The 55,032-nt window shown below is 61.2% G+C and carries 58 protein-coding genes and 1 pseudogene (2 of these 59 cut by a window edge); 21 read left to right on the plus strand and 38 right to left on the minus strand.

What is annotated here, in order from left to right; genetic code table 11:
• From uvrA to ACJ0G7_RS07145, 3 genes and pseudogenes are all read left to right on the plus strand, one after another.
• Nucleotides 1-951: the 3' end of an excinuclease ABC subunit UvrA gene (gene uvrA / locus ACJ0G7_RS07135; RefSeq protein ID WP_407395539.1), read on the plus strand. 2,022 nt of this gene lie to the left of the window's left edge; 951 of the gene's 2,973 nt are visible here — the last part of the coding sequence; the start codon falls outside the window, past its left edge; its stop codon occupies nt 949-951.
• 41 nt (nt 952-992) lie between these two features.
• A complete protein-coding gene (locus ACJ0G7_RS07140; protein ID WP_407395540.1) occupies nt 993-2,456 on the plus strand; it encodes an alpha/beta fold hydrolase in 1,464 nt (487 codons plus the stop codon).
• A 197-nt stretch (nt 2,457-2,653) separates the two neighbouring features.
• Nucleotides 2,654-4,045 (plus strand): annotated as a pseudogene (locus ACJ0G7_RS07145) (glycosyltransferase); the annotation flags it as partial.
• A gap of 4 nt (nt 4,046-4,049) precedes the next feature.
• On the opposite strand, the gene purT reads toward ACJ0G7_RS07145, so the two are convergent.
• From purT to ACJ0G7_RS07170, 5 genes are all read right to left on the minus strand, one after another.
• Nucleotides 4,050-5,225, minus strand: coding sequence for a formate-dependent phosphoribosylglycinamide formyltransferase (gene purT / locus ACJ0G7_RS07150; protein ID WP_407395541.1), 1,176 nt, complete (start codon nt 5,223-5,225; stop codon nt 4,050-4,052).
• Nucleotides 5,222-5,380 (minus strand): hypothetical protein, encoded by a 159-nt coding sequence (locus ACJ0G7_RS07155; protein WP_173402140.1) that lies wholly within the window; start codon nt 5,378-5,380, stop codon nt 5,222-5,224. Before ACJ0G7_RS07155 ends, purT begins: the two co-directional genes overlap by 4 nt.
• Nucleotides 5,380-5,628 carry a hypothetical protein gene (locus ACJ0G7_RS07160; RefSeq protein ID WP_043693910.1) on the minus strand — a complete coding sequence of 83 codons (249 nt, stop codon included), beginning with the start codon at nt 5,626-5,628 and terminating at the stop codon, nt 5,380-5,382. Before ACJ0G7_RS07160 ends, ACJ0G7_RS07155 begins: the two co-directional genes overlap by 1 nt.
• A 6-nt stretch (nt 5,629-5,634) precedes the next feature.
• Nucleotides 5,635-6,744 (minus strand): phospho-N-acetylmuramoyl-pentapeptide-transferase, encoded by a 1,110-nt coding sequence (mraY, locus tag ACJ0G7_RS07165; protein ID WP_043693907.1) that lies wholly within the window; start codon nt 6,742-6,744, stop codon nt 5,635-5,637.
• Nucleotides 6,745-6,820: 76 nt separating this feature from the next.
• Nucleotides 6,821-7,072, minus strand: a complete 252-nt coding sequence (locus tag ACJ0G7_RS07170) for a DUF3134 domain-containing protein (protein WP_043693904.1) — start codon at nt 7,070-7,072, stop codon at nt 6,821-6,823.
• Between the two features lie 36 nt (nt 7,073-7,108).
• On the opposite strand from ACJ0G7_RS07170, the gene ACJ0G7_RS07175 reads away from it, so the two are divergent.
• Nucleotides 7,109-7,339: a hypothetical protein gene (locus ACJ0G7_RS07175; RefSeq protein ID WP_407395542.1), complete on the plus strand. Its 231-nt coding sequence runs from the start codon at nt 7,109-7,111 to the stop codon at nt 7,337-7,339.
• Nucleotides 7,339-8,550: an argininosuccinate synthase gene (locus tag ACJ0G7_RS07180; protein ID WP_186484499.1), complete on the plus strand. Its 1,212-nt coding sequence runs from the start codon at nt 7,339-7,341 to the stop codon at nt 8,548-8,550. Before ACJ0G7_RS07175 ends, ACJ0G7_RS07180 begins: the two co-directional genes overlap by 1 nt.
• Here the strand turns inward: ACJ0G7_RS07180 and ACJ0G7_RS07185 are convergent.
• The 4 genes from ACJ0G7_RS07185 to ACJ0G7_RS07200 all read right to left on the minus strand — a co-directional run bounded on the left by ACJ0G7_RS07185 (nt 8,542) and on the right by ACJ0G7_RS07200 (nt 10,759).
• Nucleotides 8,542-8,883: a hypothetical protein gene (locus ACJ0G7_RS07185; protein ID WP_043693898.1), complete on the minus strand. Its 342-nt coding sequence runs from the start codon at nt 8,881-8,883 to the stop codon at nt 8,542-8,544. The two genes, ACJ0G7_RS07180 and ACJ0G7_RS07185, sit on opposite strands and share 9 nt — an antisense overlap.
• Before the next feature lie 39 nt (nt 8,884-8,922).
• On the minus strand, nt 8,923-9,315 hold the full coding sequence (rpsF, locus tag ACJ0G7_RS07190; RefSeq protein WP_043697139.1) for a 30S ribosomal protein S6: 393 nt from the start codon (nt 9,313-9,315) through the stop codon (nt 8,923-8,925).
• A gap of 76 nt (nt 9,316-9,391) precedes the next feature.
• On the minus strand, nt 9,392-9,865 hold the full coding sequence (locus tag ACJ0G7_RS07195; RefSeq protein ID WP_186484498.1) for a Tic20 family protein: 474 nt from the start codon (nt 9,863-9,865) through the stop codon (nt 9,392-9,394).
• Nucleotides 9,866-9,889: 24 nt separating this feature from the next.
• The gene (locus ACJ0G7_RS07200; protein ID WP_407395543.1) at nt 9,890-10,759 is read right to left on the minus strand and encodes a shikimate dehydrogenase; all 870 of its coding nucleotides are present in this window, start codon (nt 10,757-10,759) and stop codon (nt 9,890-9,892) included.
• 116 nt (nt 10,760-10,875) lie between these two features.
• On the opposite strand from ACJ0G7_RS07200, the gene dnaK reads away from it, so the two are divergent.
• On the plus strand, nt 10,876-12,789 hold the full coding sequence (gene dnaK / locus ACJ0G7_RS07205) for a molecular chaperone DnaK (protein ID WP_043693889.1): 1,914 nt from the start codon (nt 10,876-10,878) through the stop codon (nt 12,787-12,789).
• Nucleotides 12,790-12,866: 77 nt separating this feature from the next.
• Here the strand turns inward: dnaK and pstS are convergent, their stop codons facing one another.
• The 3 genes from pstS to psbQ form a co-directional block, all read right to left on the minus strand.
• Nucleotides 12,867-13,877, minus strand: coding sequence for a phosphate ABC transporter substrate-binding protein PstS (gene pstS, locus ACJ0G7_RS07210; protein ID WP_043693887.1), 1,011 nt, complete (start codon nt 13,875-13,877; stop codon nt 12,867-12,869).
• A 63-nt stretch (nt 13,878-13,940) separates the two neighbouring features.
• Nucleotides 13,941-14,999 carry an NAD(P)/FAD-dependent oxidoreductase gene (locus ACJ0G7_RS07215; protein WP_407395544.1) on the minus strand — a complete coding sequence of 353 codons (1,059 nt, stop codon included), beginning with the start codon at nt 14,997-14,999 and terminating at the stop codon, nt 13,941-13,943.
• A gap of 44 nt (nt 15,000-15,043) precedes the next feature.
• Nucleotides 15,044-15,493: a photosystem II protein PsbQ gene (gene psbQ / locus ACJ0G7_RS07220; RefSeq protein ID WP_043693881.1), complete on the minus strand. Its 450-nt coding sequence runs from the start codon at nt 15,491-15,493 to the stop codon at nt 15,044-15,046.
• 72 nt (nt 15,494-15,565) lie between these two features.
• Between psbQ and purU the strand changes: the two genes are divergently transcribed.
• Nucleotides 15,566-16,420 carry a formyltetrahydrofolate deformylase gene (gene purU / locus ACJ0G7_RS07225; protein WP_043693877.1) on the plus strand — a complete coding sequence of 285 codons (855 nt, stop codon included), beginning with the start codon at nt 15,566-15,568 and terminating at the stop codon, nt 16,418-16,420.
• Entirely contained in the window at nt 16,417-17,700 is a 1,284-nt protein-coding gene (locus ACJ0G7_RS07230) for an O-antigen ligase family protein (protein WP_407395545.1), read from the plus strand. Before purU ends, ACJ0G7_RS07230 begins: the two co-directional genes overlap by 4 nt.
• Here the strand turns inward: ACJ0G7_RS07230 and ACJ0G7_RS07235 are convergent.
• From ACJ0G7_RS07235 to acnB, 3 genes are read right to left on the minus strand one after another with little or no spacing between them, the layout of a single operon-like run.
• Entirely contained in the window at nt 17,633-19,216 is a 1,584-nt protein-coding gene (locus tag ACJ0G7_RS07235) for a B12-binding domain-containing radical SAM protein (protein ID WP_407395547.1), read from the minus strand. The genes ACJ0G7_RS07230 and ACJ0G7_RS07235 overlap by 68 nt on opposite strands.
• 56 nt (nt 19,217-19,272) lie before the next feature.
• A complete protein-coding gene (locus tag ACJ0G7_RS07240; RefSeq protein ID WP_407395549.1) occupies nt 19,273-20,718 on the minus strand; it encodes a ClC family H(+)/Cl(-) exchange transporter in 1,446 nt (481 codons plus the stop codon).
• A gap of 14 nt (nt 20,719-20,732) precedes the next feature.
• Nucleotides 20,733-23,315, minus strand: a complete 2,583-nt coding sequence (gene acnB, locus ACJ0G7_RS07245; protein ID WP_043697134.1) for a bifunctional aconitate hydratase 2/2-methylisocitrate dehydratase — start codon at nt 23,313-23,315, stop codon at nt 20,733-20,735.
• Between the two features lie 98 nt (nt 23,316-23,413).
• Between acnB and ACJ0G7_RS07250 the strand changes: the two genes are divergently transcribed.
• Nucleotides 23,414-24,481, plus strand: a complete 1,068-nt coding sequence (locus ACJ0G7_RS07250) for a 3-deoxy-7-phosphoheptulonate synthase (protein WP_043693869.1) — start codon at nt 23,414-23,416, stop codon at nt 24,479-24,481.
• 6 nt (nt 24,482-24,487) lie between these two features.
• On the opposite strand, the gene ACJ0G7_RS07255 is transcribed toward ACJ0G7_RS07250, so the two are convergent.
• Both ACJ0G7_RS07255 and ACJ0G7_RS07260 read right to left on the minus strand, forming a co-directional pair.
• Nucleotides 24,488-24,940: a diacylglycerol/polyprenol kinase family protein gene (locus tag ACJ0G7_RS07255; RefSeq protein ID WP_407395551.1), complete on the minus strand. Its 453-nt coding sequence runs from the start codon at nt 24,938-24,940 to the stop codon at nt 24,488-24,490.
• Nucleotides 24,941-25,149: 209 nt separating this feature from the next.
• Nucleotides 25,150-25,812 (minus strand): hypothetical protein, encoded by a 663-nt coding sequence (locus tag ACJ0G7_RS07260; RefSeq protein ID WP_156957165.1) that lies wholly within the window; start codon nt 25,810-25,812, stop codon nt 25,150-25,152.
• Between the two features lie 83 nt (nt 25,813-25,895).
• Between ACJ0G7_RS07260 and ACJ0G7_RS07265 the strand changes: the two genes are divergently transcribed.
• Nucleotides 25,896-26,933, plus strand: coding sequence for a glycosyltransferase family 2 protein (locus tag ACJ0G7_RS07265; RefSeq protein ID WP_407395869.1), 1,038 nt, complete (start codon nt 25,896-25,898; stop codon nt 26,931-26,933).
• 6 nt (nt 26,934-26,939) lie between these two features.
• On the opposite strand, the gene ACJ0G7_RS07270 is transcribed toward ACJ0G7_RS07265, so the two are convergent.
• From ACJ0G7_RS07270 to ACJ0G7_RS07280, 3 genes are all read right to left on the minus strand, one after another.
• Nucleotides 26,940-27,926: an RpoD/SigA family RNA polymerase sigma factor gene (locus ACJ0G7_RS07270; RefSeq protein ID WP_043693859.1), complete on the minus strand. Its 987-nt coding sequence runs from the start codon at nt 27,924-27,926 to the stop codon at nt 26,940-26,942.
• Nucleotides 27,927-28,131: 205 nt separating this feature from the next.
• Nucleotides 28,132-30,270 (minus strand): polyphosphate kinase 1, encoded by a 2,139-nt coding sequence (gene ppk1, locus ACJ0G7_RS07275; RefSeq protein ID WP_407395554.1) that lies wholly within the window; start codon nt 30,268-30,270, stop codon nt 28,132-28,134.
• Nucleotides 30,271-30,315: 45 nt separating this feature from the next.
• Complete coding sequence (locus tag ACJ0G7_RS07280; protein WP_043693856.1) at nt 30,316-31,557, minus strand: tetracycline resistance MFS efflux pump; 1,242 nt, start codon at nt 31,555-31,557, stop codon at nt 30,316-30,318.
• A 45-nt stretch (nt 31,558-31,602) separates the two neighbouring features.
• Here ACJ0G7_RS07280 and ACJ0G7_RS07285 point away from each other — a divergent pair, with 45 nt between their 5' ends.
• A complete protein-coding gene (locus ACJ0G7_RS07285; protein WP_407395556.1) occupies nt 31,603-32,070 on the plus strand; it encodes a GNAT family N-acetyltransferase in 468 nt (155 codons plus the stop codon).
• On the opposite strand, the gene ACJ0G7_RS07290 is transcribed toward ACJ0G7_RS07285, so the two are convergent.
• Entirely contained in the window at nt 32,031-33,101 is a 1,071-nt protein-coding gene (locus ACJ0G7_RS07290) for an anthranilate phosphoribosyltransferase family protein (protein WP_407395558.1), read from the minus strand. The two genes, ACJ0G7_RS07285 and ACJ0G7_RS07290, sit on opposite strands and share 40 nt — an antisense overlap.
• Before the next feature lie 73 nt (nt 33,102-33,174).
• Entirely contained in the window at nt 33,175-33,345 is a 171-nt protein-coding gene (locus ACJ0G7_RS07295; RefSeq protein ID WP_043693846.1) for a hypothetical protein, read from the minus strand.
• 227 nt (nt 33,346-33,572) lie between these two features.
• On the opposite strand from ACJ0G7_RS07295, the gene cynS reads away from it, so the two are divergent.
• Complete coding sequence (gene cynS / locus ACJ0G7_RS07300; protein WP_371257669.1) at nt 33,573-34,025, plus strand: cyanase; 453 nt, start codon at nt 33,573-33,575, stop codon at nt 34,023-34,025.
• A gap of 56 nt (nt 34,026-34,081) precedes the next feature.
• On the opposite strand, the gene ACJ0G7_RS07305 is transcribed toward cynS, so the two are convergent.
• The 4 genes from ACJ0G7_RS07305 to ACJ0G7_RS07320 form a co-directional block, all read right to left on the minus strand.
• Complete coding sequence (locus ACJ0G7_RS07305; protein WP_043693843.1) at nt 34,082-34,807, minus strand: phage capsid protein; 726 nt, start codon at nt 34,805-34,807, stop codon at nt 34,082-34,084.
• Between the two features lie 8 nt (nt 34,808-34,815).
• Nucleotides 34,816-35,703, minus strand: coding sequence for a formate/nitrite transporter family protein (locus tag ACJ0G7_RS07310; RefSeq protein WP_043693841.1), 888 nt, complete (start codon nt 35,701-35,703; stop codon nt 34,816-34,818).
• A 35-nt stretch (nt 35,704-35,738) separates the two neighbouring features.
• Nucleotides 35,739-35,873 carry a hypothetical protein gene (locus ACJ0G7_RS07315; RefSeq protein WP_043693838.1) on the minus strand — a complete coding sequence of 45 codons (135 nt, stop codon included), beginning with the start codon at nt 35,871-35,873 and terminating at the stop codon, nt 35,739-35,741.
• A 78-nt stretch (nt 35,874-35,951) separates the two neighbouring features.
• Nucleotides 35,952-37,493: a ferredoxin--nitrite reductase gene (locus ACJ0G7_RS07320; RefSeq protein WP_407395561.1), complete on the minus strand. Its 1,542-nt coding sequence runs from the start codon at nt 37,491-37,493 to the stop codon at nt 35,952-35,954.
• Nucleotides 37,494-38,003: 510 nt separating this feature from the next.
• Here ACJ0G7_RS07320 and ACJ0G7_RS07325 point away from each other — a divergent pair.
• Both ACJ0G7_RS07325 and cobA read left to right on the plus strand, forming a co-directional pair.
• Nucleotides 38,004-38,651: a DNA mismatch repair protein MutS gene (locus ACJ0G7_RS07325; RefSeq protein ID WP_407395563.1), complete on the plus strand. Its 648-nt coding sequence runs from the start codon at nt 38,004-38,006 to the stop codon at nt 38,649-38,651.
• Entirely contained in the window at nt 38,648-39,436 is a 789-nt protein-coding gene (cobA, locus tag ACJ0G7_RS07330; RefSeq protein WP_407395565.1) for a uroporphyrinogen-III C-methyltransferase, read from the plus strand. Before ACJ0G7_RS07325 ends, cobA begins: the two co-directional genes overlap by 4 nt.
• A 12-nt stretch (nt 39,437-39,448) precedes the next feature.
• Here the strand turns inward: cobA and moaB are convergent, their stop codons facing one another.
• Nucleotides 39,449-39,946, minus strand: a complete 498-nt coding sequence (moaB, locus tag ACJ0G7_RS07335) for a molybdenum cofactor biosynthesis protein B (RefSeq protein WP_407395567.1) — start codon at nt 39,944-39,946, stop codon at nt 39,449-39,451.
• Between the two features lie 9 nt (nt 39,947-39,955).
• Between moaB and ACJ0G7_RS07340 the strand changes: the two genes are divergently transcribed.
• The 3 genes from ACJ0G7_RS07340 to ACJ0G7_RS07350 are packed head-to-tail and all read left to right on the plus strand — an operon-like array spanning nt 39,956 to nt 41,505.
• A complete protein-coding gene (locus tag ACJ0G7_RS07340) occupies nt 39,956-40,228 on the plus strand; it encodes a MoaD/ThiS family protein (RefSeq protein ID WP_253912732.1) in 273 nt (90 codons plus the stop codon).
• Between the two features lie 3 nt (nt 40,229-40,231).
• A complete protein-coding gene (locus tag ACJ0G7_RS07345; protein WP_407395569.1) occupies nt 40,232-40,702 on the plus strand; it encodes a molybdopterin synthase catalytic subunit in 471 nt (156 codons plus the stop codon).
• The gene (locus tag ACJ0G7_RS07350; protein ID WP_407395571.1) at nt 40,699-41,505 is read left to right on the plus strand and encodes a hypothetical protein; all 807 of its coding nucleotides are present in this window, start codon (nt 40,699-40,701) and stop codon (nt 41,503-41,505) included. Before ACJ0G7_RS07345 ends, ACJ0G7_RS07350 begins: the two co-directional genes overlap by 4 nt.
• Here ACJ0G7_RS07350 and glp read toward each other — a convergent pair.
• From glp to ACJ0G7_RS07375, 5 genes are read right to left on the minus strand one after another with little or no spacing between them, the layout of a single operon-like run.
• The gene (gene glp, locus ACJ0G7_RS07355) at nt 41,478-42,728 is read right to left on the minus strand and encodes a gephyrin-like molybdotransferase Glp (RefSeq protein WP_407395870.1); all 1,251 of its coding nucleotides are present in this window, start codon (nt 42,726-42,728) and stop codon (nt 41,478-41,480) included. The two genes, ACJ0G7_RS07350 and glp, sit on opposite strands and share 28 nt — an antisense overlap.
• A complete protein-coding gene (gene moaC / locus ACJ0G7_RS07360) occupies nt 42,712-43,188 on the minus strand; it encodes a cyclic pyranopterin monophosphate synthase MoaC (protein WP_043693816.1) in 477 nt (158 codons plus the stop codon). The genes glp and moaC overlap by 17 nt, the downstream gene beginning before the upstream one ends.
• Nucleotides 43,188-43,883, minus strand: coding sequence for a carbonic anhydrase (locus ACJ0G7_RS07365; RefSeq protein WP_407395573.1), 696 nt, complete (start codon nt 43,881-43,883; stop codon nt 43,188-43,190). The genes moaC and ACJ0G7_RS07365 overlap by 1 nt, the downstream gene beginning before the upstream one ends.
• A gap of 39 nt (nt 43,884-43,922) precedes the next feature.
• Nucleotides 43,923-44,222 (minus strand): hypothetical protein, encoded by a 300-nt coding sequence (locus ACJ0G7_RS07370; RefSeq protein WP_043693810.1) that lies wholly within the window; start codon nt 44,220-44,222, stop codon nt 43,923-43,925.
• Between the two features lie 25 nt (nt 44,223-44,247).
• Nucleotides 44,248-44,517 (minus strand): hypothetical protein, encoded by a 270-nt coding sequence (locus ACJ0G7_RS07375; RefSeq protein ID WP_407395575.1) that lies wholly within the window; start codon nt 44,515-44,517, stop codon nt 44,248-44,250.
• On the opposite strand from ACJ0G7_RS07375, the gene ACJ0G7_RS07380 reads away from it, so the two are divergent.
• Entirely contained in the window at nt 44,501-44,968 is a 468-nt protein-coding gene (locus tag ACJ0G7_RS07380; protein WP_407395576.1) for a nitrate reductase associated protein, read from the plus strand. The two genes, ACJ0G7_RS07375 and ACJ0G7_RS07380, sit on opposite strands and share 17 nt — an antisense overlap.
• On the opposite strand, the gene ACJ0G7_RS07385 is transcribed toward ACJ0G7_RS07380, so the two are convergent.
• On the minus strand, nt 44,949-47,180 hold the full coding sequence (locus ACJ0G7_RS07385; RefSeq protein ID WP_407395577.1) for a nitrate reductase: 2,232 nt from the start codon (nt 47,178-47,180) through the stop codon (nt 44,949-44,951). The two genes, ACJ0G7_RS07380 and ACJ0G7_RS07385, sit on opposite strands and share 20 nt — an antisense overlap.
• Before the next feature lie 82 nt (nt 47,181-47,262).
• Entirely contained in the window at nt 47,263-48,804 is a 1,542-nt protein-coding gene (locus ACJ0G7_RS07390) for a NarK family nitrate/nitrite MFS transporter (RefSeq protein WP_407395578.1), read from the minus strand.
• Nucleotides 48,805-49,075: 271 nt separating this feature from the next.
• Here ACJ0G7_RS07390 and ACJ0G7_RS07395 point away from each other — a divergent pair, with 271 nt between their 5' ends.
• The 3 genes from ACJ0G7_RS07395 to ACJ0G7_RS07405 all read left to right on the plus strand — a co-directional run bounded on the left by ACJ0G7_RS07395 (nt 49,076) and on the right by ACJ0G7_RS07405 (nt 51,272).
• A complete protein-coding gene (locus tag ACJ0G7_RS07395; RefSeq protein WP_253912731.1) occupies nt 49,076-49,660 on the plus strand; it encodes a molybdenum cofactor guanylyltransferase in 585 nt (194 codons plus the stop codon).
• The gene (locus ACJ0G7_RS07400; protein ID WP_407395579.1) at nt 49,657-50,700 is read left to right on the plus strand and encodes a GTP 3',8-cyclase MoaA; all 1,044 of its coding nucleotides are present in this window, start codon (nt 49,657-49,659) and stop codon (nt 50,698-50,700) included. Before ACJ0G7_RS07395 ends, ACJ0G7_RS07400 begins: the two co-directional genes overlap by 4 nt.
• Before the next feature lie 80 nt (nt 50,701-50,780).
• On the plus strand, nt 50,781-51,272 hold the full coding sequence (locus ACJ0G7_RS07405) for a hypothetical protein (protein WP_043693796.1): 492 nt from the start codon (nt 50,781-50,783) through the stop codon (nt 51,270-51,272).
• On the opposite strand, the gene ACJ0G7_RS07410 is transcribed toward ACJ0G7_RS07405, so the two are convergent.
• The 4 genes from ACJ0G7_RS07410 to ACJ0G7_RS07425 all read right to left on the minus strand — a co-directional run.
• Entirely contained in the window at nt 51,260-52,159 is a 900-nt protein-coding gene (locus ACJ0G7_RS07410) for a transglutaminase family protein (RefSeq protein WP_043693793.1), read from the minus strand. The two genes, ACJ0G7_RS07405 and ACJ0G7_RS07410, sit on opposite strands and share 13 nt — an antisense overlap.
• The gene (locus ACJ0G7_RS07415) at nt 52,144-53,127 is read right to left on the minus strand and encodes an alpha-E domain-containing protein (protein ID WP_043693790.1); all 984 of its coding nucleotides are present in this window, start codon (nt 53,125-53,127) and stop codon (nt 52,144-52,146) included. The genes ACJ0G7_RS07410 and ACJ0G7_RS07415 overlap by 16 nt, the downstream gene beginning before the upstream one ends.
• Nucleotides 53,121-54,593 carry a circularly permuted type 2 ATP-grasp protein gene (locus ACJ0G7_RS07420; RefSeq protein WP_407395871.1) on the minus strand — a complete coding sequence of 491 codons (1,473 nt, stop codon included), beginning with the start codon at nt 54,591-54,593 and terminating at the stop codon, nt 53,121-53,123. The genes ACJ0G7_RS07415 and ACJ0G7_RS07420 overlap by 7 nt, the downstream gene beginning before the upstream one ends.
• 350 nt (nt 54,594-54,943) lie before the next feature.
• Nucleotides 54,944-55,032: the 3' end of a type 1 glutamine amidotransferase gene (locus ACJ0G7_RS07425; RefSeq protein ID WP_407395580.1), read on the minus strand. It continues 661 nt past the right edge of the window; 89 of the gene's 750 nt are visible here — the last part of the coding sequence; its start codon lies beyond the right edge, outside the window; its stop codon occupies nt 54,944-54,946.

Raw genomic sequence — 55,032 nt, forward strand, 5'->3', positions numbered from 1 at the left:
GTGGCGGTGACCGGCGTCAGCGGAAGCGGCAAAAGCACCTTGGTGAACGAGCTGCTTCACCCAGCTCTGGAAAACGGCCTCGGACTGAAGGTGCCGTTCCCCAGCGGTCTGGGTGAGCTGCGTGGAATCAAGTCGATCGACAAGGTGATCGTCATCGATCAATCCCCGATCGGCCGTACGCCCCGTTCCAATCCGGCCACTTACACCGGTGCCTTCGATCCGATCCGCCAGGTCTTTGCCGCCACCGTTGAGGCCAAGGCGCGCGGTTATCAGGTCGGTCAGTTCAGCTTCAACGTCAAGGGCGGACGTTGTGAAGCCTGCCGCGGACAGGGCGTGAACGTGATCGAGATGAATTTCCTCCCCGATGTCTACGTGCAGTGCGATGTGTGCAGGGGAGCTCGGTTCAACCGTGAAACCCTGCAGGTGAAATACAAGGGCTACACCATTGCTGATGTCCTGCAGATGACGGTCGAGCAGGCTGCGGAGGTGTTCGAGGCGATTCCTCAGGCAGCGGACCGACTGCGGACGCTGGTGGACGTCGGCCTCGGTTACGTGAAGCTCGGACAGCCGGCCCCGACACTGTCCGGCGGTGAGGCGCAGCGAGTGAAGCTCGCCACCGAACTGTCCCGCAGGGCCACGGGTAAGACGCTCTATCTGATTGATGAGCCGACAACAGGCCTCAGCTTCTACGACGTCCACAAGTTGATGGAGGTGATGCAGCGTCTTGTCGACAAGGGCAATTCGATCATCTGCATCGAGCACAATCTCGATGTGATCCGTTGCAGCGACTGGATCATCGACCTTGGCCCCGAGGGTGGTGATCGTGGCGGGGAATTGCTGGTGACCGGCACACCGGAAGAGGTGGCCCAGCATCCGACCAGTCACACGGGGCGTTATCTGCGTCGTGTTCTCGATCAGCATCCAGCAGAGATTCCTTCTCTCGCCGCCTGATGTTCAGGTTCCGATGCCCGCGATCGCGTCTGGTGTCCCTGATGGCGGGACTTGCCCTGACGGGTGTCGGAACTCCTGCGTCCGCCCTCGAGCGGTTGGTTCTGCGGATGCCGTTCCTGGAAACCAGCATCACGATCAATCTGGGGGAAGCCGAGACGGTCGATCAACTGTTGCGGTCCAGTCCGGATCTCGAGGATCTGAGGGCTGCGAGCGGCGACAGGCTGTCCAACCTGCTGGAGGGGATTTTTCTTGCACCGCTTCCCCCTGAGACGCGTTCGTTTCTGGAGGGATCAACCGGTCAGCCACTGCTTGAGCAGGTCCTCCAGTCCGCCGTTGCTCTGGTGCAGCTCGAAGGGGTCGAGGCAGACACCTCCGGACGGATGCTCACCGATGCGCTGATCCGGGCGGAACGCAATGGGCAGGCGACTGTGCTCGGGCTGCTGCGTGAAATGCCAGGGGAAACGGCCACCATCGACATCTCGAGGGTCGCTTTCATCGCCTCCCGACTGATCCGTAACACGGAACAGGGTCGCAGTCTGGTGAAGGCCGCACCGGTCGAGCCGTTCAATTCTTCGTTGCAGGCCCGGCTGAGGGGCGCCTGGTCCCGTCGGGAGATTCAGGTGTCGGTGCCCCATCGGCAGGAACCGCTGCGAACGCTGGTTCTGGAGCCGCAGCGGAATTCGAATGGACGCCTGGCTGTGATCTCCCACGGACTCTGGGATGATCCCGAATCGTTTGAAGGCTGGGGGGAGGTGCTTGCTTCGGCGGGTTACACCGTGCTTCTTCCCGATCATCCAGGCAGTGATTTCGAGCAGCAGAAGGCGATGCTGTCTGGGGACCGCCCCCCCCCGGATCCGGAGGAGTTGACCAGACGTCCCCGCGATGTCTCCGCTCTGATCGATGCCGTTGCTTCAGGTCGCATCCTGCGCAATCAGTCGCTCAATACCGACGCGGTGGCTGCGATCGGACATTCCTGGGGCGGCACCACGGTTCTTCAGCTTGCCGGTGCCGATCCAACCGATCGAAAGATGCTTTCCCGCTGCAGTGATCTGGAGGATTCAGAGGGGAACATGAGCTGGGTGCTGCAGTGCAGCTGGTTGTCCACCATCCGAGAGGCGGGAGCAGCCGATCCGCGTGTGCGTGCTGTGGTGTCCGTCAGTCCCCCGTTGCGTCTGCTGTTCGATCCCGCCAGTTCCAGGAGCCTCAGCGGAAAGGTGCTTCTGATCAGCGGCACCGCTGACTGGGTCGTTCCATCCGGTCCGGAGGCGATCTCGCCGATGCGAGAGACGAAGGCAGCACGCCATGGACATCGTCTGGTGCTCTACGACCGGGCCAATCACTTCACGCCCCGCAGTTTCAGGGGTGATCCGCAACCGGCGGCGATCGGTGCCCTTCTGCTCGCCTGGCTCAACGAGCAGCTCGATGTGTCCGGTTCCGTCACATTCTCCGGTGGTGGTTGGGGTGATCCGGAGCAGCGTCTGGTTGATGTCAGTGACCGTCTCTGAGATTGCTGTCTGTTTACAAATTCGTCGCATCCAGGGATGTCTCGAAAGGGGCGACATCTCTGTCCAGGTCAACCATCTGTGGGTCTGACCCGGCAGCAGTACTTGTTTTCTAATCTTTTTTTCATCTTCTCAGGCTCTTTGTTTCTCTAAACAAAAAAGAAGCCCTCCCAGGCTTTTGCTGTCTGTTGATGCCACGAATGGGTCTGCGTCTGTTGCATCTGCACCTGCATGGCCTGTTCCGTTCCCATGAGCTGGAGCTTGGGCGTGATGCCGACACAGGCGGGCAGACCCTGTACGTCCTCGAGCTTGTCAAGCATCTGGCGCGGCAAACGGATGTCGATCAGGTCGATGTGGTCACCCGGCTGATCAAGGACCCCCAGGTTTCGAGTGACTATGCCGTTCCTGAGGAACCCATCGCTTCCGGGGCCCGCATTCTGCGTTTCCGTTTCGGTCCAGATCGATACCTGCGAAAGGAACGGCTCTGGCCGCATCTGATGCAGCTGGTTGATCGGCTTGTCGATCATCTGCGTCAGCCCGGTCAGATGGTCGACTGGATTCACGCTCATTACGCCGATGCCGGCCTTGTGGGCTCCCTGGTCAGCGAGCGGTTGGGCATCCCCCTCGTTTTCACAGGTCATTCCCTCGGTCGCGAAAAGCAGCGGAGACTTCTGGCTGCCGGGGGCGACCTGCTGCAGATGGAACGTTCCTATGCCATGAGTGCCCGCATCGACGCTGAGGAGCGGGCACTCGCACAGGCAGATCTGATCATCACTAGCACCCGTCAGGAAGCGGAGAAGCAGTACTCCCGGTACAGCAGTTTCCAGCTGCAGCGTGCCCATGTGGTTCCACCGGGTGTGGATTCGAGTCGTTTTCATCCCTCCGCCACGTTCTCGGAAAAGGCCGAGCTGAATCAGCTGCTGCATCCCTTCCTGCGGGATCCCTCCAAACCTCCTCTGCTGGCCATTTCACGGGCGGTCCGTCGCAAGAACATCCCCGCTCTTGTTGATGCGTTCGGTCAGTCAGCCGCTCTGCGTCAGCAGTTCAATCTTGTGCTGGTGCTCGGATGCCGGGATGACCCTCGCCAGTTGGCCGAACAGCAACGCGAGGTGTTCCAGCAGGTGTTCGAGCTGGTGGATCATCACAATCTCTACGGCACGATCGCCTACCCGAAACAGCATCGGCGTGACCACATTCCTGCGATGTACCGCTGGGCGGCCCGCCGTCAGGGCCTGTTCGTCAACCCGGCTCTCACGGAACCCTTCGGACTCACGTTGCTCGAGGCCGCTGCCTGTGGGTTGCCCATGGTGGCGACGGATGATGGGGGACCCCAGGACATTCAGGCCCGTTGCGGCAACGGGCTTCTGGTGGATGTGACCGAGCCCGGGGGTCTCCGAAGGGGATTGGAGCAGGCGGCCAGAGCCGGTGATCTCTGGAGACGCTGGAGCGACAACGGTGTGGAGGCAGTCAATCGGCACTTCAGCTGGGGCGCCCATGTCCGTCACTATCTGGCTCTGATGGACGCCACAGCCGACCGGGTTCCAAGGGTCCGGCGAGCTCCACGAAGGAGTCGGACAACGCCTGCGCGCCCTCTGATCAGCTGTTGACTCCCGGCAGTACCTTCACGCAGCCTGCGGCTCGATCAGCCTTGCTGCGAGCCTCGGCGAGATGTTCCCCGCGTGCCAGCGCCACCCCCATCCGGCGTCCGGCCCGTGCATCCGGTTTGCCGAACAGCAACACCTGGGTGTCGTCCTCCCGGAGTGCTTCGTTGATGCCGTCGTAACTCACGGATTCCAACGGTTGATCGGCAAGGATCACGCGGCTGGCCGCGGCATCCGCCGTTCTCAGGGCAGGGATCGGCAGATTCAGCACAGCGCGCAGGTGCAGCTCGAATTCACTCATGTTCTGGCTGATCAGAGTCACCAGTCCGGTGTCGTGGGGTCGAGGTGACAGTTCGGAGAAGATCACTTCATCGCCGCACAGAAAGAATTCGACGCCGAACAGCCCCACTCCACCGAGGTTGTCGGTCACGGTGCGGGCCATGGCCTGGGCCTGCTGAAGCTGTCGGTCATTCAGTTCAGCCGGTTGCCAGCTGCACTGATAGTCCCCGTTCTTCTGTTCATGGCCGATCGGTGCACAGAAGAGCGTGTCTCCGTTCTGCTGACGCACGGTCAGCAGGGTGATCTCCAGATCAAACTGCAGGAACTCCTCGACGATCACCCGGGTCGAGGTGCCCCGGGCACCGCTGAGGGCCGCGTTCCACGCCTCCTGCAGCCCATCGGCGCTGCTCACCACGCTCTGACCTTTCCCGGAGGAGCTCATCACGGGCTTCACGACCACGGGCCAGCCCAGTGGCTCCGAGACCTTCACCAGCTCTTCGGCGCTGGACGCGTAGGCGAATCGCGCTGTCCGCAAAGCCAGTTCTCCAGCGGCGAGATCACGGATTCTGTCCCGGTTCATCGTCACAGCGGTGGCTCTGGCCGTGGGGATCACCGTGGTGCCCTCCTGTTCCAGCTCAGCCAGGGCCGCCACGGCCAGGGCTTCGATCTCCGGGATCACCACATCCGGTCGATGTCTGCGGATCACCTTCAGCAGATTGTCCGCATCCGTCATCGTCAGCACTTCGGCCACATCCGACACCTGCATCGCCGGAGCATCGGCATAGCGGTCGCAGGCGATCACCCGACAACCGAGTCGCTGGGCCGCGATCGCAACCTCCTTCCCAAGCTCTCCGCTTCCAAGCAGCAGAACGGTGCGAGGGAATCGGCTCATGAGCTGCTGTTTCTGCGGATCTCACCAATCAACCAGACCGCGATGAACCCCAGGGAGGAGATCCCGAAATAAATCAGCACCCACTTCAGGACACGGTCAGGGTCAGCAGCGGCCTGGCTGAGCAGTTCCGCGGTTGTGCTGAGCAGGCTCTCCATCAGGTCTCGAGATCAGGAATCAGGGTGAGCTGGCGGACCGGCGGCTCTTCACTCACGAATCCCCAGGCATCAAACACAGAGGCATCGGAATGGGTGATGCGCTGTTCCGAGCCATGACGTTCCAGCTGAAAACCGTCCGCTGCCATGCGTCGCATCAGGCTGGCGGATTCCTCAAAGCGCGCTGCCATCGCTTCGAGGCTTGGGCAGTCGGTGGTCAGTCCTGTTTCCCGCCAGGTGAAATAACGCATCAGGGTTCAGCCGATGGGGCGCAACAGCAGGCCCAGCAGCACCAGTCCCGCTGTCATCAGCCAGAAGCATGGCACCACCGTGCGTTCGCTGGTGCCACCCAGTTCGAAGTGGTGGTGCAGTGGTGCCATCCGGAAGATGCGACGCCCCTGGCCATCGGGTCCCTTGGTGGCTTTGAACACCCAGACCTGCACGATCACGGACACGGACTCGGCGAGAAAGACTCCTCCCATCACCAGCAGCGGCCAGAGACTGTCGGTGAGCAGGGCAACGGCGCTGAGAGCGGCTCCCATGGCAAGGGAACCGGTGTCACCCATGAAAGCCCGGGCCGGGTTGCGGTTGTGCATCAGAAAACCGAGCCAGGCCCCGGCCATCGCCATGCAGAAACCCGCCATGGCGGGATCTCCGCTGTGACCTCGGAGCATCAACTGGATGGCCAGACCGGCGAACACCAGGGCACCACAGCCACTGGCCAGTCCATCGAGGCCATCGGTCAGGTTGGTCGCGTTGCTCTCAGCCAGGAACACGAACAGCCCCAGCGGCCAGATCAGCAGTCCCAGCGGAAGTGTCACGCCAAGGGGCAGGGAGATCGTGCTGTCGATCCAGCCGTGCCATGCAGCGACGCTGAGGAAGGCGACCGCCGCCACCATCTGCAGAAACAGTTTTCCGCGTGGCGTCAGACCGGTGTTGGTGCGTCGTGTGAGGCTGCGCCAGTCGTCGAATCCGCCGATCACCATGTAGGCGAGTGTCACGGCAGCCACGGCCAGCAGCTGTTGGGAAGCCTCTCCTTCCGGACTGATCAGGCCGCCGATGATCACTCCCACGGGCACGACCAGCAAGCCGCCCATCGTGGGTGTGCCGGATTTGCTGAGGTGGGCCTTTGGGCCCTCCTCCCGGATCACCTGCCCCATCTTCAGTGCCCGCAGCCGTGGAATGCCCGCAGCTGCCACCAGTGCGGCAGTGGTCATGCTGATCAGCAGCGGCAGGCTCAGCTGAGCGTTCGCGATCCACTTGTCGGTGGCGACGCTGGCGGCCAGAACAACCCCGATCAGAAGGGACGCACTGAGCGATCCGTTCTCCCACCAGCGATGGGAACGGTTCTCCTGGCTGGCGGACACGGCTCGATCTGAGCAGGCGCAGGGACCTTAAACGAACGATCGGGAGTCGACCACTCCGGTCTTCAGAGCCCCCGGCTCAGTCCTCCCACTGCTCCTCGTTCTGTTCGTCGGCGTTGTTGTAATCCTCCTTCTCACCCATCAGGGCGGAGAGCTCCTCCTCCTCCACGGTGCTCACTTCAGGAGAGCTCGATTCCTCATCAGCCACCAGACGACCACTGGCTTCGAGCCAGGTGAGCAGATCCGGCTCTTCTCGCAGCGGCAGCACCGGTGCCGGATCCCTGCGCCCGTAGCGGGTCAGGGAAGGGTTGATGCTGTCGAGAGCACTCATCAGTGAAGGACACAGTCCAATCAGTCAACATACGTCATGACCCTGCCGATCACCGTGAACAAACCTCTGGTGATGACCATCTGCTGGGGCGCCGCGGCCGCTTTGAGCTACGCCCTGCGCCGTTGGGGTGAATCCCATCCAGAGCCTCTCCAGGCGCCATCCGGAGTGGTTCTGGCGGTTGTGTTCGCACCGGCTCTGGTTCTGGGGATGTGGCTGCTGATCGACGGGAGGGGAGAATCAGTCGATTGTGATCAGGAGACCCATTGATGGGCCGCGCGAACAAGGTGGTGCTCGCCTACTCAGGCGGTGTCGATACCAGTGTCTGCATTCCATATCTGAAGCGGGAATGGGGTGTCGAGGAGGTGATCACCTTTGCCGCTGATCTCGGACAGGGCGATGAACTGGAGCCGATCCGCCTCAAGGCTCTCGATGCCGGCGCCAGTCAGTCCTTCGTCGGTGATCTGATCCAGCCGTTCATCGAGGAATTCGCGTTTCCTGCCATCCGGGCCAATGCTCTCTACGAAGGGCGTTATCCGTTGTCCACAGCGCTGGCAAGGCCTTTGATCGCCCGACGCCTCGTTGAGGTTGCCAGGGAAGTCGGTGCCGATGCCGTCGCTCATGGATGCACGGGCAAGGGCAACGACCAGGTGCGATTTGATGTGGCCATCGCTGCTCTGGCACCGGATCTGAAGGTCCTGACTCCGGCCAGGGAGTGGGGCATGAGTCGGGAGGAGACGATCGCCTACGGCGAGCGCTGCGGCATTCCCTCACCTGTGAGCAAGAAATCGCCCTATTCCATCGATCTGAACCTGCTGGGCCGCAGCATCGAGGCTGGTCCTCTGGAAGATCCGATGGTCGCCCCTCCGGAAGAGGTGTTCGCGATGACGGTATCCGTCGCTGATGCTCCGGATGTGGCCGAGGAGATCGAGATCCGTTTTGAAGCCGGCGATCCCGTGGCGATCAACGGAACGAGCCTCGATCCCGTGGCCATGATCCGCGAAGCCAATCGCCTGGCAGGCCGCCACGGCATCGGTCGACTGGACATGATCGAGAACCGGGTGGTCGGGATCAAATCCAGGGAGATCTATGAAACTCCGGGCTTGCTGCTGCTGATCCAGGCTCATCAGGAGCTGGAGAGCCTGACGCTGGCGGCGGATGTGCTGCGCAGCAAGCGACAGCTGGAAAGTCAGTGGGCTGATCTCGTTTACCAGGGTCTCTGGTTCGGTCCGCTGAAGGATGCTCTCGATGGGTTCATGGATCGCACGCAGACCCACGTCAATGGTGTGGTGCGGCTGCGGCTGCTCAAGGGCACGGCCACGGTGATCGGCCGTGGCTCAACGGAGTCCAGCCTCTATGTGCCGGAGATGGCCTCCTACGGCAGTGAGGATCGTTTTGATCATCGAGCTGCGGAGGGATTCATCTACGTCTGGGGACTGCCAACCCGTCTCTGGGCGGCCTCGCAGCGCAGATCAGGCTGATTTCCGTCGTTGCAGCAGGGCAGGAATTCGCAGCATTGGGAAGCGAAGAATGTTGGGGCTCTCCGCCTGCACCAGGGGGGGCTGACCGGCCCTCAGCTCCGAACCCTCACTGGCCAGCAATCGATAGCGCTCCAGCAGTGGCTCCAGCCGCTGCTGGAATTTGCGTTCGAACAGATCAGGTAAATCCTCCAGAAGCGCTTCGTAGGTGCGCACCTGTTCCTCAAGTTCAGAGACTCGACGCTGAAGGGTGTTCACATCGCGCTCGTTGACGTCCGAGACCGAGGCGATCCATCGCGGCTCGGGAGCCTGATGCTGGTCATCTGAAGAGTCCATGGGCGGACGCTATCGCTCGCCCATGGACCGCACAACCGCTCAGCCGGCTGTTCCCGCAGGTGCTTCCGATGCCTGCTGTTGTTCCTGCGGCTGAGCAGGCGCTTCGCTGCCCGGCATGACACGCGGTGCCGGCAACGGGCCTTCCTGCTTCACGGTGAGATAGCGGATCACATCCTCACTGAGGCGCATCGCCTTCTCGAGCACAGCCACCTGCTGACCGTCACCGTTGTGGCTCAGCTGCACATAGATCCCTTCTTTGTGCTTGTTGATCGGGTAGGCCAGACGGCGCTTGCCGCGCATCTGATTGTCCAGCACTTCCGCTCCCGTCTCCACGAGCATGTCGCGGTATTTGGTGAGGTGGCTCTCCACTTCCTCCTCCGGAATGTCCGGGCGGAGGATGTACATGGTCTCGTAATAGGGATCGTGCGTCATGGGCTGTTCCGACTGGGACGGACGGCTCACTTCGGTGAGCGACGGATCCAACACCTTATCCCCCGGGGTGTCCTTCTCAGTACAACTGCATGCGGACAGCCTGGCTGATGCCCGGTAGGTCCGGCTCGCGGCCGCGCAGGCACTCCGCCAGGGCGAACAGCAGGATCGCCAACGTGGCGATCACCACGGTGCTGGACAGCGTCCGCATCAACAGTCCGCTTCCGCCGAGGGGTTGGAGCAGGATCGTGAAGGCGAAGCCCAGCACGACGAGAATGATGTCGGTGAGCAGCGCCTGGAGCGTGTTGAAACGCACGAAGTAGGGAACGTTCGGGTTGCGAACAACCGCCAGAAACAGCACGAAGAACAGCAGCAGGCCCCCGAGTCCGAAGGGAACGCTCCGTTCGAGCAGTGCCAGGGGCAGAACGGGAAGCGTGAACCACTGCATCCATGGGTACTGCTGGAACAGCGGGCCTCCAAAAGGAATGGCGTCGCTCCAGGGCAGCAGATAAACCAAAGGGGCCACCACCCGCTGCCAGACAGGAATCTCCACACCACCAAGAGAACTGAATCGACGCTAGGCCTTCAGCGCGGTTTCAGCTGCCGAGCGCATGGCATCCACCGGCACATCGTCATGGCCGCTCCAGAGCCTCAGGGAAGCGGCCCCCTGCTGCACCAGCATCTCCAGGCCATCGATGCAGTGCAGCTGGCGCTTTCGGCCCCATTGCAGCCAGGCGGTGGGGCGCGGGGTGTAGATCAGGTCATAGAGCGTTGCTTCGGTTTTGATTCCGCTCCAGAGGCTCTCTCCCAGTGGCATGGCGCCGGCTTCGCCGTGCTGAGCCATGCCGACAGGGGTTGTGTTGACGATCAGGTCGCTGGCTGCGACCACGTCCGCGATGGATGGGTCCGAATCGAGCAGAGGGTCCAGGGGTGCTTCCTCCAGGTTCAGATCCTCCACAAACGGTTGAAGGGTCGTGGTTTGCCGCCCGATCACGCTGATCGCAGCCAGATGGAGAGTCTGCAGGCCTGCCACCACCGCCCTGGCCGACCCACCGCAGCCGACCACCACCGCCCGGCGTCCCGTCCAGTCGATGTGGGTTTCAAGGGGGGCGAGGAAACCGTTCACATCGGTGTTGCTGCCTGTCCAGCTGCTTCCGCTGTCAGGAATCAGGGTGTTCACGGCCCCTAGACGGCATGCCAGTGGGCTCAGCTTCCGGCACAGGCCGGCAACGGACTGCTTGTGGGGAATGGTGACGTTGAGGCCGCGGCAGCCCACGGCGTGGAGTCCGTCGAGCACATCCCGGAGATGGTGTTGTTCACAGGGCAGAGCGAGATAGCGCCAGTTCAGCCCGAGCTCAGCCAGGGCCGCGTTGTGCATCGCTGGTGAGAGGGAATGCCGCACCGGGTTGCCGAGCAGTCCCACCAGGGCTGTGCCGCCGTTGATCATCGTGCTGCGGGATCGCCCATCCAGCCTGCCTGTTCGGGAACCACACCTCGCCTGTCCAGGGCTCTGCTGAAGAAGATGACGTGGTTCAGAACCGCATTTTCAGGAGGTGACCACCGATGGGCAAGGTTGTCGGCATTGACCTTGGCACTACGAACAGCTGCGTGTCTGTGATGGAGGGTGGCAAGCCCACCGTCATCGCCAACGCCGAGGGCTTCCGCACAACGCCCTCCGTGGTCGCTTACACCAAGAACCAGGATCAGCTTGTCGGTCAGATCGCCAAACGTCAGGCGGTGATGAACCCAGACAACACCTTTTATTCCGTCAAGCGATTCATCGGCCGACGCGTCGATGAGGTCAATGAGGAATCCAAGGAAGTGAGCTACGGCGTCGAGAAGGCCGGCTCCAATGTGAAGGTGAAGTGCCCAATTCTCGACAAGCAGTTTGCCCCTGAGGAGGTGAGTGCCCAGGTGCTGCGCAAGCTGGCGGAGGACGCCGGCAAGTATCTCGGGGAAACGGTCACCCAGGCGGTGATCACCGTTCCCGCTTACTTCAACGACTCCCAGCGCCAGGCCACCAAGGATGCCGGCAAGATCGCCGGCCTCGAGGTGCTGCGGATCATCAACGAGCCCACTGCTGCCGCTCTGGCCTACGGACTCGACAAGAAGAGCAACGAGCGGATCCTGGTGTTCGACCTTGGCGGCGGCACCTTCGATGTGTCTGTGCTCGAAGTTGGTGACGGTGTCTTTGAGGTGTTGTCCACCTCCGGAGACACGCATCTGGGCGGTGATGACTTCGACAAGGTGATTGTTGATCATCTGGCCGAGACCTTCAAATCCAACGAAGGCATCGACCTCCGTCAGGACAAACAGGCTCTGCAGCGCCTCACCGAGGCAGCTGAAAAAGCCAAGATCGAGCTGTCCAACGCCACCCAGAGCGAGATCAACCTGCCGTTCATCACGGCCACCCCGGAAGGCCCGAAGCACCTGGATCTCACCCTCACCCGGGCCAAGTTCGAGGAGCTCGCCTCAAACCTGATCGACCGCTGCCGCATTCCTGTGGAGCAGGCGCTCAAGGACGCCAAGCTGTCCTCCAGCGAGCTCGACGAGATCGTGATGGTGGGTGGTTCCACCCGCATTCCGGCTGTTCTTGAACTGGTGAAGCGCACCACCAGCAAGGATCCCAACCAGACGGTGAACCCCGATGAGGTGGTGGCCGTCGGCGCCGCCATTCAGGGAGGTGTGCTCGCCGGTGAGGTGAAGGACATCCTGCTGCTGGATGTCACGCCTCTGTCTCTGGGTGTGGAAACCCTCGGTGGTGTGATGACCAAGATGATCACCCGCAACACCACGGTTCCCACCAAGAAGACCGAGACCTATTCCACAGCGGTCGATGGTCAGACCAACGTGGAGATTCACGTGCTCCAGGGTGAGCGCGAGATGGCGTCTGACAACAAGTCGCTCGGAACCTTCCGCCTCGACGGCATTCCTCCGGCTCCCCGTGGTGTTCCTCAGATCGAGGTCACCTTCGACATCGACGCCAACGGCATCCTCAGCGTCACCGCCAAGGACAAGGGCAGCGGCAAGGAGCAATCCATCTCGATCACCGGCGCCTCGACCCTCTCGGATTCCGAGGTGGACAAGATGGTGAAGGACGCCGAGGCCAACGCCAGCGCTGACAAGGAGAAGCGCGAAAAGATCGACCTCAAGAACCAGGCCGAGACACTCGTCTATCAGGCCGAGAAGCAGCTCAGTGAGCTTGGTGACAAGGTCGATGCCGACGCCAAGACCAAGGTGGAGGAGAAGCGCACCAAGCTTCAGGACGCTGTCAATGCCGAGGATTACGACGCGATGAAGACCCTGCTGGAGGAACTGCAGCAGGAGCTCTACACCGTTGGAGCCTCCGTCTATCAGCAGGCTGGTGCTGAAGCGGGCGCATCACCCGATGGTGAGGCTGACCCAGGCAATGGTGCCGCCGGCAGCACCGGTGCCAGTGATGATGTGATCGACGCTGAATTCACGGAATCCAAGTGATCGGCTGAGCCGTGACCATTGAAAAGGGGGCCGATCGGCCCCCTTTTTTGTTGCCCGCAATCGCTTGACGGTTGTGATCACTCAGTGATCTTCTCGACCGCAGCCAGGGACTTCTCCACCACACCCTTGGGCAGGGTGACGTAGCCGAGATCAGGGGCCTGTGCCTGAGCTTTCTCGGACAGCATGAACTCGAAGGCCTTCTTCAGAGCGGCGGTCTTGCCGCCGTTGCCCGTTTCGTAGGCCAGCACCCAGGTGAAGGTGACGATCGGGTAACCCTGGGGTGGATTCGGGTTGCCACCGATGAGCTCCGGGCCGATGTCGATGGAGTCGAGAGCGGCGCTTTCCGTTTCATTGGTGGGCTTCACCTGCTCACCGGAGGCATTGGTGACGGCGGCGGCCTGAAGCTTGCCCTTCACATAGGCGGCTTCCACATAACCCACTCCACCCTTGATCTGATTCAGCTGGGCGGCAACGCCTTCATTCCCTTTCGAGCCGACGCCCGTGGGCCATTTGACGGCCTTCGCAGCACCGATCTTGGTCTTCCACTCCTCGTTGATGGCGGAGAGATGCTTGGTGAAGTTGTACGTGGTGCCGGAACCGTCGGAGCGACGGACCACGGTGATCGCCTGATCAGCGCAGCCCAGCTCGTTGAAGTTCTTGACCTTGCCGAGGAAGATTCCGGCCAGCTGGTCCTGGCTCAGTTTCAGATCGCATCCGTCGAGGTTGTAAGCGACTGCGATGGCTCCGGCCGTCATCGGGATCTGCAGCACACCACGGCTCACCTTGGCGATCTCATCCTTTTTCATCGGCTTGTCGGATGCACCGAAATCCACGGTTCCGGCCGTGAACTGCCGCACTCCGGCGCCGGAGCCAACCGACTGGTAGTTGACCGCCACGCCCTCGGGCTGGAGCTCCTGGAACCAGCGCTGATAAATGGCCGCGGGGAACGAGGCACCGGCGCCATTGAGCTTGCCTGTGACCTGGTCACCCCCTCCTCCACCGGTGCCACCGCCACAGCCGGCGAGCGTCACGGTGGCGGTGATGCCGGCAGTGGCCGCAAGACTTTTGAAGATGTTGGAACGACGCATGAATCCGATGTGGGTACAGAGGTTGAACCTTCCGGAAGCTATGCAGGCGAGTCCAAGGCTGATTTAAGACCTGGTAATCATTGATACCGAATCTTCCAGGTGCTGTTCGACCCATTCCGCGGTGGCAGGTGTCAGCAGAACACCGTTTCTGTAGTGGCCGGTCGCCAGCAGCAGCCCTGGTTCCAGCCGTTCCAGCAAGGGTGCCGGTCGCTCCACCGGTCGGGCCCGCAGTCCGCTCCAGTGTTCCAGCACCTTGGCGTTTCGCAGCCACTCGGGTGCTGAGTCTTCGAGATGGCGCATCAGTTGCAGCGGTTCCGGCTCTGATCGCTCGCCGGGTTCCACGGTGGCGCCGAGCAGCACATGACCGTGTCCATCGGGAATCAGGTTGTATCCCCGATGCACCAGGACGGCTGGCCAGCTCATCCAGTCCGTCGGCCCGGATGTGATCTCCAGTCTCAGAGCCTGTCCGAGCACCGGCTGCATCGGGCGTGGATGGCCCAGTGGCTCCAGGAGAGCAGGACTGTTCAGCGCCGCGCAGATCACGACGGTGTCCTGATGCAGGCAACTCCCGTCATGGCAGCCCAGCCGCCAGCCACCTCCTTGTCCGGGCTTGGCGCGACGGATCGTCTCCACAGCAGCGGCCACCCCAGTCACCGGCAGATCGGCGAGGGCCTTTCGCAGAGCTTTCAGCAGCACCAGCGGGTTGATGCGTCCATCCCGTTCCGAGAGCAGTCCCCCATGGGTGACGCCTGGCCAGACGGCCTGCAGCTGGTGCCGCTCAAGCAGGGAGAGTCCGCAGGCTGACCTGGTGTCGGCAAGCTTCCGCATGCGGCCGAGCGTTTCATCACCGTCTGCGAGCTGCAGCAGCGGTGTCTCCAGGATCAGTTCCGGTTCCTGCCGCTGCAGTGCGCAGACCCACGAGGGCCAGAGCGCCATGCTTCTCTGCCGGAGCCGCCAACCGCGACCACTCGAACGCCGGAACACGTTTCCCATGAGAACGCCCAGCGATGCACGGGTTCCCGTCAGATGGTTCCCGTCACCGCTGGTGCGTTCGAGCGGTTCATCAAGGCCTGGATCGATCAGTGTGATCCGGTGGCCTTGTCGTGCCAGGTGCCAGGCCACGCCGGCGCCGACAACGCCGGCACCGACAACGGCAATCGTTCGGTTCAGCTGAAGGCCTCGGCCGGGATCACATCGGAGTAGGCGTCGAAGCTGGCTGCCAGGGCGCTGTAAGAGCGCTGAAGGCGGGATCCATCCTGCAGACGTGCGGCTTCATCAAGATCAGCCAGGGCTTCCTTCAGCTTGCGGGCGATCTTGTCTGCATCCTTGCGCTCAGACCGATCCAGACGCTGATTGATGTAGAGCATTTCGCGGCCCACCTCCTGCATCGGTCCATGCAGAAGGTTGCGGGTGAAGACCCAGTCCTCGGCGCTCACCAACCGGGCCAGATCCGGAAGACGCGACTTGGTGGCTTCGAACGCAGCGGCCTGACGGCGGATCACCGCCAGATCGTCAGGTTTGATGCCGGCGGCGTTGACAGAAGCCGGGGCCAACAGACCCAGGCTCAACGTGACGCAGAGGCAGATGACGGCCAGGCGTCGCAGGGCCTTCAGCATGGTCAGGAAAAAACCTTTGAGACTTTAACCAGCGGTTTCAGCGCGGGAGAATTTGCTTTTCAGTCTGTAGTCGTGAGCGAGCCTACGGTCATCCTTCAGCTGATCTGTCCGGATCGTCCAGGGCTGGTCAGCGAGCTGGCCGGGTGGGTGGCCGCTAACGGAGGAAACATCCGTCATGCCGACCATCACACGGATGCCGGTGCAGGTTTGTTCCTCAGCCGGATCGAGTGGATGCTCAACGGTTTCGGCATTTCCCGTCAGGCACTGCCGGAGTCTGCGGCTGCTCTGGCGGAACGACTGCATGGACAGGCTCAGCTGCATTTCTCGGATGAGCTGCCTCGGGTGGCGATCTTTGCGAGCCGGCAGAGCCATTGTGTTCAGGATCTGCTCTGGAGGGTGCAGAGCGGTGAATTGCCCATGCGGGTTCCCCTGGTGATCGCCAATCATCCTGACCTCGAGGCGTTGTGCACCGGTTTCGGTGTTCATTTCGAGTGGGTGCCTGTCACCCGGGAGACAAAGCCGGAGGCGGAACAGCGCATGCTGCAGCTGCTCCAGGATCACGCCATCGACCTGGCCGTGCTGGCGAAGTACATGCAGGTGCTGAGCGGTGACTTTCTCAGCCGCTTTTCCGAGGTGATCAACATTCACCACTCCTTCCTGCCGGCTTTCAAGGGAGCGCAGCCGTATCACCGTGCCTGGGAGCGCGGTGTGAAGCTGATCGGTGCCACGGCCCATTACGTCACCGAAGACCTTGATGCCGGCCCGATCATTGAACAGACCATTGCCCATGTGAGTCACCGCGACGAAGTGGACGATCTGATCCGCAAGGGTCGTGACACCGAGCGACTGGCTCTCGCCCGTGCCTTGCGACTGCACCTGTGCCGCCAGGTGATGGTCTATCGGGGGCGCACGGCCGTTTTTGCGTGAAAGAGCGTTTTCTCGGAAAGGACCTCACCGGTTTCGCAGGTCGCTGCTTTCTTCTCGGACTGTTTCTGCTGCCCTCCAGCGCTCTGCTGGCGGCACTGTTCCTGTTCGTGGCTTGCCTGAGCGGCAGTCGTGGTCGCGATCAGCCGATCTGGCGGGATCCCTGGATCCTGCCGTTGCTGCTGGCCGGCATGCTGATGCTGATCGGCTGCCTGGTTTCGCAGACCGGGGCTCTTGCCTGGGCTGGCCTGGGCAACTGGCTTCCATTCATCTGGGGCTTCTGGGCATTTCAGCCTTATGTGCGCTCCGCCGACCAGCGTCGCCTGGCTGCGCGTGTGCTTCTGGCCGGAACCGTTCCCGTGCTGATCACGGGTTTCGGTCAGATGTTGCTGGGCTGGTCCGGCCCGTGGCAGCTGCTCGGTGGCGGGATCGTCTGGTTTGTGGCTCCCGGAGGCCATCCCGAAGGCCGGCTCTCCGGTCTGTTTGATTACGCCAATGTCGCGGGCGCCTGGCTCGCTGTGATCTGGCCGCTCTCACTGGCGGCTGTGCTGCGTCGTCGGGATCCCCTCTGGTGTCGTGCCATCGCGATGCTTCTGGCATCAGCCCTGGTGGCTGCCGTGGTGCTCACCCGTTCCCGTAATGCCATGGGGGCGTTGCCGTTGGCGCTTCCCTGGGTCCTGGGTCCGATGCAGTGGTGGTGGCTGTTGCCTCTGCTGCTTCTGGCCGCGATGCCTCTGGCGTTGGCGGTGCTTCCGGGTGTTCCCGACGCTCTTCAGCAGTGGGCACAGGGTCTGCTGCCCTCCGGCCTGAGACAGCGCCTGGTGGAGGGGCAGTCCACGGACAGCCTCACCCGTGTGGCCCAGTGGCGTTACGGGGTTGAGCTCATCGCTCAGCGGCCGTGGCTGGGCTGGGGTGCGGCGGCCTTCAGCGTTCTGTATCCGATCCATGCCCAAAGGAAATGGCACGGGCATTCCCACAACCTCCCCCTGGAGCTGGCGGTCAGCCACGGTCTCCCGGTGGCGGTGCTGCTGGTGGGCACCGTTCTGGCGCTGATCGTGGTGGCGCTGAAACGGGGCATGCTTCGCCGGGGTCCGATGGAACGGGGCTGGTGGACCGCCGTGCTGGTTCTGGTGGCGATGCACGCCACGGATCTGCCCTTCTTCGACAGCCGGCTCAACATCCTCGGCTGGGTGCTGCTGTCAGGCCTGCACGGCTTCATCCGGGAGCACGGTGATCTGGAGGCAGCGCCAGATCGTGATGCTCCCGCAGACGCTCCGGGGTGATCGCACTCCGGAGATGCGTCCAGGGCAAGGTTCGTGAGGCGTCCCAGTTCTCCTCGATCACATCCCGCCAGGGGGGTGGTGGCGGTGAAGCCTGGCCCGGCATGGGCTCCAGTTCGCCATTGAGAGCGGCGCGGTAGGCCTTTTTCCAGCCACCCATGCTTTCCCTGGCTTCGCCAACCGCGGCGATCACCGGGGCAAGACGCCGGTCGCTGCGCGACAGCAGGGCCTGGATCACGCTCCAGCCGTAACTTTCCGGTCGCAACTCCACTCCCTTCGGCTTCAACCGTTTCGCCAGTCGTTTCAGTCGTTTGTCCGCTTCCGGTCTGACGCCCTGCCACTGGAACGGCGTCTGGGCCTTGGGCACGAAGGTGCTGACACCGAGGGTGAAGCGCAGCCCTGCCGTGTTCTTCTTCAGGGTCAGCAGCAGGTCGGCCGTGGCGTCCACGTCATCGTCCGTCTCCGTTGGCAGTCCGACCATTCCATACAGCTTGAGTCCACGGAGCCCCCCTTGTTTGGCGTGACTGGCGGCCGCATGGATCTCTTCGGTGCTCAGTTTCTTGTTCACCACCTGCCGCATGCGTTCGCTGCCGCTTTCGATGGCGATGGTGAGGGAGCGACTGCCCCGCTTCGTCAGAATCCGTGCCAGCTCCGGAGTCACCGTGGCGGCCCGCACGGAACTGACGCTGACGCGGGTGTCATCGAACCGGTCCCGGTCCAGCCAGGTCAGCAGATCATCGAACTGCGGGTGCTGCGTCACCGAGGCTCCCAGCAGCCCAAGCCGGCGGGTCGCCGCCAGGCCTTTCTCGACCGCCGGGATGAGTCCGTCATCGAGTGATGCGCTGCGGAACGGCAGGGTGAGGTAGCTGGCCAGACAGAAGCGGCAGAGTTCCGGACAACTGCGCACCACCTCCACCATGTGGATGTCCGGCCAGGCGGCTTCCGGTGTGATCACCGTGGAATGGCTCAGGGTGTTGCCTCGCCAGGTCTGCTTCTCGATCACCGATGGCAGATCCGGATCGATGGGCTCCACGCTCAGCAGCGTTCCATCCGGGTGGTACCGCGGGGCATACAAGCTCGGGACGTAGACCCCCGGAACTCCGGCCAGCCGTCGCAGTCGTTCGGCTCTGGGAGCCTGCCGGCAGCTCTGCAGGGCATCGATGAAGGCGGGCAACAGCAGTTCGCCATCTCCCAGAAGCACGGCATCGAAGAACGGTGCAAGGGGTTCGGGGTTGGCGGTCAGCACCGGCCCCCCGCCGAACACGATCGGGTCGGCGTCGCTTCGATCGACAGCCCAGATCGGAATGCGCTGGTTCCGCAGCAGCTCCGGCAGAACGGGTCCATCCAGCTCCCAGCTGAGGGACAGACCGAACAGATCGATGTGTCGATGCAACGGATCCGACTGGTCCGTGAACAGCCGGCGTACGTCCACATCCGCGCGCTGGGCGAGGGTTGCCCAGACGATCTGGTAGCCGAGGCTTGTGATGCCCACCGAATAGGTGCTCGGGAAGGCCAGCACCGCCTTGAGGGCATCGCTGTCCGGGACTGCCCGCTCAAACAGCAGCGTTTCCTGGTTCAGCGTTCGTCTCCAGAGTTGGATGCCGGTCTCGGTGGCGCGGTGAACGGCCGTCGTTGCCGATCCAGGCGGGTCTGCATCCGGTTCTCCGCATCCAGTTCCATGCCCATCTGACGCTCATAGATCGAGCGGTGGTCAAACAGCCTGGCCACGAGAAAGCTCATCAGGCAGGCCACCATGATCGGCCTGAGGATCAGCAGATCCTTGGTGAGGGCGAAGGCCAGAAACATCGCCGAGATCGGTGTGCGGGAACAGCCCGCCACGAAAGCCCCCATCCCGGCGAAGACGTACGTGGTGGGGACATGACCCGTCAGGGCTTCCACGCCGCCACCGCAGGCGAGTCCGATCGCTCCACCAAGGGTCAGCATCGGCATGAACAATCCCCCCGGGGCTCCCGAGGCCGCGGCCAGGCCTGTGCTGAAGAACAGCACAACGAAACTGGTGAGCGCCAGCCTCACGTCCGCGGTTCCCTCCCCGATCAGATGGTGCAGTTCCGCAGGGTTGTGGAACGTCTGTGGGAGAGCGGCATAGACCCCGCCCAGCAACAGACCGCTGAGGGACATGCGCAGGATCAGACGACTGCCGAACCAGTTGTTGCCATGGCGCTGCAGGGTCAGCACGTAGCGGCAGTAGAGCTCTGCAAGCAGTCCGATCACAGCACCGAGAGCGATCAGATACAGAAAATCGATCGGCAGAAATTTCAGGAGGGGAGAGAATTCGCGCTCCACCTGAAATCCGACCGTTCCATCCAGTCCTCCAGAGCCTGGACTGAGACCGAGGTACCCCAGAACGTCAGCCCAGGTGTCGGCGGAGAAGGTGGTGATGATCACCAGCAGCAGCACCACCGGCCTGGCCGAGTGAAGCAGTTCCTCGATGGCGTAGATGAAGCCGCCGATGGGTGCGCTGAACACTGCTGCGATCCCGGCCCCACCGCCGGCGGCGACGATGACGCGCCGGAAGGCGACCGGAGCCTTCAACCAACGCGACATCTTCCAGGCCACGGAACCACCCATCTGCACGGCAGGTCCCTCAGGACCGAGCGGGAAGCCGCTGCCGATGGCGATGATGCCGGCGATCAATTTCACAAGGCCCACCCTCAGGCCCATGGGCACTGACTTGTGGCGAAGAAACCCCATGATGTGAGTGATGCCGGCGCCACCGGCGGCTGGAGCGAAATTGGTCACCAGCCAGCCGGAAACCATGCCGCCGACACCCCCCAGCGCTGGCAGGACCACCCAGGCGGGCAATTCGTTCAGCAGTTCCAGGCGCCAGTCCCGGAGCAGGTTGATGCCTCCTTTGAACAGCAGTCCTGTGATCGCAGCGCCGAGGCCCGTGAGCGAGAGGGCCAGCACCACCACCAGCCAGCGCCGCTCGAGCAGTGTGCGAATGCTGCGGCTGGAGCCCAGGTGGTGACGTCGCTGTTTCGGTTCGCTCGGGGAAGGCACGTGTTGGGGGTTGTTCAGGCGTTTGCAAGCACTGCTGCTTCCGCATCCGAGCTGACCACCCGTCCCTGATCTGCGAATCCGTCGATCTGGTCGAAGTTCAGGTAGCGGTAGAGCTCACCGGAGAGGGGGTCGATCTTTTCGGCCGCGATCGTGCGGTATTCCTCAGCTGTGGGGATGCGTCCCAGCAGGGCGCATACCGCCGCCAGCTCAGCGCTTCCCAGATACACCTGGGCACCCTTGCCGAGACGGTTGTTGAAGTTGCGGGTGCTGGTGGAGAAGACGGTGGTGTTGTCCTCCACCCGTGCCTGATTGCCCATGCACAGGGAGCATCCGGGCATCTCCATGCGTGAGCCCGCTGCCTCGAAGGTGGCGTAGTAGCCCTCGGCCTTGAGGGTCTCCTCATCCATGCGGGTCGGGGGGCAGACCCAGAGACGGGCCTTGTTGCTGCCGGCGCCTTCCAGCACTTTGGCCGCAGCACGGTAGTGGCCGATGTTGGTCATGCAGGAGCCGATGAACACCTCCTGCACCGGATCACCGGCCACCTCACTGAGCAGCTTCACGTTGTCCGGATCGTTGGGACAGGCCAGCACCGGTTCGGTCAGTTCATCCAGGTTGATGTCCAGCACTTCGGCGTACTCCGCATCGGAATCGGCACTCAGCAGCTGGGGGTTGGCCAGCCAGGCTTCCATCTCCTTGATCCGGCGGGCCAGGGTGCGGGCATCGCTGTAACCGCGGGCGATCATGTTCTTGAGCAACGCCACGTTGCTGCGCAGGTATTCGCTGACCGTCTGCTCGGAGAGCTTGATCGTGCAGCCGGCGCAGGAGCGCTCGGCACTGGCGTCGGTGAGTTCGAACGCCTGCTCGAGCTTGAGGTCGGGGAGACCTTCGATCTCCATGATCCGGCCATTGAACAGGTTCTTTTTGTTGGCCTTCTCCACGGTGAGCAGCCCGCGTTGAATGGCCACCCATGGGATCGCATTCACCACATCCCGCAGGGTGACGCCAGGCTGCAGCGAGCCGCTGAACCGCACCAGCACCGACTCGGGCATGTCCAGAGGCATGGCACCGATGGCCGCGGCGAAGGCCACCAGGCCGGAACCGGCTGGGAAGGAGATGCCCAGGGGGAAGCGGGTGTGGCTGTCGCCACCGGTGCCCACCGTGTCGGGCAGCAGCATCCGGTTGAGCCAGCTGTGGATGATTCCGTCGCCGGGGCGAAGGGCGACGCCGCCGCGCTGAGCGAAGAAGTCGGGCAGATCCTTCTGCGTCTGCAGGTCCACCGGCTTGGGATAGGCGGCGGTATGGCAGAAGCTCTGCATCACCAGGTCGGAGGAGAATCCCAGACAGGCCAGCTCCTTCATCTCGTCCCGGGTCATCGGCCCGGTGGTGTCCTGGGAGCCGACGGTGGTCATCAGTGGTTCGCAGCTGGTACCGGGACGCACGCCGGTGAGACCGCAGGCTTTGCCCACCATCTTCTGGGCCAGGGTGAAGCCCTTTCCGGTGTCCGCTGGTGCACTGGGACGGATGAACAGATCGGAGGGTGCCAGGCCGAGCTTGGCGCGCACTTTGTCGGTGAGGGCGCGGCCGATCATCAGGGGAATGCGGCCGCCTGCACGAACCTCATCGCTGATGGTGCTGGGCTTCAGTTCGAACCGGCTGACCACCGCGCCGTCTTTTTCGATCGTGCCGGCATGGGGACGGATGGTGATCACATCACCGGTGTTCAGGCTTGTGACGTCACATTCGATCGGCAGAGCCCCGGAGTCTTCAGCGGTGTTGAAGAAGATCGGTGCGATCTTGCTTCCGAGGATCACCCCACCCGCCCGTTTGTTGGGCACATGCGGGATGTCATCGCCGGTGTGCCACAGCACGGAGTTGATGGCGCTCTTGCGGGAGCTGCCGGTGCCCACCACATCGCCCACGTAGGCCACGGGGTGACCGTTCTCTTTGAGAGAGGCGATGGTCTTCAGGCCATCGGGGTCCCGAGTCTCCAGCATCGCCAGAGCGTGAAGGGGGATATCAGGGCGTGTGGTGGCGTGGGTGGCCGGGGAGAGGTCGTCGGTGTTGGTTTCTCCCTCCACCTTGAACACCGTCACGGTGATCGTTTCGGCAAGTTCCGGCCTTGAGGTGAACCATTCGGCCGCCGCCCAGCTGTCAACCACCTGCTTGGCGAAGCGGTTGCTGGCTGCCAGTTCCATCACCTCGTTGAAGGCGTCGTACACCAGCAGGGTTCGGCTGAGGCCTTCAGCGGCGCAGCCGGCCAGCTGCTCATCGCTGTGCTGGAGCAGCTCGATCAGGGCCGACACGTTGTAGCCCCCCACCATCGTTCCAAGCAGGCGCGTGGCCTCCAGCGGCGAGACCAGGGGACTGGTGGCCTCCCCCTGGGCCACGGCGCTGAGCCAGGTGGCTTTCACATAGGCCGCCTCGTCCACCCCGGGGGGGATGCGATCCACGAGCAGCTCTCGCAGGGTCGTCTCTTCCCCAGCCGGAGGGTCCTGCAACAGCTCGGTGAGCGCACTGGTCTGTTCAGCCGTCATGGGGAGCGGCGGAACACCCTGGGCTTCGCGTTCAGCGGCAAGCGCGCGGTAGGTGCTCAGCATGCGAAGGGACGAGACGATGCGGAAGTCCATTCTTCATGGAGACGGGTCTGTCCTTCGGTTCAGAGGTGCGTAGCCTTGGACCGGTTTGAAGCTGCTCGATGGCCGCCACCTCCGATCTGCATGTGGTGGAGACGCGTCCGCTGGTGGCACCGGCTCTTCTTCACGCAGAACTGTCGATCGACGCCAGCGCAACCGAGACCGTTGCATCCGCTCGACAACGCATTCAGGCGATTCTGCGGGGGGAGGATCAGCGGCTTCTGGTCATCGTCGGGCCCTGTTCGGTCCATGACGTGGAAGCGGCCCGCGAGTACGCCCGCCGTCTGGCGCCTCTGCGTCAGACCCATGCTGCAGAGCTGGAAGTGGTCATGCGGGTCTACTTCGAGAAGCCGAGAACAACGGTGGGCTGGAAGGGCTTGATCAACGACCCCCACCTCGACGGCTCCTATGACATCAACAGCGGATTGCGTCGGGCCCGCGGGCTGCTGCTGGATCTGGCGCGGGAGGGGATGCCCGCCGCCACCGAACTTCTCGATCCGGTGGTGCCGCAGTACATCGCTGACCTGATCAGCTGGACGGCGATCGGGGCCCGCACCACGGAAAGTCAGACGCACCGTGAAATGGCATCCGGCCTGTCCATGCCGATCGGCTACAAGAACAGCACCGATGGCAGTGCCACCATCGCCATCAATGCGATGCGGGCGGCATCGAAGCCCCATCATTTTCTCGGCATCAACCGGGATGGTCACGCTTCGATCGTGAGCACCACCGGGAATCCAGATGGTCACCTCGTGCTGCGCGGCGGCAACCGCGGCACCAACTATCACCTCGAAGCCGTTCAGGATGCGGCAGCCGAACTGGCGGGTGCCGGACTCTCAGATCGCCTCATGGTGGATTGCAGCCATGGCAACTCCAACAAGGATTTCCGGCGCCAGGGCGAGGTGCTGCAATCGGTTGCCGATCAGGTTCGTGAAGGCTCCTCCAATCTGATGGGCGTCATGATCGAGAGTCATCTGGTTGAGGGAAATCAGAAGCTCTCCGGTGATCTGTCAGAGCTCACTTACGGCCAGAGCATCACGGATGCCTGCATCAGCATCGAGACCACCCAGCAGTTGCTTGGTTGTCTTGCAGAGGCTGTGGCGACTCGCCGCTCAACGGTGATGGTCTGATCGATCTCATCGGATCAGCTGTTGCCAGAGCAGTGCAACGCCGATCGGCACCGAAAGGTTGTCGATCCCCGCGAAGCTGAACTGTTCCAGAACAACGGCACTGCCGCTGATGAGCAGCAGAGTCGGAACTGAAATCGCAGCCTGGGTGCTGAGAGCGAGAACGATCAGGCACAGGCCTGAAGCGATTGCCATGGTCACTGTGCCTGCAAGGGACTTCGTCTGGCCGAACAACGTCCAGCGAGGGCTGTTCAGTCGACGACCGATCAGGCCGGCACATCCATCGCCGATGCCCATCACAAGAATTCCGGCGGTGACGGCGTCTGCTCGTTCAGGCCAGAGCAGAGCCACCAGAAGTGTGATCGAAAGTCCATAGGCGCTGGTTCCAAAACTTCGTCGACCGATGTCTTCGATGCTCTTGAGCAGTCGCCAACGATGGTTGATCAGAGTGAGCGTTGTCACGACAATTCCACAACTCACAATCAGCATTTTTGATAGTCCAAAAGTCCATGCCATCGGAATGGTGGCGGCCGTTCCGATGTGGACAATCTTGCGACTCAGCTCACCATCATTGTCGCCGAGTCGCCTGACCAGGTCAGCGATGCAGAGCAGCGATACGATCCAGCTGCCAATGATCAGCAACTTGAGGATGATGCTTAGTTCTGCAGGGTTCAAGGTTGCTGCGGGTCTGAGTTGGTGCTGGTAGAGGTTGCTTTCTTTTTGGTCTTTCCGACATAAGGAAGATCGTCTCGAGAAATCTGATAATTCAGTTTACGAATGGCATCAATGAATTCTGACTTACTGTCAGCATTGGTGATGTCGAGCCGGATGAGGTTGTTGCGGTCGCTGAAGTATTGGTTCACATCTTTTTCATGCTGGGACCAGCAATCAAGATAGTGCTGCTCCAGCTGTTGATCGCTTATTGAGTTGACATTAAGAAGCTTCTTGAGTGCCTTTTTGTATCGGCGTGTATAGGAGCCGAGTGCCTTGTTTCTGTGGGTAAATTGAGATTTAATCCAATCGTCAACCTTGCGGTAATTGTAAATAAAATACGAGCCAGGGTAGTGATAATCCAGCTGGGGAAAAAGGCGGTATCCAAAAAACAATTCACCATCAGAGCTGACATATTCCATATCGCTGAAGACTTGTATATCTTCCAGGCCATGCAGAAGTGGTCTGAACAGGCGAAGGTTGGTGAGCATTGTTCGAGCAATTTTCCCCTTCCGGCAATGCATTGTTGGATACCCGTCCCAGCGGAATAACCGATCAATGCTGCGTGTCGCGATTTTATGATGTCCGATGACAAAAATTTTAGGCGGCTTTTCAGGTAACATGATCAAGCTTTTTGTTATATGTATTTTACCACAATCAATGTCTCTTTGTTTGTGTTAACATAAAAACAATGCTTTTGGTGGCGATGCTCTCTCTCAAGTTGGTTGCCATTGCCAAAGACGAAGCCCCCTATCTCGCGGAATGGATTTTTCACCATCTTTATCTTGGTGTTGATGAAATTGAGATCTATATGAATGGCATTACAGACAATAGTTATCGCATTATTCGCCGAATTTCTGCATCTTCGAGCCGCGTTAAATTTGTCCAGGCTGATGAATTGCTGCTGTTATCAATGAAGGCAAAGAAATCTTTTCAAGTAGCCATGTATGATCATGCAATCAAGAATGAAAAGGCATCTCGCAAATTCTCCCACCTTCTGTTTCTGGATATCGACGAGTATCTGATGCCAGCTGAGTTTGGGATGGGTATTCGCAGTTTGTTGCGCCAAAACCAAAGAGCAGATGTTGTTTCTTTTCTATGGCATTCGGATCTTCCTTCTTTGCAGCGCCCTTCATTTTCACCTGTTTTGAGCAGATCACTGTGGATGAAGAAAATGTGCCAGATGAAATCGATGTGTCGACTTAATGGTGCTGTTAAGGGCTCTAAAATCCATACTTTTAATGTTTATCAGAAAAAATCACACCAGGCTGATTTCCGATTGAGTGATGGTAGTTCTCCAAAGCTCAACGCTACGCGCAAACGAGTTTCCAGTTCAGATCTTGAGAGGTTGTCGGGTAAATTTGAACCATGGTTTGTTTACCATAGAGTGTTCAGAAGCCATGATGAATATTGCGCTTCTCTCGTGAAAGGGCGCTTGCATCGAAATAATCGTCAGCCCATTAAAGATAATCGTTACGGATATTGTATTGAGGTTGATGGAGAAGATCTGGGACGTTTCCATGGAGATCCGATAGAATACCGAATCAATTGGTGGCATCAAATCTATTATCAGTGGTCGTATTCTTGGTTTGTCAGACGCCTTGGCTTGAAAAAGCTGATCAGTGAAGGTCAGTCATTCACAATGCGTCGCTATCGAATACTTGAAAAGTTGATCGATAGACAACCTGAATTGCAACACCGTTATCGCACACAACTGAGATCCACTCGTTTTGAGTTGAGCTGATGGTTGTCAGGCTGCTTGCTGGTGGTTGGTCATGGTTCTCAGTTTGAGAATCGCTTTGGCTTCCAGCTGACGCACTCTTTCCCGGGAGACATTGATCTGTCGACCGATCTCCGCAAGGGTGAGTGGCTCTTCACCACCGAGGCCGAACCTCAGGCGCAGGATCTTCTGTTCGCGCTCATTGAGCTGGGACAGCCAACCGCCCAGATGTTCCTTTTGAATGCTCCGATCCATTCCTTCCATCGGCTCGTCACCGTTCGGATCTGCGATCAGTTCGCCAAGGGTGCTGCGATCCTCTTCCCCGCGGGCATGGGCATCGAGAGAGGCGCACGGAGCACTCTGGGAAATGAGATCCTCGAGCTCCCGAGGTTCGATTCCCATGGCGTGAGCCAGCTCCAGACGGTTCGGTTGACGACCGAAGCGATGCGACAGCTCACGGGAGATGCGCCGCATTTTGGACAGCTTCTCGCTGATGTGAATCGGCAGACGAATGGTGCGGGCACTGTTGTCGATGGCCCGGGTCATTCCCTGACGGATCCACCAGTAGGCGTAGGTGGAAAATTTGTAACCCATGGCCGGATCGAACTTGTCGACCGCGCGCTCCAGGCCGATGGCTCCCTCCTGAACCAGGTCCAGAAGCTCCAGGCCCTGATTCTGGTATTTCTTGGCGACGCTCACGACGAGCCTGAGATTGGCAGCCATCATGCGATCCCGGGCACGTTTGCCCATTCGGATGCGATGGCGCTGTCGTGCTGTCAGTTCGTCTTCAGCAAGCTCCTGGAGCTGCTTCATGTCCTGGACATGGTGAGCAAGCTCAATTTCCTCGGCTGCAGTCAGCAATGGGATACGCCCGATGCTGCTGAGATAAAAACCGATGGAATCAGTGGCCAGACGACCACCCTGACGCGTAGATGATCGCCGTCCTGCGGACGGCAATGCAGGTTCCTTCCGTTTCGACTTTTCAGTCGTATCGGAAGATTCCAGAGGGATCCCCATCACCCTGGTCTCCTGAAATAGATTTGCGCTGAATTTAGCACTCACACTGCCGATCAACTCCTTCGAATCCGAAGATTTTCAGCAGTCGCCCATCAATCGCCCCTTTTTGTTGATCGGGTTGCAATTTTCCTCAGGTGATGAGGGATGTCTCGTGCAATCCAGTAACACCAGGCACAGTAACTTTGCGCTTCTTCATGTCATCCGATCAAGACAGCTCGATGCCCCGGCTCCACTGCTCGATCAGTTGCAACTGGGAATTACGCTCGTCCTCTCCTTGGTTCGGTCGTCGTTGCACAAAGCTTCCGTCGCTCTGCATGTCCCAGGCCCCTCGGTTGTCTCTCAGATACAGCTCCAGCAGCCGTTCCAGCTTCAGGCGCAGTTCAGGTTCTTCCACCGGTGTCACCGCTTCGACGCGGCGGTCGAGGTTCCGCGACATCCAGTCGGCACTGCCGATGTAGGCCTCCGGCGCGCCACCGTTGGCAAACCAGAAGATGCGTGAGTGCTCGAGAAACTGACCGATGATGCTCACAACGCTGATTGTTTCACTCATTCCTTCGCGACCCGGGTACAAGCTGCACATCCCCCGAATGATCAGTTCGATCGTCACCCCTGCTTGAGAGGCTTCGTACAGCAGATTGATGATTTCGGAGTCCACCAAGGAGTTCATCTTGGCTTTGATATGCCCTTGCCGGCCCTCCCGGGAATGTTCGATCTCACGGCGGATCAGCGACTCCATCCCCTTCCTCAGGGTGACCGGTGCCACCAGCAGGCGCCGGAAGCTCTGCTGTTTTGAGAATCCTGTCAGGTAGTTGAACAGCTCCACAAGGTCCTGACCCAGCTCGGTTCTGGTTGAGAGAAGACCCAGGTCTGTGTAGAGCTTTGACGTTTTTGAATTGTAATTACCTGTTCCGATATGGACGTAACTTCGTAGCTTGTCTTGCTCCTTACGAACAACGAGAACAATCTTTGTATGAGTTTTGAGGCCAAGCACTCCGTAGATGACATGGACTCCGGAACGTTCCAGATGGCGTGCCCACTGGATGTTGTTGTCTTCGTCGAAGCGGGCTTTCAGTTCCACGAGGGCCATCACCTGTTTGCCGTTCTCAGCGGCGCGGATCAGAGCCGCGATGATCGGTGAATCCTTTGAGGTGCGATACAGCGTCATCTTGATCCCCATCACCTGGGGATCGTCGGCTGCCTGGTTGATGAATTCTTCGACGGTGGTGGAGAAGAGTTCGTATGGGTGGTGGAGAAGGATGTCCTGCTGACGCATCACCGCGAAGATGTTCTCGAATTCCTCCGGCTTGATGGCACCCTCCTCGATCAGGTGCTGCTGTGATCTGGCGAGCATTGCCGGGGTCAATCCGGTGTGTGATTTGTTCTTCAGTTGAGGCAGCGGCAGGCTCGTCAGTCCGAACAGATCATCCAGTCCCAGGGGGCCATCGATTCTGTAAAGGTCCTCTTCCTCGACGGCGAGACCGGTGATCAGCATCTCCACCACGTCTTCCGGCATCTCGTTGGGAACCTCAAGGCGCACCACCTCTCCTCCCATGCGGCGTTTGCGCAGCCCCTGCTCCAGAGCCAGCATCAGATCGTCGGCTTCAAGGTCACGCAGTTCGAGGTCGGCATCGCGGGTGACCCGGAAGAAGTAATGCCCTTCAACGGTCATCCCGGGAAACAGCAGCTCCAGGTTGAAGGCGATCACCTGTTCAAGGGGAATCGCCGTGTGAATCGGTGCCGGTTCGGCATCGCTCAGTTCCGATGGGATCGCGACGAATCGGGGCAGATTCTTCTGGGGCACCTTGACCCGCGCGAACTGACGTTCTCCGGTTTCAGGATCGTGGATGATCGCTGCGACGTTCAGGCTGAGGTTGCTGACGAACGGGAAGGGGTGGGCCGGATCCACTCCCAGGGGCGTCAGCAAGGGGAACACCGAGGTATGGAAGGTGTCGTCAACCCAGTTCTTCTGGGCATCGTTCAGCTGGACGTACTCCAGCAGGTGCACCTTGTGTTTGAGCAGCTCGCTCTTCAGATGCAGCCGGTAGTGATCCTGTTGTTGCTGCAGCAGGGGGATCAGGTGTTCGCGGATCGTGAGCAGCTGCTCCAGCGGCGTTTTGCCGTCTTCACTGGGGCTGGTGATGCCTGCCTCCACCTGGGATTTCAGGGAGGCCACCCTCACCATGAAAAATTCGTCGAGGTTGTTGCTGAAGATGGCGCTGAACTTGGCCTGATCCAGCACTGGTGTGCGTTCATCCAGTGCCTGAGCCAGCACACGCTGGTTGAAGGCGATCCAGCTCAGTTCCCGGTTGATGTAGGCATTCTTGGGGAGGACAGCTGCACTCATGGTGGGGTTGTTGGTCGCAACGCGCCGTCCCGCGAAACGTAGCAATCATGAGCTGCTGACACTGTTCTCCTGACGCATCGGCAGAGGACTTCCTGCGACCAGAGCGATCACGATCAGCAGCAGCAGGCCGGCGCCTGCGAAGGGACTGGCAGGGCCGATCAGGTCGTAGCTCAGACCTGCCAGAGGCGGTCCGAGAAAACTGCCGAGGCTCTGCAAGGCCTGGAGACTTCCGAGAGCGGCACCCTGCCCCTCCTCCCCCAGCCGTCTGGACACAAGGCTGCGCAGGCTCGGTGTCACCAGGCCAGTTCCGAAGGCCAGGATGCCGACAGCAAGAAAAATCGTTCCGGGCTGATCCGCCGAACCCAGAGCCGGAATCATCAGACAACCGGCGATCACCAGTCCCAGGCCGAGCAGGGTCAATCGCCATTCTCCAAACCGCTTCACCAGGGGGCCGATCAGGCCTCCCTGCACAACCGTTGCGACGACGCCGACCACCAGAAATGCTGTGGTGGCCAGTTCAGGCCCCCAGTTGAAGCGCTGCTTGAAATACAGAACAAGGATCGCCGTGAAGCCGTTGAAGGCCAGAAAGAACAGGAAGAAGCTGGTGCACAGCCGGCCGACGCTGACCTGGCTCATCACGGTGCCGATCCGCGCGAAGGGGTTCAGGGCACGCCGGTCGGGAAGGGTCCGCCGCGCTTCCAGCGGATGGGTTTCCGGCAGCAGGCTCAGCACCACAGCCAGATTCAGCAGGGCGAAGCCCGTCGCCACCCAGACCGGCAGCGAGACGTTGATGCCTGCCAGGCGACCCCCGAGGAACGGTCCGGCGATGAACCCGAGGCCGAAGGCCACACCGATCAGTCCGAAGGCACGGGCCCGTCGCTCCGGAGGACTGATATCCGCCAGCACGGCGCCTGCTGTGGCTGCGGTTCCCCCGCTGATGCCATCGATGATTCGTGCAGCGAACAGCAGCAGCAGTGGAATGGATGCCCCCTCAGACCAGGGCAGGCTGATCGTGAGTGCGAACAGTCCCAGGCCGACCACCGAACCGGCGACGCAGATGGCGATCACCGGGCGGCGCCCATGGCGGTCGCTGAGTGCACCGATCAGCGGTGTGACGAGAAACTGAGCCAGGGCATAACTGCCGGCCAACAGTCCGAGGGTGCGGCCGTCCGGCGCAAAACGAGCCAGCAGGAACGGCAGCAGCGGAAACACGATGCTTTCGCTGAGTCGATCGTTCAGCAGCGTCAGAAAGGCGCTCAGCAGGGTGGGAATGCGGAGACGCTGCAAGGGGGCTGTGAGTCGAGGAGACTCACATTCCCACAGGCCAACGGCATGGCCCTGCGACCGATCCACTCCGGCGACCACCAGCTGCTGCGGGAGATCTACGCGGATGCGATCGAAACCCAGGCAGCGCTGCTTTATACCCCTGAGCAGGTGAGGGCCTGGGCTGCTCTGGCCTGGTTGCCGGGCGTCCTGGATCGGACGCTGAGGGAGGGGCACGGCTGGATCAGCGGGACGGATGCCGCGTTCGCCATCCGCGATCCCAGAGATCGCTTGTCGTTGTTGTATTGCCGCGGTCGGGAGGCCCGTCGGGGCCATGGCAGTGCCCTGCTGGCGCAGATTGAGGACGATGCCAGATCGGATGGCCTGGAACGGCTTCGAACGGAGGCGAGCCAGCTGAGCCGACCTCTGTTGGAGCGGCGAGGTTGGCTGGTCCTGGCCTCCGAATCGATCACGATCGGCGGGGTGCCCTTCGAGCGTTACCGGATGGAAAGGTTGCTGCGCCAGCCCCGCAGTTGATCCAGACAGTCCATGGCGTTGCCGTCCTGCAGCGAGGCCTCGGCGCGCGACACCCCTGCATCCAGCGTTTCACTGATCCCTGAGAACCACAGGTAGGCACCGGCATTCCAGCGCACGGCATCCCGGAGGGGGCCGCTGTTTCCAAGGGCGTCCAGGGCCTGGGTCTTCCAGGTGCTTTCGTCGGACCATTCGACATCGGCGTCGTGGCAGCCGTGATCGCGGGGGTGGAGGATCAGGCGTTCCGCCGCACCGTTTCTGACCCGAGCGGTGATGCAGGCCCGGCCGATCGGAAGATCCGTTCCGCCTTCCAGTCCTTTCACCGTGAGCAGATCGGTTTCTCCGGCGAGTTTCAGGGCTTCCCAGGCTCGGCTTTCCGTGGGGGGATGCACGAAGCCGCTCACCAGAAGATGCTCACCCTCATGAGGGGTCCACAGCAGTTCAAGGCTGGCGACGGGGGGGCGTTTTCCCAGCTCCTCTCTGTAACTGATGAGGCTTTCGGCGATCGGGAAGTGATCCGGCTGATGGATCAGTGCAAAACCGTTGCGGTCGAATCCGTCCTGCACAGCTGTGAGAGGTAGACCACCGAGCTCGAGATCGAGGGCTCGGAACAGGTCGATCGCCGTGACGCCGTACTTGATCGGCATGCGGTTGCCGCCCTGCAGAACAACCGGTTGGCCGCAGGCGAGCAGCACCAGGGCTGTGAGCGGGTAGATCGGTGCGGTTCTCGTCCGACCGTCGAACGGCATGCCGAAGCACAGCGGAGACCTCTGATCGGCCTTGCTTCTCACCACCGGGCCATGGATCCGGTAGGTGTCGAGCATGCCGGTCAGTTCCTGAGGCTCTGGCCGTCGGATGCGGTGGGCGATCAGAAAAGCACCGATCTGTGCCGGTGTCGCCTCACCCTCCAGCATGAGGTTGAGGGCGTCAGCGGCCTCCTCACGGCTCATGCCCTTGCTGGTGTGCTCGCCGCTGCCGACCTTGCGCAGGTGTTGCTTGAACCGCTCGCGACCGCTCAATACTGTGCTGGTCACCTGAGGGCAAGTCTCTGACGGCAGTGTTCAGGAGCGCCTGGGCCTTTGGAGGTAGTGGTTGTTACCAATCGATTCAACCCGTGGGTAAGACACTCAATCCATCAAAACTGCCATGGCGTGGATGGCTGGGGTTGTGACGGCCATCCGCGTAGTAGAGGCGTTCCAGAACGAGATTGGTCGCCGGTTGTGTTTGGAGGTGTTGGCTGAGAAACAGAGAGGAGATGGATCGGAACAGTTCACTCATCGCCCTACAAGCATCACTCGACCATTTCACCAGTTTTCAAGGGCTCACGGATGTGACGGATGTTTCGGAATCGAACTCTGTTTTTGGTAGTTATTGCTGCATTTTGGGATCAATGATGACGCAACAGTCGAGCCGCTGCTGAGACATTCCACCTTGGAATGCTGCATTGAAGCAGTGCACTGTTGTTTCTCTTAAGCATGACTGTTTCCGCCATGTCCACCCCGTCGCTGGCCGCGCCCACGCAGGCCACGGTGACGGCCACTTTGATGGCTGCCAAGAAAGCCAAGGGTCTCAGCTTCGCTGATCTCGAGGCGGCCATGGGTCTCGATGAGGTTTGGGTGGCCTCTCTGTTTTATGGACAAGCGACTGCATCGAAAGAAGAGGCTGAGAAGCTGGCAGAACTGCTCTCTCTCGACCCGGCAATGACTGCTGCGATCCAGGAGTTCCCCACCAAGGGAAGTCTCGAACCGGTGATTCCGACTGACCCGCTGATTTATCGCTTTTATGAAATCATGCAGGTTTATGGAATGCCTTTGAAAGATGTGATTCAGGAAAAGTTCGGTGATGGCATCATGAGTGCTATTGATTTCACCTTGGATGTGGAAAAAGTCGAAGATCCCAAGGGTGATCGCGTGGAGATCACCATGTGCGGGAAGTTCCTGCCTTATAAGAAGTGGTGATCAACGGTTGATTGAGGGGGTTTATCGACCAGGGCTCAGCATCGCTGAGCCCTTTTTTATTGTCGGAATTGCTGCTTCAGCTCGCGACTTGCGAGTTCACGACGTTCATCATCTTCAAGGGTCTGGCTTAACTCCATCAAGTGGTGCCGACTCGCCGGAGTGGCGATGCAACCAAGAGCGCGGAAGGCTGCATCTGCTCCAGTGATGGATCCGTATTGGCAGATTTCTGCCAGGCGGGCGCTGATCGATTCACCATCACGGCGCTGAAGAACGCGGATGGCCGCCACCACCACGGGATCTCGAAAATCCCTGATCGCACCGTCGCAGAACGTCAACAGTTCGCTGTCGCTGAGACGGTGTGCCCGAAAGCTCAACAGTTGCAAACCGGCAAGGCGCTGCTGCTGGCCGGGATGGTTCAGGCAACGGCTGATCACCGAGCCTGGAATCTCAGATCCCCAGCATCCCAGTGCCTGAACGACAACCAAGTTGTCATCGTCGTCATCCGATGCGTTGTCCAGCATGGTGAGCAGCCAATCCCGTGCTTGGGTCTGGTGGCAAAGACCAGCTGCCATCACCAGCTCTTTCTGAGCCCCGTGGCTCTGCAGAAGCTGCTCGATCTCCGGCCAGCCACGTTCCGCCAGCATTCCAAGTTTTTCGCAGAGGGCCCAGCGCAGCTCAGCAGAAAGGCTGGGGGAGTACACCCCCCCCAGCCAGTCAGGCTCCAGAGGAGCCCGTCGTGATTGCGCGAGTCGCTCCCAAAGAGCGGCTTCGTCCAAGCTCATCAGTTGATTCAGCGAGCTCCCAGCTCAGCAGCCAGTTCACGTTCGAGTTTGTCATCGTGCTCTGTGGGAAGCACGTTCTCCATGGTGGTGCGGTGCGTGCTGTAGAAGAGCATGCCGATGAACACCATGCCGCCAACGATGTTTCCGATGGTGACCGGAAGGAAATTCCAGAAGATCACCTTGGTGAATGGCACTCCCGATCCAAGAATCGGACCTGCGGTATGAAGGAACTGGTTCACAACGATGTGCTCCATGCCCATCGATTGGAACGCTGTGATCGGAAGCCAGCAGGCCAGGATTTTGCCGGGGACGCTCTTGCTCACCAGGGCCATGGTGACGCCGAGGCAGACCAGCCAGTTGGCCACGACTCCCCTGAGAAAGGCAAGGAAGAAGCCCATGCTGCCGAGAGCCTCGTATTTCTTTTCGACGTTGATCTGGTTGAGAGCAATGATTTTCTGAGCCACGGCGTCCCAGATCGGTGGTCCGACGTTGTCTGCCGCGCCGTCCATGGTGCCGCTGGTCAGGCTGATGGCCATGATCAGTGCCACAACAGCGGTGCCGATCCAGTTGCCGATCCACACCCAGATCCAGTTGCGGAACGTGGCGGGCCAGGAACTTTTCCCTGCCCATGTCGCCATGGGAAGCAGGGCGAAGTTGCCGGTGACCAGTTCCATTCCGAACAGAACAATGCTGGCGAACCCGAAGGGGAACAACAGAGAGCCGACGAAAGGAAGCTTGGTGAGGATGCCGACTGTGAGAGCAAGGATCACAGCCAGTCCAAGAATGGCTCCGGAGTAGAAGCCACGGATCAGCAGGTTCTTGATGCTGACCGTTGATTTCTTGCCGCCGGCGGCGATCATGCCATCAACGAGCTCATTGGGAAGGACGTAGTCCATCGAATCAGTGTGGAAGGTGATTGAAAGGTTTGGATTCAGCCGCTGATGTGATTCATCAGGCGGGAGAACGGATCAGAGCTGCCGCCCTGACGATTGATGGAGGCTCCGTCCCGACCGCTGGCGCTCAGCCAGTTGACGAAACGAGAGAAAAAATCGCTGCGGTTAGCCATGGAAGAGGGGGGAGGGGGGAGTGGTCGAGAGGTTGAGCCGTGGCTTCAAAAGGAAGCGCCACGGCGTTGAGGCATCGATCAGTTCCGTGGCGTGGCACCGAACTGTTCGATCAGCACCTCCTTCAGGACGGCTTTGACCTCATCGGCTGGAATTGCTTTTCGGTGGATTTCTCCGATGGCAGGGTTCGGACCCTGAGAGCCGCCGAGCGTCAGGGTGTAGCCCTCTCCCATCTCTCCGTCGCTGTTCTTGGCCTTGGTGCCGGTGAGACCGATGGCACCCATGTAGGCCTGGCCGCAGGTGTTCGGGCATCCCGTCCAGTGGATCTTCAGCTCTTCGGGAAGATCCAGTTCCTGGTCAAGTTCCTGAGCGGCTGCAAGTGCCTGGTCCTTGGTGTTTGTGAGGGCGAATCCGCAGTAGGTGCTGCCGGTGCAGGACACCGTTCCGGCGGCGATCGTGCCGGGCTGAAGCGGGAACCGCTGCAGCAGAGGATCGGCCTTGAAGGCGTCGATTCTGTCGGTGGAAAGTCCCACGAAGATCACGTTCTGGTCTTCGGTGAGGCGCACTTCACCGCTGCCGTAATCAAGGCTTGCTGTGGCCAGATTCTGCAGATCCTGTGCTTTCAGGCGCCCGACCGGAACATGCACACCTGCAAAGGACAGGCCGTCCTGTTTCTGAGGATGGATGCCGTAATGGGACCGTGGTGTGGTGTCGAAAACGGAACCAGGGTCGGGCGTGAGGGGTCCGAAGCGTTCCTCGACCATGACGCGGAACGCTTCCAGACCGACCTGATCCAGATAGAGACGGAAGCGTCCTTTCGGACGTTTGTCGCGTTCACCGTTGTCGCGCCAGATTTTGATCACGGCATCCGTCATGGCGCAAATCTGATCCGGCTTCACCCAGGCATTCAGTGGAATGGCATAGGCATTCATCTGAGAGGACAGCACTCCGCCGATCCAGACTCCGAATCCCATGACGCCATCCTTTTCCACAGGGTGAAAAACAATGTCGTTGTGAAGGAGAAAATTATCCTTGGCACCGGCAACAGCTGTATTCCACTTGCGCGGAAGGTTGGAGAATTCGGGGTTTCCCTCGCAGTTGTTGGTGAGAAAATTCTGCAACTCCGACGTGTATGGCCTGGTATCAACGATTTCGTTGGGGTCGATGCCGGCGATGGGGTTTCCGGTGACGTTTCTGGGATTGTCGAAGCCGGATTGAATGGTGCTGAGGCCTGCTTCCTTGAGTCGTTTCAGAATTTCAGGAAGGTCCCCCAGCAGCACACCTCGAAGCTGGAGGTTCTGTCGGGTGGTGATGTCGCAACTGCCCTGCTCTCCGTAGCGTTCAACGATGGAGGCGACGATTCGCAGTTGATGCGCCGATAACACTCCATTCGGAACCCGCAGGCGCAACATGAACTTGCCCGGTGTCTTCGGACGCCAGAACATGCCGAACCACTTCAGGCGTAATTGCAAATCTGTTTCATCAACCTGTTCCCAACCAAGCTCGGCAAATTTTTCAATCTCGCTGCCGACAAGCAAACCGTCTTTGGCAGCCTTGTTCTGCTCGATTTTGTTGAGCTTCTTGCCATCCAGATACGGCCTGGAAGGAGAGCTGATGGTCATGAGCTTTGTAAGGATAGGGCGGACTGATCGCTCAGATAGAAAGCGCTGATCAGCTGAAATGGCCCGAAGACCTGCAGCACTTCAAAAAGAAGGGAGTGCTGGGACTATGGAATTAACGCCTGTAATCCAGGCTTGGTCCGTATCGAATCGAACAGTTTTTGCGGAGAGTGTTGAAACTGCCTTGCCTGTTCGATTTGTTGTCTTCGCTACATCCTGTGACTCCCGTCGAGCCGTAAAAGACTTTCTTCCTGTGAGTCAGTATTGGCGTCCGACTTCGCCAACCATCCGCACAGCGCCAGCTCGGAGCATTTGCCAGACACGCTTCATCGCGGCGAAATCCCTGTCAAGTTCGCTGCGTCTGAACGCGTCTCGGTTCCTGGGGCTGTACCTGGTGTCACCCCGTTCCAGCGGTTCCCGGTAGGAACGGCTCTCCAATGCAGCACGATTGACGTTGCGTCGAGGCGCCATGGACCCGGCAGAGTTCAGAACACTCCGATGACATCAGTCGGCATGGCCATCAATCCGTGGCCGTTGCTACGGAACAAGTCTTCGGCCCGTTCCTCGCGCGCGCTGCGCCTGGTGGTGCATGGCCGCAGCGGCGGTGAAGTGCCTGTCTGCCTGACCACGCTGGTCGCGGTGCTTCAGCAGCGACGATCCTCTCCCGTTCAGTTGGAAGTGCTGACGGCCGAAGCTCCTGAACCCTGTCCGACTGCGAGCACCTGGCTGGTTCCTCTTCTGCTCTGGCCCGGTGCCCATGCGCGCATCGATGCTCCTGCCATCCGTCAGCGCCTGAGGGCTGAAGGGAAGGAGGTCACCATGCTTCCCTTCCTCGGTGCCTGGCACCACTGGTGGGATGCAGTCGCGGCTGCGCTGGCTGGACTTGACTCCAAGCGGCCTGTTCTTGTTCACCACCCTTTGCGTTCTGGAGTTGCCGATCGTTTCCTGGCCGGGTTGACGGACCGGCTCGGGTTGCCGTTGCTGCCGTTTGACCGCCTGGAGGATCATCGAAAGACCGATCCCGAGGCTCAGCCTCTGCCTCTGACACTGGCTCCGAATCGGATGACGGAAGCCCTGCGCGAGGCTGGTGGGCTACCCCCCCTCCTCGAGCATTCCCTGACTCGTCAGGCCCTGATCGAACTGTTAGCTGCTCTGCCGTGACGACCGCTGAACATCCAGGAACCGTTTATCTGGTCGGAGCTGGCCCCGGTGATCCGGAGCTGCTCACCGTCAAGGCTCAGCGTCTTCTGAGCCGTTGTGATGCGCTGGTCTATGACTCGCTGGTGCCGGAGGAGGTGCTTGATCTCGTGCCGGAGAGCTGCGAGCGCCGTTTCGTCGGTAAACGGCGTGGCCACCATTCGGTTCCGCAGCCCAGCACCAACGCCGTGCTGCTGGAAATGGCCCAGAGGCACGCTGTTGTGGTCCGGCTCAAGGGAGGCGACCCCTTTCTGTTCGGTCGGGGTGGGGAAGAGGCCGCTTACCTCGCCGACCGCGGCATTCCTGTGCAGGTGGTTCCAGGGGTCACGGCCGGCATCGCTGCTCCGGCCTATGCCGGAATTCCCGTGACCCATCGTCGGGCAGGTTCCTCCGTCACCTTTGTCACCGGCCATGAGGAGATCGATAAGCGTCGTCCGTCGGTGAACTGGCGTGCACTGGCAACAGCCAGTGATGGATTGGTGATCTACATGGGTCTTCACAACCTGCCGCGCATCGCTGAGGAGCTGATGCTCGGTGGTCTGTCGGCGGAGACCCCGGTTGCTGTGATCCAGCAGGGAACTGTCTCCGGCCAGCGGTGTCTGAGGGCACCTCTGGCGCAGGTCGCAGCCGAGACCCGCTCCCAGCAGTTCAAATCCCCGTCGATCGTTGTGATCGGCGAGATGATTGATCACCAGGTGGAGGCCTGCATGCCAGTGCCTGCAGCGGTCACCATGCCGATCCCGTTCTGAGGCGCTGGGCCTTCATTCCCGCAGACGGGTTCGCAGCTGAGCCAGGTTGCAGGGGCGGGTTTGCGGATCCAGCTGAGCGCGGATCAAGCGGTCCCAGGCTGTTGTGACCGCATCCAGAGATCCCGGCAGCACGAAGACGAACGTGCCGTTGGCGACGCCGGCCAGACATCGGCTTTGCAATGTGCTCGTGCCGATGCTCTGGAAGGACAGCACCCGGAACAGTTCGCCAAAGCCGTCGATTGTTTTGTCCAGCAGGGGGGCGACGGCCTCCGGTGTGCCATCTCGGCCGGTCAGCCCGGTACCGCCGCTGCTGATCACCACGTCGACATCGGCATCGGCGATCCAGCGGCTCAGTTCCGCTCGGATCCGATAGCGGTCATCGGGGCAGAGAGCTCGCTCTTTGAGCCGATGGCCGGCGGCTTCCAGGCTGTTCTGCAGGTGATCACCGCTGGCGTCATCGGCGAGGGAACGCGTGTCGGAGATGGTGAGCAGGGCGATGGAAAGGCCCAAGGCACAGCGGTGCAGAGCCCGGACGCTAGAACCGCATCAGATGAGAAGGCCAGGGTGCTGCGGGTGTTGCTGTTCGCCTCACTGCGGGAACGGGCCGGTTGGGAGGAGCGGACGCTGCCGTTGCCGTCGGAGTCGCCGACGGCGCGGCAGGTTTGGGAGGGTCTGCACCTGGGTCCGCTTCTGGGGATCAGCATTGCCGTGAATCAGCAGCTGGTGGATGCCGATCAGCGGCTCAAAGCCGGGGATGAACTGGCCTTTCTGCCCCCGTTCACGGGGGGGTGAACCATGGCCACCGTTCAGGTTGAGATCCGCATGGCCGCCTTCGATCCCTGGCAGGAGCTGTCTGTCTGGGGTGGGCATGCTGCGGCCAGTGCGGTGTTCATCGGTCGGGTCCGGGCGACGGCCATGGATGGTCGCGTTCTGCAGGCTCTCGAACTTGAGCATTACCCCGGCCTGTGTGAGCGGTTGCTTGAGGCGATGGCGGAGCGGTTGCGGCAGACCCACGCAGCAGACCGGGTGTTGGTGCTGCATCGGGTGGGCCGCTTGTCGCCGGGTGAGCCGATCGTGTTGGTCGCGGTGGAGGCGGATCATCGCGGTCCAGCTCAGCGCTGCGCTGCGGATCTGTTGGAGGAGCTCAAGCACCGGGCTCCGTTCTGGAAGCGGGAATGGTGCGGTGATCAGGGGGTCTGGCTGAACAGCAACACATCGCTGTGGGCTTCAGATTCCAGAGCCAGGGGACTGTCGCCAGAGCCATGACTGATCAATGGACGCTGAACCGGCTCAATTTCGCGGGCGATTGGCAGGGACGGGGCGCCTGGTTTGGTCGCGATGCAGCGGGACGCTTGGATCTCGCCTCGCCGAATCGTGTGATCGACCCAACGCGCTACCGCATCTCATTCCCAGACGACGACAACGGACGATGGGACGGGTCAGGTTTGATGTTCGCCAAGGGTGGCCACGCCAGTTATGCCATCAGCCGGGCGTCGTACAACGCCGGCGGGGGGTGCTGGCAGTTTCAGGGGGCCGGTGGGCAATCCAGCCTGTCGCTGGACCCGCAGCGGCCTCGCTTTGGTCATGAGATCAATCTGTTCAGCGGCCGTTCCCGCTCGATGCTGGTGCTGCTCTGGGAGTGGACGGATAGCCATTGGTGTCTGCACACGGTTGGTGCGGTTGCTTTCCGGTGCCGCCAGTCCATGGAGATGGAACAGGTGCGACCCGTTCCTGATTCGGCGGCGGCGCTGCTGGAACCGCTGAGGGGTTGGCGGGGGACTGCGGAACAACTCAGGCCTCAGCAGGGAACCGACGGTCGTGTGCGTTTGCTCGGTTCAACGACGTTTGCGCCAGAGCAACTGCTGCGCTCCTCCTGCTCTGCCGTCATGCCGGATGGTCTGGTCTTCTCCGTCCCTGAGGAGCTTCCGGGAGGCGCTTTTCAGCTCGAGATCGGAGGCCTGCTCAGTGCTGAGTTGTTCCAGCAGATCAGCATTCAGGTGGATGCCGATGGTCGGCTGATCACCTGGGAACGACGTCGTTTTCAGAACAGCCTGGGTCGCAGCAGCTGAGCCCAGAGGCGTGTGCCGGATTCCAGGTGATCTGCATCAGCAGGAATCTCCAGCAGCAGATCCGCCTGTTGGAGTGACCCGATGCGGGAGGACGCCTGAGACCCATTCACCCTTGCCAGAAGGGTTCCATCGTCTTGGGTCTCGAGTCGGGCTCTTGCCAGCTCAGGTCGGCCCGGTCGACGTGCCAGCGGATCGGCCAGTTCAACCTGCAGACGAGGAAACAGTTCCGGTTCGCTTTGTCCCTCCAGTTTCTGGAGCGCTGGCCACAGCAGTTGCAGAGCGGTGATCGCGGCTGCCACAGGGTTTCCGGGCAGTCCGAACAAGGGAACGCCGTCTCCCAGGCAGCCGAAGGCGAAGGGGCGACCTGGCCGCAGGAACAGTTTCCAGAAGTGCACCTCGCCGAGTTCGGCGGCAAGTTGGCGGATCCAATCGCTGTCGCCGGCAGAGACACCTCCCGTGCTGACGACGGCATCGCAGGTGATCGCAAGGTCGCCGAGGGCCTGTCGCAGGGCATCGGGTTGATCCGGCACCACGCGGCGGTGGTGAACGGTCTGGCCGAGCGACTGAAGCATCGTCTCCAGCAGCGTGCCGTTGCTTTCCCAGATGGCGCCGTTCGGTCGGACACGCCCAGGTGACACCAGTTCATCTCCACTGATCAGCAGGCCGATCCGTGGCTGCTGCCACACCTTCAGCTCAGCGACTCCGCAGCCTGCGAGGCGCCCCAGATCCGCCGGTCCCAGGCGCTGCCCTGGGGTCAGCAGGATGTCCCCTTGAGCGCATTCTTCATCGACACCACGGATCCAGGGCCTGTCCGAGGCGTCCTGGTTCAGGGCGATGCCGGATCCGCACACGGTGACCAGTTCCTGTGGCAGGACCCAGTCGGCGCCATCGGGCAACGCAGCGCCGGTGAGAATCCGGATCGCCTCCCCGGTTTCGAGGCTGCCGTCGAACGGTTGGCCAGCGGCGGAGAGACCCTTCAAGATCCAGCGTTCTCCGGGTTGGGGCTGGCTGGATTGCCCCAGGGCGTAGCCGTCCATGATCGAGGCTCGAAAGCCCGGTACCGACTCCCGAGCGAGCAGTGTCTCAGCGCTGATGCGACCGCGAGCCTCGGCCAGCTTCAGCGATTCGCTGCGGTTCAGCGGTCGGATCGCATCCAGCACGCGTTGACGGGCCTCAGCGAGACCCAGACCTTCGCGGCCGTACGGCTCAGCGGCTCCAGGCACCGTTGCGCCCCCCATCCTTGTGCTGCAACCGGACGGCTTCGATCGTCATGCCTGGATCCACGGACTTGAGCATGTCGTACAACGTCAGCAGACCCACGGAGACGGCGGTCATCGCTTCCATCTCGACGCCGGTCTGACCGATCGTGCGGCAACGGCAGCTGAGGGTCAGCCCAGGCAGCGCTTCGTCGGCTTCGATGGTCACCTCCATGCCGCTCAGGGGCAGGGGATGGCACAGAGGGATGAGTTCCCAGGTGCGTTTCGCGGCCTGAATGGCAGCCACCCTGGCCACGGCGAGCAGATCTCCCTTGGGGGTCTCGCCGCGGCGGACCATCTCCAGTGTGGAGGCCATCATCCGGATCGCACCGCTGGCATGCGCTTCGCGGCGGGTGGCGGCCCGGTCGCCCACCTCCACCATGCGCACCTCGCCCTGTTCGTTGAGGTGGCTGAGATCGTCGGCCATCAGATCAGGATCACCGCACCGCTGGTGAGGTCGAAACAACTGACCACCAGTCTCATGCGGCCGTCAGCTTCCGCCTGACTCAGCAGATCACTCTGTTTCAGAAGCTTTGCCGCGGTTCCCCTCGCATTGCGTCTGATCGCCTCATCGAGGGTCGTGCTGTCCGAAATCTGCTCCCGGATCGGGTTCAGCAGTCGTTCCAGTGATGGCGACAGATCATCACCGCCCATGGCAGAGGTCACCGCACCGCAGCCGCTGTGGCCCATCACCATCACGAGGGGGGTGTTGAGGACACTGACGCTGTATTCAACTGAGGCGATCGCTTCCGTGAAGGCGGTGTTGCCTGCATTGCGGATCACGAACAGTTCCCCGGGCGTGGTGTCGAAGATCCAGCTGGGGGAGACCCTCGAATCGGCGCAGGTCAACACCGTTGCCCAAGGCTGTTGACCATCGATCAGATCACCAGGGGGATTGAAGCAGCGGTTGCCGTGGAGCTGAACGCTGAGGTCTGTTGCGGGGTTGGCCGCAGCGTCCCGCCAGGCCCGGCTGAAGCGCCGGTTGCCCTCCATCAGCGCCTGCAGTGGATCCTCCGGTGAGCAGAACCTCGATTCAGCTGCTTCTGCCACCTGCACACCTGCAAGCACAGCCACACTGAGGCCCCCACAGGCGTTCAGCAGCTCTCGGCGTTGCATCGGCATGCCGGCACCCTATGCAGGCCGGCATGCCGGGGGTGTCAATCAGCGTTCGCCGAGAGTGGACCAGAGCGTGGCTTCGGAGCCGACCACCGGTTTGATGGTGACCGTCGGTGCTTCCGGGATCGCTGCCACGCTGCCTGCCACGGCATCCCGCTCACCGAGGGGGGACCAGAGGGTGGCGGGGCTGGCGATCACAGGCTCAACAGCTGCTGCACCACCCTGGATGAGGCTGGTTTGGCTGCGGACCAGTTGAACGGCCAGGGAACCGACGATGAAGGCTCCGAGGAAACCGGCGGCCACCGTGATCGGGCTGCGGCCTGTGGAGACAAAACTGTTGGTCAAGGCTGAAACCTCACGGATGTGAGTTTCAGTATGGAAACAATTGGTGTTCCCCGCTACTGAATGGAGAGAAGTTGGTAGCGGATTTAACGGTTCTTACAATTTCAAAGGTGGCTGATTCATTCCGCGCTCTGCTTTCGGCGGTCACCCAACCGTGTGACATGCCGAGCAGCATTCCAAGGGAGATGGCGAAGCGCACAGATGCAATGTTGTTACAACCTGAACATCTCTGATCGCCTGCATCTTCGTTGTCATCATTGACACCGTTCAGCGCTTGATTGATGGCCCGCAGCAGCATGTCCGCCAGCCATTGTTTTGCCTTCGAACAGGACTTCATCGGCACTTGGCGCTGCATTCCTCTCTGCGTGCGCCGCAAGCTGGATCTGGTCGGTGTGAAGCTGAAGCTCAGCCATTGGCTCGCTCTTTCGCAGCGTCAGCGCCAGGCCCTTGTGGATTGGTCAGACGCCGCCGATGCTCTCGATCAGATGCGCCAGCACCTGCGAACCATTTCGCGGGAGATGGCCGATGGCATCGTCAGAGATCTTCCGCCGGCTGTCGATGAGCCCTGGCAGCAGGGAACCGCGCTGCCGGATGAGATTCACAGCGCTGCTGAGGCAAGGGGCGTGGACCTGACGCCACAGCAGTGGGCAGCGATCAGTGAGCTGGATCGCTTTGCCCTGTGCAAGCTGGTGCGGCCCGGGCATGACCACCACAATCTCGAGGCTGCTCTCAGCGAAGTGCTGGGGTGAGCAGACGGCGCAACCCGTCCAGCCGTCCTTTCTCCTGCTCCATCGGTTTCACCACGGAGACGGCCGGGGCAACGATCACCGCGCAGGCCTTCAATTCCGGCTGCTTCGACACAGGACAGGCCTGGTCGTGCATCAGGGTGTTGGCTTCACAGGCCTTCTCCTGGGTGAAGCCCCAGTGCATCGGCAGGAAAACGGTGCCGCGTCGGATGCGATCAGTCACGTGAACCGTCGCGGTGAGATGGCCGCGGCGTGAGCTGATCGCTCCAAGCTCCCCGTGACGCAACTTGAGCTCCTGCGCGTCCTCCGGATGGATCTCCAGCAGCGGCTCCGGGTGCATGGACTGCAGCCGTTCCACCTTGCCGGTGCGGGTCATCGTGTGCCACTGCCCCAGATAGCGCCCCACTGTGAGCACCAGCGGGTAGGTGTCGCAGGGCGGTTCCGCCAGACCGAGCGGTTGCTCGGTGCAGAAGCGAGCGCGTCCGCTGGGGGTGGCGAAATGCTGGTCGCAGTACAGCCGTTTCGCTTCAGTGCCAGGCCTGCAGCCTCTGGGAAAGGGCCACTGCTGAGGTCCCTCATTGTTGAGCAGGGCATGGCTGAGGCCACTCACATCACAGAGTCGGCCTGCGGTGAGCGTTGTGAATTCCGCATACACCTCAGCCGCTGATTCGAAGCCGAACTGCTCGGCGTAGCCCAGCCGGCGACCCACCTCGGCAAACACGTCCCAGTCCGGACGGCTCTCACCGAAGGGTCGTCGGAAGGCCGGGCAGTAGGTCACCCGCCGTTCGGAATTGGTCATGGCACCGGCCTTTTCGCTCCACTGGGCAGCGGGCAGCAGCAGGTGGGCGTAATGGGAGGTCTCTGAATCGGCATAGGCCTCACTCACCACCACCAGGGGGCAGTTCCCCATGGCGGCCTTCACACGGTCCAGGTCCGGCATGCTCACCAGTGGATTTGTGGCGGCGACCCACCAGAGATCCAGTTCGCCCCGTTCCATCGCCTCCACCTGCTGCCAGGCTGCCAGCCCTGGTTTGGCGGAAATACGGCCAGCCGGCAGGTTCCAGGCCTTCTCCACGTCGGCGCGGTGGTCAGTGTTGGTCACCAGCCGATATCCGGGCAGCAGGTGAGACAGTCCGCCGGCTTCGCGACCACCCATGGCATTCGGCTGGCCTGTGAGCGAGAACGGACCAGCTCCCGGCTTGCCGATCTGGCCGGTGAGCAGGTGCAGGTTGATCAGGCCGCCCACCACTGCGGTGCCTTCCCGCCGCTGGTTCACCCCCATCGACCAGAGGCTGAGCACCGTTTCGCGCCGGTGAAACAGAGCGGCCACCTCCCGCAGACGTTTCTCGGGGATGTGGCAGAAGCGGGCCACCCGCCTCGGAGTCCAGCGGGCAGCCACGTCGAAAAAGGCGTCGTAGTTGTCGGTGTGGTCGTCGATGAACGTGGCGTCCTGTCCGTTCTCGCGCAGCACGAGGTGGGCGATCCCGTGCAGCAGCGCCAGGTCACTGCCCGGTGCGATCGGCAGGTGAATGTCGGCGGCTTTGGCGGTGTCGGTGCGGCGTGGGTCCACCACCACGATTTTCACGCTGCCGGGATTGCGTTTTCTGCGTTTCAGCAGTCGCTGGAACAGCACCGGGTGGCATTCGGCCGTGTTGGTGCCGATCAGGAAGGCCACGCTGCAGTGATCCAGATCCTCGTAGCAGCACGGAGGGCCGTCCGATCCCAGGCTGCGGGTGTAGCCGGCCACAGCCGAACTCATGCAGAGCCTTGAGTTCGCGTCGAAATTGTTGGTGCCCAGCGCACCCTTCAACAGCTTCTGGGCGAGGTAGTAGTCCTCGGTGTGGAACTGCCCTGAGCCATACATGGCGATGGCATCGGCGTTGCCGCGCCTCGACACGCTGCTGCGGATCTGGTCGGTGATCCGACCGAGAGCATCGTCCCAGCTGATCGGGGCGAAGTCGTCCTCGAGGCTGCTGCGGAACAGGGGCTGACGCAGCCGACCTCTGGCCAGGGTCTCTCCGACCGTTGCCCCCTTGATGCAGACCTGTCCCAGGCTGGAGGGATGCTGCCGGTCGCCACGGGCGGTCCACATCGGGTTGCCTTCGGCGTCCCGCTTCACCGCCTGGCCCTTCACAGCCGGTGGAAGGAGTTCGAGGCCACAGCCCACACCGCAGTACGGGCACTGACTGCGGACGCTGCGGGGACCGTCGCTCATCTGGACAAGGGATCAAGAACGAAACCCGGGGCCGAAGCCCCGGGCTGATGGGCAGTGATCAATCGCTGCCGATGGAGGTGGCTCAGGCCACTTCGCCTTCGTGGAGTTCCGCGAAGGAACCCTTGGGCTCCTTGAGGAAGAAGAAGCAGAAGAAGGCCACGATCAGTCCAGCCACGCCCAGGATCTGGAAGAAGGCGCTGTTGGAAGCCGCGATCACCTCGGGGGTGGGTTCGCCGCCACCGCCCATCCACATCGGCAGCAGGCTGAAAATGGTGAGGTAGGTCACAGCGCCGACGTTGCCGTAGGCGCCCACCAGGCCAGCCACCTGACCGGTGACGCGGCGCTTGACCAAGGGCACCAGCGCGAAGGTGGCGCCTTCACCGGACTGCACGAAGAAGGAGGCGAGCATGGTGATCACCACGGCCACAAAGATGCCGGTGGAACCGGAGAAGGTGCCCGGCTTGATCATGCTCATCACCAGATAGCCGATGCCCAGGCCGGCGGTGAGGAAGCCCATGGTGTTCTTGCGGCTGCCGACGCTGTCGGAGATCAGACCACCGGCGGGGCGGGCCACCAGGTTCACAAAGGCGAAGCAGGAGGCCAGGATGCCGGCGGTGGCCTTCGGCAGATCGAAGGTGGTTTCGAAGAAGGTGGGCAGCATCGACACCACGGCCAGTTCGGACCCGAAGTTCACGATGTAGGTGAGCTCGAGAATCGCCACCTGGCGGAATTCATAGCGGTCTTCCTTGGGGTAGACCTTGGTGCCGAGGATCAGCTCGCGGTTGGTGCGGATGATGCCCCATGTCTGGAACGCGAACCAGACGGCCACGGCACCCAGGGCCAGGGGATAGGTGGCCGGCGTGAGGAAGCCCACCTTCTGCAGGCGCCAGCAGAGCACGCAAAGGATGGCGGCGAAGGGCACATTCATGCCCAGCAGGCCCCAGAAATCGCGCATTGAGGTCACTTCCAGACCAGCGGTCCGTTCCGGACGCTGGTACGTCTTGCCCGGGGGGGTGTCGGTGACGTTGAAGAAGTAGAAGACGCCGTACAGCGCCGAGATGATGCCGGTGAGCGCGATCGCACCGCGCCAGTTGAGAACAGCACCGGTGGGCAGTTCAAAGCCGCCGGAGAAGGAGAGGAAGCCGGCGAGGGCGACCATGGTGAGGGCCGAGAAGGCGGAGCCGAAGTTGCCCCAGCCGCCATAGATGCCCTCAGCCAGGCCGATTTCCTTGGGCGGGAACCATTCGGCCACCATGCGGATGCCGATCACGAAGCCGGCGCCGACGATGGAGAGCAGCAGACGCGCCACCACCAGCTGGTTGAAGTCCTGGGCGGACGCAAACAGCAGGCAGGGAATCACCGAAAAAACCAGGATGCTGGAGTAGGTGATCCGAGGCCCGAATTTGTCCAGCAGCATGCCGATCAGCACGCGAGCCGGAATGGTGAGGGCCACGTTGCAGATGGCCACGGTGCGGATCTGACCAACGGTCAATCCGAGATCCGCTTTCACGGTGGTGGCCAGAGGGGCCAGGTTGAACCAGACCACGAAGGTCAGGAAGAAGGCGATCCAGGTGAGGTGGAGGGTGCGGTACCTGCCCTGGAACGACCAAAGGTCGCCAAGCATTGAGAGGAGAAATGTTGAAACCGCGGGCTTCAAAACGAAAGGGTGCCCGTGGGTGGCGAAACGGTCGAAAAATATCCGTTAAGTGGCGCATTCAACCAATGTGCGATGAATCTGTTGGTTTGATTGGTTACCAACTGGCTGGTTTCTGTGCTCCGCCACACATTGAATCGACTGATGATTTTGATCAGGATATTTTCTATGGATCGATCTGGTAACAAGCACTACTGCAAGACCACGGCGTCCTAGATCTTCCATAACTTCATTCGCTGGCGTGAATCCACTTCTGCAGGTGTGTCTGCTCAGTGGTGGCGACAGCCGACGCATGGGACGCGATAAGGCGTTGTTGCCTCATCCCGATGGTGGTGTCTGGCTCACGGCGATTGTGGATCAGTTGCTGCCCCTTGAACTCCCGGTCCAGGTCGTCAGTCGTCATCAGACCCATGCCGATCAACTGGCGCATCGTTCCGACGTGCGTGTTCTGTTGGAACCGCCGCCCTGGAGCGGGCCGCTGAATGCCCTGGCCAGGGTGTTGCCGTCGACACCGGGGCAGGCGGTGCTGGTTCTTCCTGTGGATATGCCGCGACTCAGAACGGACACCTTCAGGCAGTTGATCATGGCCTGGCAATGCAGGCCGGATCGGATCGCCGTTGCGCATGACGGCGAGCGTCTGCAGCCACTTCTGGCGGTGATCCCATCGGGGGCACCGTTTCAAACGGCCCTCATCGAGCAACTCACCGCCGGCCAGTGGCGTTGGCTGGACTGGTTGGACCGGCTGCCGCTGCAGACGGTGCGATTGCCGCGCGATGTGCTGCTCAATGCGAACCGACCCGAGGATCTGGCAGCGTTGACCCCATGACCAGTGAGCCATCGGTTGCTGATCAGCGTTCTCGGACGCTGGGTGTGTTGCGGTTGTCGTTAACAGCCCGCTGCAATCTGAGCTGCCCGTACTGCTGCCCCGATGCGGAGGATCCTCCAGGCCTGCTGAGTCTGGAGCAGCAGTTGCGTCTGATTCGGGTTGCCTGTCGTCTCGGCGTGCACACCCTGCGGCTCACCGGGGGTGAACCCCTGCTGAGTGACCGCTTGCTCCCTCTGCTTCAGCAGATCCACAACGGACGGGAGACGCTCGGTGATCCTCTCAACCGGTTGCGCGAGGTCGCTCTCACCAGCAACGGCGTGCTGCTGACGTCCGAACGGGCGACGGCACTTCGTGCGTCCGGTCTGGATCGGATCACCGTCAGTCTCGATGCTGTCGATCCAGAGGTGGCGGCGCGCATGGCCGGCCTCCGTGGCGGTGTTCCGGCCGGTGAACGCCTCCTGCAGCAGGTGTTTGCCGGGCTGCAGGCTGCCACGTCAGCCGGTTTTGATCCTGCTGCCGGTGGCCTGAAGCTCAATGCCGTGATTCAGCGGACTGTGAATGACGATCAGTTGATTCCCCTGGCGGATCTGGCGCGGCGCTGGGGGCTTGAGCTGCGTCTGATCGAATTCATGGATGTCGGCAATCGCAACGGCTGGCGTCCGCAGCAGGTTCTCCCGGCCGCTGAAATGGTGAAGCGCATCGGTGCGCGGTGGCCGCTCCAGCCGCTCGGTCGCCCTGTGAGCGGTACAGCGCGGAGCTGGCGTTACGCCGACGGTGGAGGCTGCCTCGGTGTGATCGCCTCCATCAGTGAGCCCTTCTGTTCGGATTGCAACCGTTTGCGCGTCACGGCCGATGGCCGTGCCTTCACCTGTCTGTTCGCAGCGGAGGGCACGGATCTGACCCCGGTACTGGACGTGGAGTCAGACCTCGAGCGGACCATGGCCGCTCTCTGGCATCGGCGAAGCGATCGCTACAGCGAGGAGCGTCATGGCAACGCTGATTCAAACCATCATGCGGAGATGGCCTATCTGGGGGGCTGAACCGTCGCTGTCGCGACCATTTCCCAAGGCTTCTCCCGTTACAACACATGCAGTGTTCGGGTTTTCATCGACCCGGTTTGATGTTTGAACTGCTGGCCTACGAACGCTTCCGCGACACACCATCGGTTCGCTTCTTCGATGTCACCGTGGGAACGTCGAATGCCCGTGACCTGGTGATTCACACCGGGCCGGCGACCAGCCCACCCAACGATCCGGCCAGTGGCGCCTGGCAGTTCTATCTTCATCCTCACCAGGAGGACAATCTGCTTGCCGCCAGTGGCGGTCGCACGTTCTATCTCGTGAATCTGGCCTGGGAGAAGCCGTTCCACATCGTGAGATTGGAGAGTGGCGGCGACATCCTGCGCATTCCTCCGGGCACCTTCCATCGTTCGGTGTCAGATCCCGATGGTTCGGTCGTCCTGAACCAGGCCGTGCGCGAGCAGGGAGTCTCCCTCGTGAATGAATTCCGCGTTTACAACAGTGCTCGCATTCCGGCCTTGATGGATGCCACGACCATCACAGCGCCGAAACCATGCCTTCATGGAGTGGAACCGGAGCTTCAGGCGGCCTGAATCAGGCTGGGTGCGTGGTTCTGGTCGGATTCTGATTCCACCATCGCTTCGATCAACCAGCTCAGCTCGCTGACCGTTCCTGGTGGGCCACTGAAGGTGCCGCAGACGGCTGCGGTGAGATCGGGTTTCGAGGAACTGGCCAGAACGATGTAGCGCTCGGTGATTTCGCCGCCCGCACTGGGATCGAAGCCACGCCAGCCGGCCCCCGGCAGATACACCTCGGTCCAGGCATGCAGGTCGTAACTCTGCGGTGCCGGGTCGGCGAGGTGATAACCACTCGCAAAGCGAGCCGGCAGTCCAATACTGCGGCAGCACTCCGTCATCAGCATCGCCAGATCCCGGCAGGATCCGATCCGTTCGCGCAGGGTCCGGCCTGCTGGCCAGGCCGGGCCCGCGTGGCGCTGGGTGTACTTCACCCGATCCTGAATCATCTCCATCAATTGATGGAGGAACGGCAGCACCTGTTGATTGCTGCCCATCAGCGCATCCTGTGCCAGCTCCACAGCGGAAGGATCGTGCTGGCCATTGGGTAGCCAGCCTTCGAGTGCTCCGAGCAGATCCTGGTTGAGTTGTCGCCGGGGGTAAGGGAGGGGCGGTTCAAGACCGTTGAAGCAGTCCAGCAGCGGTGCAGCCGGGTGTGTCACCACCAGGCTGCTGGCCTGAATGTGCAAGGCGTCGGTGGGTCCGAAGAAGCGGACGCGTTGGATGGCATCCCCGCTGGCAGCCAGGAGGTCATGGCTGTGGCTCGGTTCAGGCGTGATCCGAAGGCTGTGCTCGATCAGATGTTGATGGCCCTGGGCGCGAGGACGCAGGCAGAGCCTGTGTTCGCCGAGCTGAACCGGGGCCTCGTAGCGGTAGGTGAGGCTATGGGTCAGCTGAGCGCGCATGAGGGGTCAGAGGGGGTGGAGGCGAGGTCGCCGGTGATGAAATATCGGTTGTGAATCAAGGCATGCAGCTGGTTCAGGTCGGTTTGCAATTGATCGATGGCTTCATGCAGTCCGCGCTCGATCAGAACATCAATGCGGATGTAACTCCATTTGGCGAGCACCTGACCCCGCAGACATTCGAGGTCATCCGGAGGCCCTGCCTGGGGGGCCCGTTGAATCTGCGACAGGGTTTCATTGATCGCCTGAAGGCAGAAACGCACGGAACGGGGAAAGATCGGATCCAGCAACAGAAACCGAGCCACCGATGACGGTGTGATGGCCTGTTGCACGCTCTGGCGATACATCTGATAGGCGCCAGCTGTGCGCAGCAGAGAGATCCATTGCAGTTCATCCAGCACCCCCCCCACTTCCGTGGGCGCTGGCAGCAGCAGGAAATATTTCACGTCGAGGATGCGTGAGGTTTTGTCCGCCCGTTCGATCAGCCGGCCCAGTCGGCTGAACAGCCATGTCTGATCCCGGTTGAGGGTGACGTCGGTGATGCCGTAGAAGAGCTGACAACCTCTCCGGATGCTGCGCAGCTGCTCCTGATCCGGTTCTTGCCAGAGCGCTTCGCCGTCCTGCACGTTCCAGTAGAGATCGTTCAGCTGCTCCCACATTTCGGTGGTGATCACATCCCTGATCTGCCGTGCGTTTTCACGGGCATTGGCGATGCAACTGACGATGCTGTTCGGGTTGTCGCGATCCAGAAGCAGAAAGCTCACGACCTCTTTCGGAGATCCCTGGGAATACATCTGCTCGAAGCTGTCCCGATCACCAATGGCATCGACAAGGGGCAGCCAGGGTTCCGCGCTGCCGGGTGGGCAGTCCAGTGCCATGGCTTCACTCACTTCGAGGAACCGTGAGATGTTCTCGGCGCGTTCGATGTACCGGTTGATCCAGTACAGCGAATCAGCCACTCGGCTCAGCACGGCAATGCCTCCTTTCTCGGAGCAGAGACAGGGTTCTCACTCACCACCCAGGTGTCCTTGCAGCCTCCACCCTGGGACGAATTCACCACCAGGGATCCCCGCTTCAGCGCCACGCGGGTCAGTCCTCCAGGACTGACCCAGTTGGTCTTGCCCCGCAGCACGTACGGACGCAGATCCACATGGCAGGGGTAGAGCTCTCCTTCGCTGAGGGACGGGACCGTGGACAGCTGAAGGGTGGGCTGGGCGATGAAATTGCGAGGGTGAGCTCTGATCTTCGCGGCGAAGCCATCGATCTCCCCAGCCGTGGCGTGAGGGCCGATCAGCATTCCGTAGCCACCAGCCTCGGCGACGGACTTCACCACCAGTTCGTTCAGATGTTCGAGCACGTAACGCAGATCGTCGTCCCTGGAGCACAGATAGGTGGGAACGTTGTCAATGATCGGCTCCTCATTGAGGTAGTAACGGATCATGGACGGCACGTAGGCGTAGATGAGCTTGTCATCGGCGACTCCGGTGCCGGGGGCATTGGCGATCGCAACCCGACCGGATCGCATCACATCGATCAGGCCCGGCACGCCGAGCATCGAATCACGACGGAAGACCGTGGGATCGAGAAAGTCATCGTCGATGCGGCGGTAGATGACATCGACAGGCTCCCGTCCAGCGGTGCTGCGCATCCAGACCCGACCGTCCTCACAGATCAGATCCCGGCCCTCCACCAGGGTGATCCCCATCTGCTGGGCCAGGTAGCTGTGCTCGAAGTACGCACTGTTGAACACTCCAGGGGTGAGCAGAACAACCCTCGGTGCATCGCTCCACGGAGCCAGATCCTGCAACGTGCGCAGCAGATGCGATGGGTAATCGTCGATCGGTTGCACGATGCGCCCTTCGAACAGGCTCGGGAACAACCGCTTCATCACGCGCCGGTTCTCCAGGAAGTAGGCCACTCCCGAGGGGCATCGCAGGTTGTCCTCCAGAACACGCCAAGTTCCCTCTCCGTCCCGGATCAGATCCAGCCCGGAGATGTGGCACCAGCGGTTGAGGGGAGTGGTGATGCCCTGCATCTGCGGGCGCCACCCCTGGGAACTTTCCACATCTTCACGGGGAATCACACCGTCCCGGAGGATCATCTGCGGGCCATAGACATCCTCAAGAAACTGATCGATGGCTTCCAGGCGTTGAAACAACCCTCGTTCCAGTACAGACCAGTCCTGGCGGTGGATCAGCCGGGGTAGAGGGTCGAAGGGCAGGATCCGCTCACCGCCCTGAAGCCCTGAGCCATTCAGGCGAAATGTGGCTCCAAGACGCCGCAGCAGGTTGCTGGCGGATGCGTGGCTGCGGTTCAGTTCCGCCAGTCCCATGGCGCCGAGGGACGACAGCAGCGGTTCGAGATCTTCCCGGGGTGCGGATTGTTCACGGCAGAAATATTCGTCGTACCCGTCGGTCGGTCGGTACTGGGTGAACATCGCCAGAACAATGGATGCACGCATCCAAAAACTCGACAGGGGGCGCATGGGTTGCCGTTGCTACACATTGCTCGACTTGGGTTCCAAAAGCGGGATCAGCATGTGATTTGCGTATCTCTGGTGACGTGAAGCCCCCCTCTGAATGCGGTCTTCGGCTGATCTCCCGTGGCGTTCCAGACAACGTGAATCCACCAGGAGAAAAAAGAAATCTGTATCCTCTTAAACTGTTTTTAATCTTCTGCTCAACTAAAAAAGATTTGAGGGATGAAACTGGCCTTTCTTCCTCGGAGGCTGTCTTCTCACACCAGCAGCCTCCAACACATCATTGATCCAGGCATCAACTTCTGATCTCAAAGCTCAGCCAGGAGTTGAGTCAGAGCATTGGAAAAGAGCCTTCGGCCACTGCGGTTCAGATCCGCACTTTGGCGTTTCCAGTCGT

The organism is Parasynechococcus sp., assembly GCF_045559935.1.
Taxonomy (GTDB): Bacteria; Cyanobacteriota; Cyanobacteriia; order PCC-6307; family Cyanobiaceae; genus Parasynechococcus.

Excerpts from the sequence above, each read along its gene's own strand:
- ACJ0G7_RS07385 (WP_407395577.1), bottom strand. The coding sequence starts at position 47,180 with ATGAGCGACGGTCCCCGCAGCGTCCGCAGTCAGTGCCCGTACTGCGGT.
- psbQ (WP_043693881.1), bottom strand. The coding sequence starts at position 15,493 with ATGCTGAAGGCCCTGCGACGCCTGGCCGTCATCTGCCTCTGCGTCACG.
- ACJ0G7_RS07350 (WP_407395571.1), top strand. The coding sequence starts at position 40,699 with ATGACTGATCAATGGACGCTGAACCGGCTCAATTTCGCGGGCGATTGG.
- ACJ0G7_RS07295 (WP_043693846.1), bottom strand. The coding sequence starts at position 33,345 with ATGAGTGAACTGTTCCGATCCATCTCCTCTCTGTTTCTCAGCCAACAC.
- ACJ0G7_RS07325 (WP_407395563.1), top strand. The coding sequence starts at position 38,004 with ATGGCCATCAATCCGTGGCCGTTGCTACGGAACAAGTCTTCGGCCCGT.
- ACJ0G7_RS07320 (WP_407395561.1), bottom strand. The coding sequence starts at position 37,493 with ATGACCATCAGCTCTCCTTCCAGGCCGTATCTGGATGGCAAGAAGCTC.
- ACJ0G7_RS07310 (WP_043693841.1), bottom strand. The coding sequence starts at position 35,703 with ATGGACTACGTCCTTCCCAATGAGCTCGTTGATGGCATGATCGCCGCC.
- ACJ0G7_RS07405 (WP_043693796.1), top strand. The coding sequence starts at position 50,781 with ATGTTTGAACTGCTGGCCTACGAACGCTTCCGCGACACACCATCGGTT.
- ACJ0G7_RS07345 (WP_407395569.1), top strand. The coding sequence starts at position 40,232 with ATGGCCACCGTTCAGGTTGAGATCCGCATGGCCGCCTTCGATCCCTGG.
- ACJ0G7_RS07180 (WP_186484499.1), top strand. The coding sequence starts at position 7,339 with ATGGGCCGCGCGAACAAGGTGGTGCTCGCCTACTCAGGCGGTGTCGAT.
- dnaK (WP_043693889.1), top strand. The coding sequence starts at position 10,876 with ATGGGCAAGGTTGTCGGCATTGACCTTGGCACTACGAACAGCTGCGTG.
- ACJ0G7_RS07390 (WP_407395578.1), bottom strand. The coding sequence starts at position 48,804 with ATGCTTGGCGACCTTTGGTCGTTCCAGGGCAGGTACCGCACCCTCCAC.
- ACJ0G7_RS07140 (WP_407395540.1), top strand. The coding sequence starts at position 993 with ATGGCGGGACTTGCCCTGACGGGTGTCGGAACTCCTGCGTCCGCCCTC.
- ACJ0G7_RS07420 (WP_407395871.1), bottom strand. The coding sequence starts at position 54,593 with ATGTTCACCCAGTACCGACCGACCGACGGGTACGACGAATATTTCTGC.
- ACJ0G7_RS07265 (WP_407395869.1), top strand. The coding sequence starts at position 25,896 with ATGCTCTCTCTCAAGTTGGTTGCCATTGCCAAAGACGAAGCCCCCTAT.
- acnB (WP_043697134.1), bottom strand. The coding sequence starts at position 23,315 with ATGCTGAGCACCTACCGCGCGCTTGCCGCTGAACGCGAAGCCCAGGGT.
- ACJ0G7_RS07175 (WP_407395542.1), top strand. The coding sequence starts at position 7,109 with ATGACCCTGCCGATCACCGTGAACAAACCTCTGGTGATGACCATCTGC.
- ACJ0G7_RS07200 (WP_407395543.1), bottom strand. The coding sequence starts at position 10,759 with ATGATCAACGGCGGCACAGCCCTGGTGGGACTGCTCGGCAACCCGGTG.
- ACJ0G7_RS07375 (WP_407395575.1), bottom strand. The coding sequence starts at position 44,517 with ATGCTGCTGCGGGCCATCAATCAAGCGCTGAACGGTGTCAATGATGAC.
- purT (WP_407395541.1), bottom strand. The coding sequence starts at position 5,225 with ATGAGCCGATTCCCTCGCACCGTTCTGCTGCTTGGAAGCGGAGAGCTT.
- ACJ0G7_RS07160 (WP_043693910.1), bottom strand. The coding sequence starts at position 5,628 with ATGCGTTATTTCACCTGGCGGGAAACAGGACTGACCACCGACTGCCCA.
- ACJ0G7_RS07270 (WP_043693859.1), bottom strand. The coding sequence starts at position 27,926 with ATGGGGATCCCTCTGGAATCTTCCGATACGACTGAAAAGTCGAAACGG.
- ACJ0G7_RS07170 (WP_043693904.1), bottom strand. The coding sequence starts at position 7,072 with ATGAGTGCTCTCGACAGCATCAACCCTTCCCTGACCCGCTACGGGCGC.
- ACJ0G7_RS07315 (WP_043693838.1), bottom strand. The coding sequence starts at position 35,873 with ATGGCTAACCGCAGCGATTTTTTCTCTCGTTTCGTCAACTGGCTGAGC.
- ACJ0G7_RS07365 (WP_407395573.1), bottom strand. The coding sequence starts at position 43,883 with ATGCCGATGCAACGCCGAGAGCTGCTGAACGCCTGTGGGGGCCTCAGT.
- pstS (WP_043693887.1), bottom strand. The coding sequence starts at position 13,877 with ATGCGTCGTTCCAACATCTTCAAAAGTCTTGCGGCCACTGCCGGCATC.
- ACJ0G7_RS07400 (WP_407395579.1), top strand. The coding sequence starts at position 49,657 with ATGACCAGTGAGCCATCGGTTGCTGATCAGCGTTCTCGGACGCTGGGT.
- moaC (WP_043693816.1), bottom strand. The coding sequence starts at position 43,188 with ATGGCCGACGATCTCAGCCACCTCAACGAACAGGGCGAGGTGCGCATG.
- ACJ0G7_RS07185 (WP_043693898.1), bottom strand. The coding sequence starts at position 8,883 with ATGGACTCTTCAGATGACCAGCATCAGGCTCCCGAGCCGCGATGGATC.
- ACJ0G7_RS07155 (WP_173402140.1), bottom strand. The coding sequence starts at position 5,380 with ATGGAGAGCCTGCTCAGCACAACCGCGGAACTGCTCAGCCAGGCCGCT.
- ppk1 (WP_407395554.1), bottom strand. The coding sequence starts at position 30,270 with ATGAGTGCAGCTGTCCTCCCCAAGAATGCCTACATCAACCGGGAACTG.
- ACJ0G7_RS07285 (WP_407395556.1), top strand. The coding sequence starts at position 31,603 with ATGGCCCTGCGACCGATCCACTCCGGCGACCACCAGCTGCTGCGGGAG.
- ACJ0G7_RS07380 (WP_407395576.1), top strand. The coding sequence starts at position 44,501 with ATGGCCCGCAGCAGCATGTCCGCCAGCCATTGTTTTGCCTTCGAACAG.
- ACJ0G7_RS07305 (WP_043693843.1), bottom strand. The coding sequence starts at position 34,807 with ATGAGCTTGGACGAAGCCGCTCTTTGGGAGCGACTCGCGCAATCACGA.
- ACJ0G7_RS07250 (WP_043693869.1), top strand. The coding sequence starts at position 23,414 with ATGGCCGCCACCTCCGATCTGCATGTGGTGGAGACGCGTCCGCTGGTG.
- ACJ0G7_RS07410 (WP_043693793.1), bottom strand. The coding sequence starts at position 52,159 with ATGCGCGCTCAGCTGACCCATAGCCTCACCTACCGCTACGAGGCCCCG.
- rpsF (WP_043697139.1), bottom strand. The coding sequence starts at position 9,315 with ATGACGCACGATCCCTATTACGAGACCATGTACATCCTCCGCCCGGAC.
- ACJ0G7_RS07260 (WP_156957165.1), bottom strand. The coding sequence starts at position 25,812 with ATGTTACCTGAAAAGCCGCCTAAAATTTTTGTCATCGGACATCATAAA.